At 39.3% G+C, this 57,671-nt stretch carries 59 protein-coding genes (1 of these 59 cut by a window edge); 48 read left to right on the forward strand and 11 right to left on the reverse strand.

What is annotated here, in order from left to right; translation table 11 throughout:
• A protein-coding gene (guaA, locus tag SFU91_14725; protein MDX2130286.1) for a glutamine-hydrolyzing GMP synthase crosses the window boundary here: on the forward strand, window positions 1–689 show its end. 829 nt of this gene lie to the left of the window's left edge; only the last 689 of its 1,518 coding nucleotides appear in the window; the start codon falls outside the window, past its left edge; its stop codon occupies window positions 687–689.
• 41 nt (window positions 690–730) lie between these two features.
• On the opposite strand, the gene SFU91_14730 is transcribed toward guaA, so the two are convergent.
• Entirely contained in the window at window positions 731–925 is a 195-nt protein-coding gene (locus tag SFU91_14730) for a hypothetical protein (GenBank protein ID MDX2130287.1), read from the reverse strand.
• 242 nt (window positions 926–1,167) lie between these two features.
• Between SFU91_14730 and SFU91_14735 the strand changes: the two genes are divergently transcribed.
• The 9 genes from SFU91_14735 (at window position 1,168) to SFU91_14775 (ending at window position 9,441) form a co-directional block, all read left to right on the forward strand.
• Complete coding sequence (locus SFU91_14735; protein MDX2130288.1) at window positions 1,168–2,094, forward strand: tyrosine-type recombinase/integrase; 927 nt, start codon at window positions 1,168–1,170, stop codon at window positions 2,092–2,094.
• Window positions 2,051–3,850 (forward strand): glycosyltransferase family 39 protein, encoded by a 1,800-nt coding sequence (locus SFU91_14740; protein MDX2130289.1) that lies wholly within the window; start codon window positions 2,051–2,053, stop codon window positions 3,848–3,850. Before SFU91_14735 ends, SFU91_14740 begins: the two co-directional genes overlap by 44 nt.
• A gap of 58 nt (window positions 3,851–3,908) precedes the next feature.
• Window positions 3,909–4,502 carry a redoxin family protein gene (locus SFU91_14745; protein ID MDX2130290.1) on the forward strand — a complete coding sequence of 198 codons (594 nt, stop codon included), beginning with the start codon at window positions 3,909–3,911 and terminating at the stop codon, window positions 4,500–4,502.
• 97 nt (window positions 4,503–4,599) lie between these two features.
• Window positions 4,600–5,109 (forward strand): Rieske 2Fe-2S domain-containing protein, encoded by a 510-nt coding sequence (locus SFU91_14750; protein MDX2130291.1) that lies wholly within the window; start codon window positions 4,600–4,602, stop codon window positions 5,107–5,109.
• Between the two features lie 143 nt (window positions 5,110–5,252).
• Window positions 5,253–6,035, forward strand: coding sequence for a hypothetical protein (locus SFU91_14755; GenBank protein ID MDX2130292.1), 783 nt, complete (start codon window positions 5,253–5,255; stop codon window positions 6,033–6,035).
• A gap of 1 nt (window position 6,036) precedes the next feature.
• Window positions 6,037–6,633 (forward strand): YceI family protein, encoded by a 597-nt coding sequence (locus SFU91_14760; protein MDX2130293.1) that lies wholly within the window; start codon window positions 6,037–6,039, stop codon window positions 6,631–6,633.
• A gap of 62 nt (window positions 6,634–6,695) precedes the next feature.
• A complete protein-coding gene (locus tag SFU91_14765; protein MDX2130294.1) occupies window positions 6,696–7,673 on the forward strand; it encodes a DUF4835 family protein in 978 nt (325 codons plus the stop codon).
• 138 nt (window positions 7,674–7,811) lie between these two features.
• Window positions 7,812–8,795 (forward strand): PorV/PorQ family protein, encoded by a 984-nt coding sequence (locus SFU91_14770; protein ID MDX2130295.1) that lies wholly within the window; start codon window positions 7,812–7,814, stop codon window positions 8,793–8,795.
• A gap of 142 nt (window positions 8,796–8,937) precedes the next feature.
• Window positions 8,938–9,441, forward strand: coding sequence for a hypothetical protein (locus SFU91_14775; protein ID MDX2130296.1), 504 nt, complete (start codon window positions 8,938–8,940; stop codon window positions 9,439–9,441).
• A gap of 65 nt (window positions 9,442–9,506) precedes the next feature.
• Here the strand turns inward: SFU91_14775 and SFU91_14780 are convergent, their stop codons facing one another.
• The 6 genes from SFU91_14780 to SFU91_14805 all read right to left on the reverse strand — a co-directional run bounded on the left by SFU91_14780 (window position 9,507) and on the right by SFU91_14805 (window position 14,447).
• Complete coding sequence (locus tag SFU91_14780; GenBank protein ID MDX2130297.1) at window positions 9,507–9,929, reverse strand: thioesterase family protein; 423 nt, start codon at window positions 9,927–9,929, stop codon at window positions 9,507–9,509.
• Window positions 9,930–9,956: 27 nt separating this feature from the next.
• Complete coding sequence (locus SFU91_14785) at window positions 9,957–10,367, reverse strand: hypothetical protein (protein ID MDX2130298.1); 411 nt, start codon at window positions 10,365–10,367, stop codon at window positions 9,957–9,959.
• The gene (locus tag SFU91_14790; GenBank protein ID MDX2130299.1) at window positions 10,354–10,602 is read right to left on the reverse strand and encodes a hypothetical protein; all 249 of its coding nucleotides are present in this window, start codon (window positions 10,600–10,602) and stop codon (window positions 10,354–10,356) included. Before SFU91_14790 ends, SFU91_14785 begins: the two co-directional genes overlap by 14 nt.
• Window positions 10,599–11,162, reverse strand: a complete 564-nt coding sequence (gene cobC, locus SFU91_14795; protein MDX2130300.1) for an alpha-ribazole phosphatase — start codon at window positions 11,160–11,162, stop codon at window positions 10,599–10,601. Before cobC ends, SFU91_14790 begins: the two co-directional genes overlap by 4 nt.
• A 68-nt stretch (window positions 11,163–11,230) precedes the next feature.
• The gene (gene hemN, locus SFU91_14800) at window positions 11,231–12,628 is read right to left on the reverse strand and encodes an oxygen-independent coproporphyrinogen III oxidase (GenBank protein MDX2130301.1); all 1,398 of its coding nucleotides are present in this window, start codon (window positions 12,626–12,628) and stop codon (window positions 11,231–11,233) included.
• Between the two features lie 88 nt (window positions 12,629–12,716).
• The gene (locus SFU91_14805; GenBank protein ID MDX2130302.1) at window positions 12,717–14,447 is read right to left on the reverse strand and encodes a tetratricopeptide repeat-containing diguanylate cyclase; all 1,731 of its coding nucleotides are present in this window, start codon (window positions 14,445–14,447) and stop codon (window positions 12,717–12,719) included.
• Between the two features lie 176 nt (window positions 14,448–14,623).
• On the opposite strand from SFU91_14805, the gene pdeM reads away from it, so the two are divergent.
• Window positions 14,624–15,301 carry a ligase-associated DNA damage response endonuclease PdeM gene (gene pdeM, locus SFU91_14810; GenBank protein MDX2130303.1) on the forward strand — a complete coding sequence of 226 codons (678 nt, stop codon included), beginning with the start codon at window positions 14,624–14,626 and terminating at the stop codon, window positions 15,299–15,301.
• 67 nt (window positions 15,302–15,368) lie between these two features.
• Here the strand turns inward: pdeM and SFU91_14815 are convergent, their stop codons facing one another.
• On the reverse strand, window positions 15,369–16,250 hold the full coding sequence (locus tag SFU91_14815) for a pirin family protein (protein MDX2130304.1): 882 nt from the start codon (window positions 16,248–16,250) through the stop codon (window positions 15,369–15,371).
• A 21-nt stretch (window positions 16,251–16,271) separates the two neighbouring features.
• The gene (locus tag SFU91_14820) at window positions 16,272–16,526 is read right to left on the reverse strand and encodes a hypothetical protein (protein MDX2130305.1); all 255 of its coding nucleotides are present in this window, start codon (window positions 16,524–16,526) and stop codon (window positions 16,272–16,274) included.
• Between the two features lie 98 nt (window positions 16,527–16,624).
• Between SFU91_14820 and SFU91_14825 the strand changes: the two genes are divergently transcribed.
• The 4 genes from SFU91_14825 (at window position 16,625) to SFU91_14840 (ending at window position 21,683) form a co-directional block, all read left to right on the forward strand.
• Window positions 16,625–17,857: a hypothetical protein gene (locus SFU91_14825; GenBank protein ID MDX2130306.1), complete on the forward strand. Its 1,233-nt coding sequence runs from the start codon at window positions 16,625–16,627 to the stop codon at window positions 17,855–17,857.
• 186 nt (window positions 17,858–18,043) lie between these two features.
• Window positions 18,044–19,249: a heparan-alpha-glucosaminide N-acetyltransferase domain-containing protein gene (locus SFU91_14830; protein MDX2130307.1), complete on the forward strand. Its 1,206-nt coding sequence runs from the start codon at window positions 18,044–18,046 to the stop codon at window positions 19,247–19,249.
• A 228-nt stretch (window positions 19,250–19,477) separates the two neighbouring features.
• Window positions 19,478–20,797, forward strand: a complete 1,320-nt coding sequence (locus tag SFU91_14835; GenBank protein ID MDX2130308.1) for a DUF389 domain-containing protein — start codon at window positions 19,478–19,480, stop codon at window positions 20,795–20,797.
• A 124-nt stretch (window positions 20,798–20,921) separates the two neighbouring features.
• Window positions 20,922–21,683, forward strand: coding sequence for an EAL domain-containing protein (locus SFU91_14840; protein MDX2130309.1), 762 nt, complete (start codon window positions 20,922–20,924; stop codon window positions 21,681–21,683).
• A 45-nt stretch (window positions 21,684–21,728) separates the two neighbouring features.
• On the opposite strand, the gene SFU91_14845 is transcribed toward SFU91_14840, so the two are convergent.
• Window positions 21,729–23,642: a hypothetical protein gene (locus SFU91_14845; protein MDX2130310.1), complete on the reverse strand. Its 1,914-nt coding sequence runs from the start codon at window positions 23,640–23,642 to the stop codon at window positions 21,729–21,731.
• A 401-nt stretch (window positions 23,643–24,043) separates the two neighbouring features.
• On the opposite strand from SFU91_14845, the gene SFU91_14850 reads away from it, so the two are divergent.
• The 33 genes from SFU91_14850 to SFU91_15010 all read left to right on the forward strand — a co-directional run bounded on the left by SFU91_14850 (window position 24,044) and on the right by SFU91_15010 (window position 57,416).
• On the forward strand, window positions 24,044–27,076 hold the full coding sequence (locus SFU91_14850; GenBank protein MDX2130311.1) for a metallophosphoesterase: 3,033 nt from the start codon (window positions 24,044–24,046) through the stop codon (window positions 27,074–27,076).
• A gap of 167 nt (window positions 27,077–27,243) precedes the next feature.
• Window positions 27,244–28,461, forward strand: coding sequence for a pentapeptide repeat-containing protein (locus SFU91_14855; protein ID MDX2130312.1), 1,218 nt, complete (start codon window positions 27,244–27,246; stop codon window positions 28,459–28,461).
• A gap of 255 nt (window positions 28,462–28,716) precedes the next feature.
• Window positions 28,717–29,256 carry a lysozyme gene (locus SFU91_14860; GenBank protein MDX2130313.1) on the forward strand — a complete coding sequence of 180 codons (540 nt, stop codon included), beginning with the start codon at window positions 28,717–28,719 and terminating at the stop codon, window positions 29,254–29,256.
• 13 nt (window positions 29,257–29,269) lie between these two features.
• Entirely contained in the window at window positions 29,270–30,094 is an 825-nt protein-coding gene (locus SFU91_14865) for a hypothetical protein (protein MDX2130314.1), read from the forward strand.
• Between the two features lie 400 nt (window positions 30,095–30,494).
• Window positions 30,495–31,475 (forward strand): WG repeat-containing protein, encoded by a 981-nt coding sequence (locus SFU91_14870; GenBank protein ID MDX2130315.1) that lies wholly within the window; start codon window positions 30,495–30,497, stop codon window positions 31,473–31,475.
• A 361-nt stretch (window positions 31,476–31,836) separates the two neighbouring features.
• On the forward strand, window positions 31,837–32,919 hold the full coding sequence (locus tag SFU91_14875; GenBank protein MDX2130316.1) for a hypothetical protein: 1,083 nt from the start codon (window positions 31,837–31,839) through the stop codon (window positions 32,917–32,919).
• A gap of 235 nt (window positions 32,920–33,154) precedes the next feature.
• Window positions 33,155–34,126 carry a serine hydrolase gene (locus SFU91_14880; GenBank protein ID MDX2130317.1) on the forward strand — a complete coding sequence of 324 codons (972 nt, stop codon included), beginning with the start codon at window positions 33,155–33,157 and terminating at the stop codon, window positions 34,124–34,126.
• Between the two features lie 197 nt (window positions 34,127–34,323).
• Window positions 34,324–34,746 (forward strand): SRPBCC family protein, encoded by a 423-nt coding sequence (locus tag SFU91_14885; protein ID MDX2130318.1) that lies wholly within the window; start codon window positions 34,324–34,326, stop codon window positions 34,744–34,746.
• Window positions 34,736–35,221 carry a hypothetical protein gene (locus SFU91_14890; GenBank protein MDX2130319.1) on the forward strand — a complete coding sequence of 162 codons (486 nt, stop codon included), beginning with the start codon at window positions 34,736–34,738 and terminating at the stop codon, window positions 35,219–35,221. Before SFU91_14885 ends, SFU91_14890 begins: the two co-directional genes overlap by 11 nt.
• Window positions 35,222–35,371: 150 nt before the next feature.
• Window positions 35,372–35,800 (forward strand): YiiD C-terminal domain-containing protein, encoded by a 429-nt coding sequence (locus SFU91_14895; protein ID MDX2130320.1) that lies wholly within the window; start codon window positions 35,372–35,374, stop codon window positions 35,798–35,800.
• A 302-nt stretch (window positions 35,801–36,102) separates the two neighbouring features.
• Entirely contained in the window at window positions 36,103–36,852 is a 750-nt protein-coding gene (locus tag SFU91_14900; protein MDX2130321.1) for a hypothetical protein, read from the forward strand.
• Between the two features lie 148 nt (window positions 36,853–37,000).
• Window positions 37,001–38,170, forward strand: a complete 1,170-nt coding sequence (locus SFU91_14905) for a serine hydrolase domain-containing protein (GenBank protein MDX2130322.1) — start codon at window positions 37,001–37,003, stop codon at window positions 38,168–38,170.
• 78 nt (window positions 38,171–38,248) lie between these two features.
• On the forward strand, window positions 38,249–38,398 hold the full coding sequence (locus tag SFU91_14910) for a hypothetical protein (GenBank protein ID MDX2130323.1): 150 nt from the start codon (window positions 38,249–38,251) through the stop codon (window positions 38,396–38,398).
• 186 nt (window positions 38,399–38,584) lie between these two features.
• Window positions 38,585–39,457 (forward strand): NAD(P)-dependent alcohol dehydrogenase, encoded by an 873-nt coding sequence (locus tag SFU91_14915; GenBank protein ID MDX2130324.1) that lies wholly within the window; start codon window positions 38,585–38,587, stop codon window positions 39,455–39,457.
• 1,563 nt (window positions 39,458–41,020) lie between these two features.
• Complete coding sequence (locus SFU91_14920; protein ID MDX2130325.1) at window positions 41,021–41,464, forward strand: hypothetical protein; 444 nt, start codon at window positions 41,021–41,023, stop codon at window positions 41,462–41,464.
• A gap of 84 nt (window positions 41,465–41,548) precedes the next feature.
• Complete coding sequence (locus tag SFU91_14925) at window positions 41,549–42,223, forward strand: hypothetical protein (GenBank protein ID MDX2130326.1); 675 nt, start codon at window positions 41,549–41,551, stop codon at window positions 42,221–42,223.
• Window positions 42,224–42,307: 84 nt separating this feature from the next.
• Window positions 42,308–42,487 carry a hypothetical protein gene (locus SFU91_14930; protein MDX2130327.1) on the forward strand — a complete coding sequence of 60 codons (180 nt, stop codon included), beginning with the start codon at window positions 42,308–42,310 and terminating at the stop codon, window positions 42,485–42,487.
• Window positions 42,484–43,167, forward strand: a complete 684-nt coding sequence (locus SFU91_14935; protein ID MDX2130328.1) for a type 1 glutamine amidotransferase domain-containing protein — start codon at window positions 42,484–42,486, stop codon at window positions 43,165–43,167. The genes SFU91_14930 and SFU91_14935 overlap by 4 nt, the downstream gene beginning before the upstream one ends.
• Window positions 43,164–44,921 carry an arylsulfatase gene (locus tag SFU91_14940; protein ID MDX2130329.1) on the forward strand — a complete coding sequence of 586 codons (1,758 nt, stop codon included), beginning with the start codon at window positions 43,164–43,166 and terminating at the stop codon, window positions 44,919–44,921. The genes SFU91_14935 and SFU91_14940 overlap by 4 nt, the downstream gene beginning before the upstream one ends.
• A gap of 94 nt (window positions 44,922–45,015) precedes the next feature.
• Window positions 45,016–45,360, forward strand: coding sequence for a hypothetical protein (locus tag SFU91_14945; GenBank protein ID MDX2130330.1), 345 nt, complete (start codon window positions 45,016–45,018; stop codon window positions 45,358–45,360).
• A 58-nt stretch (window positions 45,361–45,418) separates the two neighbouring features.
• Window positions 45,419–45,877 carry an SRPBCC domain-containing protein gene (locus SFU91_14950; GenBank protein ID MDX2130331.1) on the forward strand — a complete coding sequence of 153 codons (459 nt, stop codon included), beginning with the start codon at window positions 45,419–45,421 and terminating at the stop codon, window positions 45,875–45,877.
• Between the two features lie 255 nt (window positions 45,878–46,132).
• Window positions 46,133–46,603 (forward strand): DUF2490 domain-containing protein, encoded by a 471-nt coding sequence (locus tag SFU91_14955; protein ID MDX2130332.1) that lies wholly within the window; start codon window positions 46,133–46,135, stop codon window positions 46,601–46,603.
• Between the two features lie 286 nt (window positions 46,604–46,889).
• Window positions 46,890–48,308: a tetratricopeptide repeat-containing sensor histidine kinase gene (locus tag SFU91_14960; protein MDX2130333.1), complete on the forward strand. Its 1,419-nt coding sequence runs from the start codon at window positions 46,890–46,892 to the stop codon at window positions 48,306–48,308.
• Entirely contained in the window at window positions 48,236–48,574 is a 339-nt protein-coding gene (locus SFU91_14965) for an ATP-binding protein (protein MDX2130334.1), read from the forward strand. Before SFU91_14960 ends, SFU91_14965 begins: the two co-directional genes overlap by 73 nt.
• A gap of 227 nt (window positions 48,575–48,801) precedes the next feature.
• Window positions 48,802–49,728 carry a hypothetical protein gene (locus SFU91_14970; GenBank protein ID MDX2130335.1) on the forward strand — a complete coding sequence of 309 codons (927 nt, stop codon included), beginning with the start codon at window positions 48,802–48,804 and terminating at the stop codon, window positions 49,726–49,728.
• A 35-nt stretch (window positions 49,729–49,763) separates the two neighbouring features.
• On the forward strand, window positions 49,764–50,114 hold the full coding sequence (locus SFU91_14975) for an SUMF1/EgtB/PvdO family nonheme iron enzyme (GenBank protein MDX2130336.1): 351 nt from the start codon (window positions 49,764–49,766) through the stop codon (window positions 50,112–50,114).
• 524 nt (window positions 50,115–50,638) lie between these two features.
• Window positions 50,639–51,022, forward strand: a complete 384-nt coding sequence (locus tag SFU91_14980; GenBank protein MDX2130337.1) for a VOC family protein — start codon at window positions 50,639–50,641, stop codon at window positions 51,020–51,022.
• A 170-nt stretch (window positions 51,023–51,192) separates the two neighbouring features.
• Window positions 51,193–52,716, forward strand: coding sequence for a glycosyltransferase family 39 protein (locus SFU91_14985; GenBank protein ID MDX2130338.1), 1,524 nt, complete (start codon window positions 51,193–51,195; stop codon window positions 52,714–52,716).
• Window positions 52,717–52,735: 19 nt separating this feature from the next.
• Window positions 52,736–53,596 carry a nucleotidyltransferase domain-containing protein gene (locus tag SFU91_14990; GenBank protein ID MDX2130339.1) on the forward strand — a complete coding sequence of 287 codons (861 nt, stop codon included), beginning with the start codon at window positions 52,736–52,738 and terminating at the stop codon, window positions 53,594–53,596.
• Window positions 53,597–53,748: 152 nt separating this feature from the next.
• The gene (locus SFU91_14995) at window positions 53,749–54,381 is read left to right on the forward strand and encodes an HXXEE domain-containing protein (GenBank protein MDX2130340.1); all 633 of its coding nucleotides are present in this window, start codon (window positions 53,749–53,751) and stop codon (window positions 54,379–54,381) included.
• 32 nt (window positions 54,382–54,413) lie between these two features.
• Window positions 54,414–55,856, forward strand: a complete 1,443-nt coding sequence (locus SFU91_15000) for a YdiU family protein (GenBank protein MDX2130341.1) — start codon at window positions 54,414–54,416, stop codon at window positions 55,854–55,856.
• A 46-nt stretch (window positions 55,857–55,902) separates the two neighbouring features.
• Complete coding sequence (locus SFU91_15005; protein MDX2130342.1) at window positions 55,903–56,730, forward strand: hypothetical protein; 828 nt, start codon at window positions 55,903–55,905, stop codon at window positions 56,728–56,730.
• A 26-nt stretch (window positions 56,731–56,756) separates the two neighbouring features.
• The gene (locus tag SFU91_15010; GenBank protein ID MDX2130343.1) at window positions 56,757–57,416 is read left to right on the forward strand and encodes an NAD(P)H-binding protein; all 660 of its coding nucleotides are present in this window, start codon (window positions 56,757–56,759) and stop codon (window positions 57,414–57,416) included.
• A 68-nt stretch (window positions 57,417–57,484) separates the two neighbouring features.
• Here SFU91_15010 and SFU91_15015 read toward each other — a convergent pair whose 3' ends face one another.
• Window positions 57,485–57,661, reverse strand: a complete 177-nt coding sequence (locus SFU91_15015; protein ID MDX2130344.1) for a hypothetical protein — start codon at window positions 57,659–57,661, stop codon at window positions 57,485–57,487.
• Window positions 57,662–57,671 lie beyond the last annotated feature (10 nt).

A 57,671-nucleotide genomic window follows, 5' to 3' on the forward strand; every position in this document is an offset into this window, starting at 1 on the left:
TCTTTTTGAAACGCCTTAAAGGTGTGACTTCGCCGGAGGAGAAACGCAAGCGGATTGGGAAAGCTTTTATCGATGTTTTTGAATCAGAAATAAAATCCGAGAGGTTTTTGGTACAAGGCACTTTATACCCTGATGTTATTGAAAGCGTGAGTGTTAAAGGGCCATCCCAAACCATCAAATCGCATCACAATGTAGGCGGTTTGCCAAAGCGAATGAAACTTAAACTGATAGAGCCGCTTCGTGAGCTATTTAAGGATGAAGTTCGTGCGGTGGGAAAAGCATTAGACATCCCTTCTGAAATTCTAGGAAGGCATCCGTTTCCGGGTCCCGGGCTCGCGGTTCGAGTGCTTGGGAGTGTAACGAAGGAGCGATGCGATGTGCTCAGAGAGGCCGATCATATTTTTATCAGCGAATTGAAATCAGCCGGTCTTTATCATCAAGTTTGGCAAGCCTTTGTTGTCCTTCTTCCGGTAAACTCGGTAGGCGTAATGGGCGATAACCGAACTTATGAAAATGCCGTTGCTTTAAGGGCAGTTTCTTCAACCGATGGAATGACGGCTGATTGGTCGCCCCTTCCAAATGATTTTTTAGCGAAGGTTTCAAATCGAATTATTAATGAGGTTCGCGGAATAAATCGCGTAACTTACGACATCAGCTCTAAGCCACCGGCAACAATTGAGTGGGAGTAGTTGCGATTTTTAAACCGTTTTTTTTCAAAAATTAAATTTATTCATCGACCAATTTCATTTATTCGGCGACGAAATTTGAGTGTTTGGCGATGATTTTCGAGTGTTCGGCGATTTTGATTGTTATAGATTGATAGATTTTGATAGATTGGTGAATTGACTTTGTTTTTTTGGCTGTTACCTGCACCGTTATCCTCTTTGCCTGCATTCGTGCAGGCTTTTTTTTTCCCACATTTCATTTAATTCGAAAGACATTTCTAATCAATTTCTAAACAATTTTTAATCCTCTCTTAATCATCAATTGATTTTGAATTATTCAATACCTTCAGATATTATCAAATAGCCATTTTGATTTCTGTTTATTTATTTTTGGCTATTTTTTTCTGTTTAATCGCATAAATAAAACAATTTCTTAACGATTTATTGATTGGCTGAAGTTCTCTTGTAGAGTAGTTTAGGGCACACGATTTTATAATTTTATATGAGCCTTAAGCTTCCCGTAACTTCAGAAATGCTTCAGGAATTCATTGATGACTTTCTGAATCACTTTCTAAAAAGTAAAAGCCTTGAAACAAAAGGAACATACCGCCGTGCTTTGCGGGAATTTCAACGCTTTTGCGCTGGTCTTACGGAACCGCTTCAATTTCAGGAATCTGAGATAGAAGCGTACAAACAATATTTAATTCAAACACGTGGGCTTTCAGAGGTTTCCATTTCAACTTACCTTACAGCGCTTCGACGGTTGATGGAATATTTAATTTCGATTGGCGTTATTACCGAAAATCCCGCACGGCAAATAAAAGCCTCTCGACCCTCATCAAAACCTGTCATTTCATATTTAACGGAGCCCGAAGTTCAAAAACTTTTGCTTATTGTTCCGACTCTTAAAGTTCAAGACCGACGAGATCGATTAATGATTCGATTGATGATCGAAGCGGGTCTCACAGAAAATGAATTAGCCAAATCATTGATTGGTGACTTGAAGAAGTTTTCGACGCATTATGTTTTGTTCTTGAAATCGAATAACCGCCGGAGCAAAGAAGAAACCGCTGATATTTCGATAGACTTAGGTCTTGAGTTGGAAGAATATCTTGAACTTCGAAAATCGTCTGAACCGGAATCTCCGCTTTTTGCAAGCCATAGCCACCGTGTGAGCGAAGCAACTCTGACCACTCGAGCGATTCGTTACCGCATCGATCATTGGCTAAAAGTGGCAGGATTAAATCGGGAAGGGATTACGCCGCACAGTTTAAGACATACGGCTGCTTATTTGTGGATTCACCGTGATAAATTGTCGCTTCCGGAAGTTCAACGGCGGCTTCGACACGGGATGCTCAGCACGACAAAAAACTACTATAAATTCGATGATCTCTCGGCAACGTCACCCTCTGATAACCCTTCTTCTTAACCTTTCTTTTCCCAATAAACTCTCGATTTTTCTTTTCATTTCATTTCTTTTTTACGCCACTTTTTCACTTTCACTTCAAGAGATTCAACCTTTTGATGAAGGCTATTATGCGCTTCGTGCTGCAGCCATTGCCGCCAATCCAACCAATCTCTCGCTCTGGATTTCTCAAGAAGCGTTTAGCATTAAAGGGTTTTACTCGGCCTCGCACCCGCCGCTGATGATTTGGATGATGACAATTTCTGTTTTGATTTTGGGTGAATCTGAATTTGCGCTTCGGCTTCCGATGTGGATCTGTTTTTTAGGATCTGGGATTTTTCTTGTGCGAATTCTATTCATTTCGGTTTTAACCGAAGAGCGAGACCAATTGCCCGAATTCGTCGGATGGAGTTTGCTTCTGTTTTTTTTAACCCCGTTTGCTTTTTGGTTTGGTAAATCGGCGATGCTAGAAAGCGGGGCGATGCTATTTTCGATTTCGCAAGTTTATTTTTATCTCTGCTATGAACAAAAAGAGCAAATGAAATCGCTTATCCTAAGCGGTATTTGCTTAGGGTTAGGGCTTCTCTCGAAAAGTTTAGTTTGTTTTTTCCCTGCCTTTGCCATTTTAATTCACGGAATTTTTTTTACTGAGCGCTCTCACACTTTGCAACGCCGATTCATCGACCTCGTTTTATTTTTTTCGATTGGCATTTTTATCGGAGGCTCTTGGCTATTGGCCAATCAAGCTTATGACCCCGACTTCTTCGTTCAATTTTTCAAGCATTATTTCAGCGAGCGAATGCTTATCAATCAAACCGGAGCGATTCAGCACAGCGGGTATTTTTATTATGTGAACCTCTTTGCCGTTCGATTTCCTTTAGCTTTTCTTTCACTCTTTTGGTTTTTTCGTTTTTTCAAAGACCCACCGCTTCAAACCCCATTTCGGAAGTTCCTTTTGGCTTGGGTAATGATTCCGTTTGTCATTCTTACTTTGAGTTCAACCAAATTGCTGTGGTATGGGTTGATAATTTTTCCACCGATGGTTCTCATTACGGCGGAATCGGTATTGTGGTTAATTGAACACAAACGAATTTTCCCCGCACTTCTCTTTCTTTTGCCAGTGTTGATGTGGTCGTTCTTTCAGCCTTTGGCGGCATTTCGCTCAATTGATGCCTTTCAGTATTTCATTCAATCAAATCAGTTCTTGGGCGTTGCAGGTTTGATTGCGTTTTGTTTAGCACTTTACTTTTCGAAACGAATCGCTGATGGGAGTCAACACCGTTCAATGCTTCGGATGGTTTTGCTTGTCGTGCTTATGCTTTGGAGTTACACGACTTCACTCAATGGGCTATCTCTGATTCGATTATTTGGAGGGATGAAAGAAATCACTCGGGTGATTAATACAGAAAAAATTGAAATGCTGCTGTATGTCACGGAAGAAAGAAAGATTTCGGTTCAAGGCGGGATTAATCCACAACGAACCTATTATTGGCGAGGCAACGACCCTCAGCAAACAAACATGCCTTTACCGAATGCGGCGAGATTTCATTGCACGACTATTGGTATTGCGTCGTTTGCTTTTATGGATTATGATATCAATCTGAAAATGGACACTATGATTTCAAAACCGTTTGCAGTTATCGTGGAAAAACCATCTGATGAAGAAGTGCGTTATCAATTAAGTTTGGTTTTACCTCACTTTGAAAAGCTTAATAATCAATTTGAGCGTAAGGCAAACAAAAGACACTTGAAGCTCAAAAGCTATGACTTATATTACTAAACCAAATGTCAGGGCGCGTGTCAAACCCAAAACGATATTTTGAATTTGAAATTTTCATATGATTCAACGATTACTTCTAACCTTCATTTTCCTTTCTGCGATTCTCTTTGCGGGAAGAAGTTCAGCGCAAGGATTAAAGCGGGGCGATCGTTTACCGGATGCCGGATTTACGGTCTTGAATGGTGCGTCATTTAATACGCAATCTTTGAAAGGAAAATCCGGTGTATTGGTCATATTTGTTTCAACCCAATGTCCGGTTTCAAATGCTTATAATGCGCGATACAACGGGCTTTATCAGCTCACACGTGATGCCAACATCGGATTTTTTGTTATTTACCCGAATGTGACAGAAAGTGCGACGGAAATTGATTTGCATGCAAAAGAAAAAGGATTTCGCTTTTCTGTCGTTCGTGATAATAATGCTGGGATTGCCAAGCAATTTGGCGCGACAGTCACGCCTGAAGCATTTTTATTCGATGCTTCTTTGAAACTCATCTATCGAGGGCGAATTGATGATAATCAACGTGAAGACCGTGTCACTCAAAAAAATCTTGAAGAAGCAATTGCTGCACTTTTATCCGGAAGCGCACCGCTCATTCCTGTTACACCTGCACGAGGCTGCGTGATTAAAACCACTCCAGACGATTTTTAAAGAACCTCTACGGACCTGCGAAGCACCTTTTATTTTAACGGCGTTTTGTATTATTCTACATAAATTTTTTACCCAATATCAGATACGCATAAACGATATGCTACAAAATCAATCAAAGAATACAGAAAATTCTCTTTCAAAAGTTGGGCTTGACAGCGGCCGAAGGGATTTCTTAAAAACCGCCGCGACATCCGCCGTTGCCTTATGCTCGTTACAATTTGCTGCAATGCTCTCTTCATGCGGCGATTCAACGAGCGCTAATGATGTTTCAACCGGTGTTACTGAAACTTTAGACCTTACTGCAAACACTGCGTTAAACACTGTCGGCGGTTTTATACGCCGAACTTTTGGTAACAATAACAGCGGACGCGAGGTCATTGTGATGCGGCTTTCCGAAACGTCATTCGGCGCAATGGATGTGCTTTGCCCGCATCAAGGATGCAATGTGGGAAATCCTTCTGAGGGAAAAGCCGTTTGCCCTTGTCATGATTCAAACTTTGGAACAAGTGCTTCAAATTTCGGAACAAGACTCTCAGGTCCAGCACCGCGAGGATTAAGAACATTCGCCACCTCGGTACAAGGAAACACACTGACGATTACATTTTAATCATAGACGCATTCAACGACTTTTTTTCAAAATTACGCTGAAACATGAACCTATTGATTTCTGTCTTTCGTTTAGATTCCGCTGCAAGTTCGCTTGTGTCACCTTTGTGTTCTCGGTTCTCAAAACAGAAGACTTCATTCTTTTTGATTCTGATCTTTTCAAGTTTTATCATCTTGCAAGCCCAAGAGAGAAAGTTGCTTGTTCCGCTTTGGGTTGAACCGCATTCCACTTCTCAATTCACCATTGAATCTTTACCGTCTAACGAAGAACACGCGATTGAAACAACTGAAGCCTTCAAAGAGGCTCTTTGGGCCTTGCCAATTTCATCATCACCCACAGATTCAAGTGAAGTTCCTAAAAGGCTAAAGCTTTTGCCTGCCAATATGAGCCTTGGTGAACGCGCGCTTTGGGGAGAATCGGGGCTTTTTCGTTCTTTGGGATTTGCAGAGCTAACGCCCACAGCTCGGAAAAGTGAATTGGAATTTCGCCGAACAACGCTTTCGCTTCATCAAATCAGCGGCTTTTTAACTCTTGCGCTTTTTATTCCGACACTTTACTTCGGGCAATCACGCATCAATGATTTAAATCGTGCCCAAACTGATTTTTCATTTTTCCCCAATAACAACACCGCCTCGATTCACCGTGCATTCGCAATGGCGACTTTTGCTTCATACATGACCACCGCTTTACTCTCAGTGCTTTCGCCGCCGCCACTCATTCGCCGTGATGAATGGAGCACGATTTCCACGCACAAGCTTTTAAGTTGGATTCATTTTATCGGAATGCTCGCGACACCAGTGCTTATTAAACTTTCGCTTGATGCAACTTCGCTTGAAGCGCAAAAAAATTTGCGAACAGCTCATCAAATTACGGCTTACACCACATTTGCCGCGCTTTCACTTTCAATGATTGTAATCACTTTTTAAGATGCACGGAACCCGACTTACTTTTCACACGGCAGTTTTCTTTGCCTTCTCCCTTATCCTCTTTTGCACAGCGTCATCAACGGTTGAAGGAAGAAATGAAACCGTGAAACTCAAAGCCAAACAAGCGACATCATCGATAACTTATTCACTTTCGCACCCACTGCATAAGATTGAAGCAACTTCTCGGGAGTTTTACTGCGAAGCCGAAGAGAATTTAGAAAGGAAGCAGTTAGAGCGCGTTTCGTTTGTTGCCGATGTTTCAACTTTTGATAGTGGCAACAGTAACCGCGATTCCCACGCAATGGAAGTCATTGATGCCCTGACCTACCCGGAGGTACGATTTTCAAGCACTGCCCTCACCCCACTTGGGACGAATTCCGCTGAAGTGATTTACAATGCCGAAGGCATCTTGCAATTTCACGGGGTAGAAAATCCCGTTCGTTTCCGCGCTTCTGCGTCAGCCACGGATATGGGTTGGAAGGTTAAAGGAACAGCCGCCATTCGCCTCACGGACTTTAAGGTTGAGCGACCTACGCTTTTCGCTATTCCTGTCAGCGATTCTCTATATTTCTCCTTTCAAATTGATTTCGCTCGCTAAATTCTCTTTTTTCGTTTGATTTTTTTCTCCTTCTTGAAAAATGCATTTTTACACTTTAGCCAATGAATCAATTCTTTCCGCAATTTTCTCAATTTCTCAAATGCTTCACGAAGCGCCTTATTGCGATATTGGCTTTTCTTGTTTTTGGCTCAACGGGAGTGGTTTTTGGTCAAGAAATTCAGTGCGATGTCAAAATCAATGTCGATCAATTGCCATCAGACGCAAGGAAAAGGATCGAAAACTTCCGGCAAGTTGTGATGGATTACATCAATACTTTTCGTTGGACGAACCTCACTGAATTTCAAACCCCTGAAGATCGAATTCAAGTTCGAATTGAATTTCAATTCACCGCTGCGGATATCAATGCCTCACCACCGCGATATTCGGCTCAGGTTGCATTTAGCAGCAGTCGCCCGATATACCGTTCACTCCGTTTTGCTTCGATTATTCGTTTGTTTGATACCGATCTTGATTTTCTTTATGACGACCGGCAAGGAAACCTGATTCATAACGATCTGATTTTCAATCCGCTTCCAAGTTTTCTTGATTATTATGCCTACATCATTATCGGGTACGATCAAGATACATTTGAAAAATTTGGAGGCACGGTTCATTATGAACGCGCAAGACGAATTTTACAATTGGCACAAGCCAATAATACTTCGCCGAGGGGCTGGCGACTAAGCGACGGCGGCGGAATCAACCGGCAAAATCTTGTAGATGAGCTTTTAGACCCTCGATTTAACGCCGCACGCGAAGCTTTTTACGATTATCATTACAATGCGCTTGATGAATTTCACGGCGATCCTATAGCGGCACGCCGCAAAGTTGCCGATGCAGTCAATGCGGTTGTTGATACTGAACTCCGCTTCCCACGCTCAATGTTTGTTCGCCGTTTTTTTGATTCAAAATTTCTTGAGATTGGTGAAATTTTCCGAACCAGCGATCAACAGCTTCGACGTGAAGTATATGAATCGGTCATTAAAGCCGATCCATCAAGGCGACAGAAGTATGAAGAAATGTTGATTCAAGGCAAGTAGATTTTTGACTTTTTTTGGAAAAATTCTTCTCTACAAATGTTTTCCCTCGGCTCAATCATCCTACAATCATCCCATTATTTGCCGCTTGCATGCCTATGGAACTTGATTATCTTTCGATTCAACTTACTCGACTTAATCGTGACGCGTCAAAACGAACTTCAATTGTCAGCATTTCGAATTCACTCGCTTCGGTGTTTTCTTCTACTTTTCACTTCATTTTTTCCGAATCTTCTCTTAGCGCAAAGTGGCGGACTTTCATTTCTTGGGCTTGGTAACGGCGCTCAAGAAGAAGCAAGAGGCAATACCGGAACCGCCTCATCGATTGGGGCAGCTGCAAATTATTACAATCCTGCTCGGCTCAATTCAGGTGAAAATTCAGAGGTTCTTTTCACTCATAACTTATGGATTTTTGATACACAGTCGAGCTTTGTAGCGATTTCCGCAAAAGGTGAAGAATCGGCTTTTGGCGCATCGTTTCAGTGGTTTACCGTTGGTGATATTCCTGTTCGCACAATTGCCAGTGAAAATCCTGTTGGTTTTTTTACCGCGCAAAGTGCTGCACTTTCGGTTTCTTATGCTCGGGATATGGCGGAGGGATTTTCAATTGCCTTAACCGGAAAGGTGCTTTATGAAAAGTTATTTGTTGATGATGCAATGGGTGCAGCATTTGATATCTCTGCTTCCTACGCCGTTACTCCTCTGTTTCAACTTGGGGCTTCACTACAAAATATCGGGTGGATGTCGCCGCTTGCCGGAGAATCATCTCAAATGCCAACACAGATTCGGCTTGGGGCCTCCTATCGAATTCCACTGGCTTCGCTAAAAAGTTCAATTCTTTTTGAAGCGAATTCCATTACCAATCTTTCCCTTTTACTGACTGACAATGTTACTCCAAATTCCGGTAGTTTGAATCGCACACCGAATCAAGTTATGTTGGGTTCGGAATTTAACTATGATAACATCTTTTCTGTTCGTGCAGGATATCAATTCATTCAAACGGCACGGACGCTTTCATTTGGTGTAGGCATTGGCTTAAAACCTTTTCAAATCGATTATGCCGTTATCCCGTTTAGTGAAAGCTTAGGGACTGCCAATATGCTTTCTGTCCGTTTCCTTTATTAACCAAATTGAATTGAAAACAAGTAATGATTAATTAAAGCAATGAATTTGAGGCAATATTATGGTAATTGTCTATTTTTGCGCCACAAATTTGAGCGTCACCGCTAAAATTTCATTTTTTATTTAATCAATACCAATCATTCAGATGAAGAACTTTCGTTTTGTTTTCGCTTTTGCACTTTTAGTGCTTTTTTCAAGCTGCGGACCTTCCGCTGAGCAACTCAAACAAATTGCTGATTTTACCACCACCGTTTCTTCGCTTGGAGACAGCGAAAGTGCAATGGGTGCCGCCGTTGATGGCATGAAGTCAAAACTGGCTGAATTCAGAGCTGATTCAACCCTTAAGGGAACCAAAGCCGATTCGCTTCTTGCTATTGCTGATTCTAAAATTGCCGAGTATGATGGTTTATATGCCAAGTACAAGACCTTCGTTACCGAGCAAAAAGGAAAACTGGATGGGTTTAAGAAAGAACTCCCAACTCTTGAAGCTTTAAAGACTTTAGGTACGGAATTAATGGCTAAGAAAGATGAATTCACCGGCGATGTCACCAAAATTCAGGGTGATTTTGATTCCGCTGTTGCAGAACTTACAAAGCTAAAAGAAGAAATGGCCGTTAAAGCGGCTGAGATGCTTCCAAAAAAGAAGTAACGAACGACTTCAGATATTTTGAAAAGGAGTGCCAGATTGGTGCTCCTTTTTTGTTTTAGCTTTTTTTACATAAAGCGATCACCAAAGGCTGCGGGCATCGGGGCAATTTTTCGCTCGCTGTAGTTGAAAAATACAATTGCCGTTTTGGCATGCGCGGCTTCGCGACCGGAGTCAACATGAATGAGGCGGTAGAAAATATCGCAACCGACAGGCGAAAACCCGCCTAACATTAGTTCAACGAGAAGCGAATCGCCATAGAAAAGTTCGCGCTTGAAAACGATTGCCGTATCTGCAAGCGCAATTCCCACACCCTCGACATTCAATTCGCTCCACCCGTGTGCCTTAAAGAATTGTGCGCGAGCTTCATGCACAAGCGACATAAACTTATCATTCCCGACATGCCCGGCGAAGTTTAGGTCGGTGATTCGAATATCCAATTGGGTTTGAAACACCACCTTTTCCGGAAACTCAATTTTTATTCTCGCCATTTCATTTATACAAGGTTTGAAGCCTCTTTAATCTTTTGGTTCAGGTACTAAGTGAAGTCCCTTGATTGGTAGCGATAATATAACGTCAGAAAGACTTTTCATAAATCGACATAGTTCCTCTAGTTCAGACTCTTGATGCCATTTTTGCATATCGCTTAGGTCGCCGGCAGGGAGATTTTTTTCATGAAATTCTTCAGACCAAATATGAACCAAATAAACAGTTTCAAATCGGCTTAGCCCAACTTCACACTCCAAAGAAGCCAGAAAAGGTGATCCGGATTGATCAAGCAATTCTCTGCCAAGCGATTCGAGTTCATCGTCAAAGCCCTCATTCGGCAGAAAGTCGGGATCGAAATATACTTGAAGAAGCACGCCGCGAATTCGATCTGATTTGTAACGCGAAAGCGTTTGGAGCAATTCTTCTTTAGGTTTGGGCATCGCTTTCAAGGGAAGTGTGCAAACGAGGAAAGTCATTTTGAATTCGGCCGCATTGAAGGCAAAAGCGAAGTTCGAGATATTCTCCGCCGCCAATGCCAATTTCTTTTGGAAGATTGCCTAAAAATCGTTTTGATTTAAATTGAATGACGCACAAGTCGCCGGTCTTTGCACTAACAGAAATAATACGCTCACTTCCGCAAAGAGAGCAGCAGGCTTGATTTGAGGAGACCATCATTTGATTTGGCGAATAGAAAGCCTTTGGCTATCGGGTGAATGCTTAAAGAGAAAAGCATCTCCAAAGGAAAGTTTAAAGCGGAAAATATTTCGGACGGGCATTTCAAGAACTCGAGCAAGCACCGAGCGAAGCACGCCGCCGTGGGTGACGATAAGCACCCGATCATATTTCATTTTCGTGATTTCATCAATAAATTCATTGACTCTAAGAAATAAATCCGAAAGCGACTCTCCACCGGGCGGGGCACGGTGTTCAAGATTTTCAGCCCAATGTTCAATTTCATCTTTGCCGATATCATCCCACGGTTTAAGTTCCCACTCACCAAAACTGATTTCCATAATGCGGGCGTCGTAATGAACCGGGCCTTGCGTTAAAAAGCCTGCGAGTTTTGCACAGCGTTGTAGCGGGCTTGAATAAACGGCGTCAAATACCAAAGGGAGTTTTTCTTTAATTGCTGCAGCTTCACTTTCGAAAGAATCGGCTAAGTCAAGATCGGTTTGCCCATAACACAAAGCCAAATCGACTGAAGGCGTGGTATGCCTTACAAGATATATTTCCATTCAACTGTTTTTTTCAAAATACAAAACAATTCATTCACTTATTGATTGAGTCGAAAGTAATGGTGTGTTCACTTTGCTAAACGGCAGTAGTTGTTTTTTTCATTTATCGAATAATAATATCGCTCGTCGAATTCGCGGCAAATGTAACGGATAAAGGGCATCCCAAGTTTTGTAACGCGTACAGACTTGTTCAGGAGTTCAACCAAACCATCAACTTGAAGGGCTTGAAGCCGAGTCAAAATTTCATCCAAAGCCGGTGTTTGCAGTGCCTCTTCCACCCAATCTGTTTCGAAGTGACACATCAAATTTTGAATATGCCGCCGAAGAATCAAGTCCTCTTCATTTAACAAGTGCCCGCGAATGATGGGAAGTTTGCCTTCGGCAATTTGCGCCATATAACGGTTGGGTTCTTTTTCATTTTGAATAAACGCGCCCCACGCATCGCTAATCGCCGAAGCGCCGAGTGCGATGACGCCCGCCGTACTGCTCGTGGTGTAGCCCATAAAGTTTCGGTGAAGCTTCTTCGCTTTTGCTGCATGCCAAAGCGAATCGGTTTCGAGGGCGAAGTGATCCATTCCAATTTCGTTGTAACGAGTGCCGGTGAATTCTTCTTCTAAGAGCATTTTCCCCAATTCATAAAGCGCTTCCTTTTCTTCGCCTTCGGGGAGGTGTTCGTTCTTAAATCGATTCTGCTCGGGGTAAAGCTGTGGGTTGTGCCCATAGGCATAAAAGGCAATTCGATCGGGGCGAAGGTCGCGAACGGCCAATATGGTCTTACGCACACTTTCTTGGGTTTGACGCGGTAAGCCATAAACGAGGTCAAGATTGATGGATGCGTAACCCACTTCTCTTGCAAGCCGCATCGATTCCGCCACCATTTCGACGGGTTGAATTCGATTAATGATGGTTTGAACCTCATGATCAAAATCTTGAATCCCAAAGCTGAGGCGGCGAAACCCTAATTCAAAAAATCCTTCCAACTGTTCGCGTGTTGTATTCTTCGGATTTGATTCATAACTCATTTCAATTTCATCCGAAAAAACCGCTTCTCGGCGAAGCGCTTCAAAAAGCCGTTGATGGCTTGCAATGGCGAAGTAAGTGGGTGTGCCGCCGCCCACATGCACCTCACGAATGAGCGGTTTAAAACCCAGTGCTTTGCGAATAATTTTCCATTCTGCAATGACCGCATCGATATACGGTTTCTCGACATCATGATGGCGGGTGATGACCGTGTTGCATCCGCAAAAAAAACATTTGGAATCGCAGTACGGGATGTGAATGTAGAGCGAAAGACCACAGCCATTTTGAGCGGCTTCAGTGGTTTTTTTGAGCGTTTGAAGCCAAGCAGTTTCGTTCAGATTGCTTTTCCAATACGGCACGGTGGGGTAGCTGGTGTAGCGCGGAACTGGCGTGTTGTATTTGTGCAGCAAGGCAAGATGCCGGTTTTCGGATATGAGATTTGTCATACTTCAACTCTTTCCAATTTATAAGCCTAACGTACAGATTTCTCGGGTGAGCGCCAATTAATCTTTAATTGGTGTGAAAGGAAGCAGGCTACATCCTCACTTGATTTCGCCCGTTATGCTTGGCTTCGTAGAGTTTTTCATCGGCGGCGGCAATCATATCGAGCGCATTTTCTTTTGTGACATCACTGCAAATTCCTATTGATACAGTCACTTTTAACTCGGGGTGAAGTGTGCTCCACGGATAGGAAGCAACGGCTTGGCGAATTTTTTCGCACACCATTCTTGCTTGGTCTGAACCGGTATTGGGAAAAAGAAAAACAAACTCTTCTCCTCCGTAACGAGCAACCGTATCTGTTTTCCGACAGTTTTGTTTAAACACTTGAGCAATTGCTTTCAGGGCTTGATCTCCCATTTCGTGGGAGAAATTGTCGTTGATTTTTTTGAAGAAGTCGATATCGGAAATCGCCACCGAAAGCACATGTTTATAGCGCTTCGCAATTCCGAATTCCAATTCTAAAAGTTCATCGAAAGCGCGGCGATTGGCGATGCCGGTGAGAACATCGGTTCGCGCGAGCCGGTCAAGCTCTTCAGCTTGCTTGTGAAGCAAGTTGTTTTTTTCTCGCAATTCTTTTTCCGAGCGTTGCTTGATATAGTAACGGTTTACCCCGAGTGCGGCAACCACTATCAAGAGTGCAAGAAAAATAATCCCGACTTTGCGCGTAAAGTTAAACTGCTCCAATTCTAATTTTTGAATCGTGCTTTCTTGCTGCAGTCGTGCAATTTCCTGTGCATTTTTTACTTCTATCGCATCATTTTGCAGCTTCTCAATTTGGCTTGCCGAGCCCCGATTAAATAGCAATTCTTTCAAACTTTGGTATTCCAAAAGTTTTTCATAAGCCAAGTTAAATTTTCCTTCCGCGGCGTGCATTTTTGAAATGGCTAAAATGGCATCTCGCTCTTGCTCACGAAAGCCACCCTTAACGGCGATTTCCATACTTTCTTTGAGATAAGCCGCCGCTTTTGGGAATACTTTTTTCTGTGTGTAAATGATTCCGGCATTTTGCAACGCAATGGCAAGAAACTTTTCATTGCCAAGACCCTTTCTTAACTGTTCAATGGCTTTGAGGTTTGCCGATAATGAATTATCGATGTCCCCTCGCTCCTGATAGGTAATGGCAATAAAGGTCAGCATCACAGCCATCGACCCCAATTGATTCATATTTTCATGAAGCTTATAGGCTTTGGTAAGGTAGCCCAAGGCTTCACTATAGTTTTTTAAACGAAGAAGCATAATGCCAATATTGCCGTACTCGCGTGGGCGGTTAAGAGAATCGCCGATTTCTTGATAAATGGTCAGCGATTCGCGGAAGTAAAGCAAGGCATCGTCGAATCGCTCCATAATCGAATACAGATTGCCAATGTAATTTTTAATTTCAGCGATTCCGGCGCGATCCTTTTTGCTTTCGTAAATGGATTGGGCTTGGTAGAATTTTTCAAGCGCACGCGGATAATTAGAGAGGGTCAAATGCCCAAAACCAACTCGCGCCAAAGAGAACGCAATCAGCAACGAGTCTTTCAAACTTTCAGAGAGGGTAAGCGATTCAATAGCATATTGCAATCCGGTTTCGGGCGTAGAATTTTCGCAAGCAATCGAGAGCTCATGAAGCAATTGAACTTTTTTTATGCCATAAGGCGTCGCTTCCAAAACAGCTTTCAAGCTATCGATTTTTCGGTTCTGACTGAATCCACTCACGGTAACCAATAGCGTTACTCCAATGAGAAGAATTTTTATAAGGATTTTATCGAAAAGAAAGCGCATACCGAAAATGACGACCGGAACTTAATTATCGCTAAGTATTAAATGACGATTAGGCTAATTTATGAATTTTGTGTGATGTTGGGCGCTTTTCTCTTGGCAAAGTAGAGAATATAAGGGCGTTTTCAAAAAGCTCGGCGCACTTGGCTTGCCTACGGTCACTTTAATTTAATTTCGAAATGACATCCGTTTTAACCCAATTTGGAAGCCTTTTACTCCTTCCTTCCAAAACACTTTTTCTTCCGGATAAGCAGATTTTGCTTGCCGCCGATGTTCACTTAGGCAAAGCCGAAACCTTCCAAGCCTACGGCGTTCCCGTTCCTTCGGGGCACAGCGCGCGCGATTTGTCTCGGCTTCGCGAGGCCGCGATTGGGTGTAACGCAAAAACCATTTTTCTTTTAGGCGACTTCTTTCACGCACCGGAAGGGCTTACGCCGTCGCTTGTTTCAGAAGTCAATGAATGGATAGAATCACTTCTTCACGAAGGCATTTCAGTAACGCTGATTGTAGGCAATCATGAAAAGCGTGTTTCATTTTCCTCGCTCTCACTCACGATTCATCGCGGGCCGATGGCCGCCGGCGATTTCATCTTTGATCATCATCCTTCCGAAACGGCGGGCAGGCTCACGTTTGCGGGGCATTTGCATCCACGGGTTTCGATTGGCGGGAAGCAGTCTCGCCTGCGGTTGCCGTGCTTTCTTGTTTCGGAGCGGCAGGTTATTTTACCGGCTTTCGGCGATTTCACCGGCGGCGCAGCGACCGATACGCGCGGGTTTGATGTTTATGTGGTTACAGAAAACTCTGTTGAGAAGTGGGAGGAGCCGGTGATGAAGAAGCGGCGTGGCAGATATTTTTAGTGCCCACTTTGCGCAAGGAATTGCTTGATTAAGTGAGCCGATTCGCTTTGAAATCCTTTTGGGGAGTTCACTTTTCGGGCAGCGGAATGAATTCGGTTTCACCCTCAATTTTCGGGAATGCTTGGGCTTTCCAACGCGCTTTTCCGGCCTCGATTTTCGCCTCATCGCTCGAAACAAAATTCCACCATATAAATCTTTTTTCGGGAAATGTTTCACCGCCAAGCCACATCCCACGCGTTCCATTTTGCAAGGTGAGTGAGATGGGTTCATTGGGCTTAAAGCTGACCATTGTACCCTTTGATATAATTTGCCCTTCGGTTTCAATGCTGCCTTCAACGACATAAAAGGCACGCTCAAGCGTTGGGCTGTCGCCAAATTCGGCTGTGAGATGTAACGTGGTGGTTTCGAGTGCAACACAGTGGCAATAAAAGAGCGGTGAATACACATGAACCGGCGCTACTTTCCCGAAGGCATTTCCTAAAATCAGATTCCACGAGATTGACCCCGATTCCCAAGTGGGCAAAATGGATTTTGGTACATGCTCAAAAGTCGGCGCAGTGTCTTCTTTGTCTTTTGGGAGTGCGACCCACGTTTGAAGTCCGTGCAGAAGCGTTCCGTTTTTCTTGACGGATTCGGGAAAGCGCTCAGAGTGAACAATGCCGCTGCCGGCAGTCATCCAATTGACATCGCCGGGGTGAATTTCTTGCACGCTTCCGCTGCTATCGCGATGAAGCATCGCCCCGCTGAAGAGGTAAGTCACGGTTGAAAGCCCGATATGGGGATGTGGCAATACGTCGCCTTCGGTGTGGGGAGAAATCGCGTGCGGCCCCATTTCATCAACAAAGATAAAAGGGCCAACCATTCGCTTTAGCCCAAAGGGCAACAAGCGCTTAACCGTAAAATTTCCGACTTGCCGCTCGCGGGCGTGAATGATGAGTTCGATTGACATATCATTGAAGTTTTTTGAACCTCAATATACTTGAATTCCCGTTCCCTTTAATTCCTTCTGATTTCGATTCAATTTCTTGCAGGAATGGCCTTGAGGTTGTTTAATGGGCGTTGTAGATGTAAGGGTGATTGCGCAGCCGAGCGAAGTAATAAAGAAAAGAATTAACAAATCGATATTTTCAGGGTTATTGATTCCAAATCTGTAAATCTGTATGCCCAAGAGAACAGCAAATCCTGAAAAAATACCAATAAGTAATGCAAGTGATGAACAGTTCATGTTTCCTCCTTTTTTTGTGAACTTCTACTATGAACGCTATATTCAGAGGAAGGTTAATACAATATCTCTCTAAAATTGCTTAAATATTTTTTTTTACAATGAACACTCCGCGACAAAAAACCTTATTTATCCCTTTTCAAAATTTACTTTTTTCCCTTTTTGTAATTTTTTTCAATAAGTTTTCACTTTTTGCAAACGACGGATCTTATATCTCAGGGCCTGAAGGTGGGGCATTATTTCCGCTCAAAAGTTCTTCAATTCAAATGGTTGAAGAAGAAGTAATTTACGATGTTACGAGCGGTGAATTTGTTACTACCTTTATTTTTCTAAACCTCTCAGATTCTGTTCAGAGGGTTACATTTGGATTTCCAATTTCTGCAAAGTTTGATGAGCAAGAGTATGATTACGATCCTTCTTCAAGAGATACATTATATGAAATTGCAAGAATCAATAGTCAAATGAATTTTCTTACTTGGGTCAATGGAAAAGAACGCAAGAGAAATTTGATTCCTATAATTCCTGATACAGATTATAATTATGCTTTTTCTTTCACATATACATTTAAGCCAAAAGAAAAGATTCGAGTTGTTAATACATTCAATCAAGGTAAAGGTTATGGCTTTTCAAATGATGGAACAGAATATGATGCTTATACCTATATTCTTAAAACAGGTTCACTTTGGGCAGGAAATATAAAAAAAGCAAGAATTTTATTTAAATTCTCACCCGGTTTTAAAATGACTTTTTCAAATCGATCTGATATTAAAATTGATTTTAAAGATAATAAGAGAGTTATTTCATTGGTCAATTACGAAGAGGGCTTAAAACCATTTCCTAACAATAATTTTAAGGTTGATACAACGAATAATACTGTAGAATGGCTCTTTTCAGACTTCAAACCAAAATTTGATGTTTCTGCTATTTTCTATAACTCAGCTATTTCAAATTCCATTTTATTTTTTCCTGTTTGCGATAGTTTATCATTTTTTATTCAGCAAAGTAACCCCAAAAATTTTGATAGCTATTTCAACCAAGTTAAAAATGAATTAAAATATGAATCAGAATATGGTAAAGAATATTTTGTTTATGTTTATGAATCAGTTGCAAAATTTATTTTGAATGGATTATATGTTCCTTTAGAGCGATACCAAATCCGACACATTATTAATGGATTTGCTGCATTATTTGGGTATCGGTTTAAGAATCCTTTATGGGAGAAAATGTTTTCTCAATTTAAGTGGTATAAACCAACCACTGAAAACCCCAACTATCCCCCTGAAATTGCTTTACAGATTAAACAGCTTTCTGAATTATACTCTACATTAAAGTGAACAATCGAAACCGAGCGGGGTCGGGGTTTTTTCCTTCATTTCCTTTATTAATATCCGACCCCGCTGGGGCCGAAAACCCATTATCCAGAAATATTCATCTGCGAGAGTGAATAATTTTTTTGCGTTGGTTCTTTTTGTTACTATTGCACATCGCCCAATGGCTCTTAATTAAAAATTTGTTCTTGTATGACTCAAGTCGAAAAGCAGCGCATTGTGGTGATTGATATTTTGCGCGGTATTGCAATGGTGGTGATGGCCTTAGACCACACCCGCGATTTCTTTCATGCCGATGTTCTCTTTCACGACCCGCTCGATCCCGCAACCACGCACCCGGCCTTGTATCTCACACGGTGGATCACTCATTTTTGTGCGCCAACTTTTGTCTTTCTTTCCGGAACATCGATTTATCTGCAATCGCTACGAAAAACGTCTTCATCACTATCCGTCTTTCTTTTCACTCGAGGCCTTTGGTTGATTTTCGCCGAAATCACTCTCGTAACCTTTGCACTCACTTTCAACCCGCTTTTTAATTTTCTTGGCTTACAAGTAATCTGGGCCATTGGATTTTCAATGATTGTGCTTGGTTTTTTTATTCTTTTGCGTGCCCCCTATTGGGTATATCTCGCCATTGGAAGTATCATTGTTTTTGGGCATAATGCATTTGATTCACTTGAACTACAACCTGATTTCTCCCCATCTCTATTCTGGAAAATCATGCATCTTGGCTTTGTTATACATCCGATTTCGGAGTCATTTTCAATTTTTTTTATATATCCCGCCCCGGTATGGGCAGGAGTTATGCTTTTGGGGTATGCCGCAGGAAAGCTTTTTGATTCACCTAACAATGCGACTTCGCGAACACGGTTTTTTAGCATTGCCGGCACAGTGCTTCTGTTGTTTTTTTTGGTGCTCCGCGCAACCAATTTTTATGGGAATCCACAGCCTTGGGTCATTGGCGATTCCGTTGCTCAAACACTATATTCCTTTTTTAATGTCAATAAATACCCGCCCTCGCTTCTTTACCTGTCAGCGACATTGGGCGGACTTTTCCTTGCATTAAGTGCGATTGAGCGATTTCAACAGTCGCTCTTACCCTATCTCACGCCATTTGAGACTTTTGGCCGAACCGCCTTTTTCTATTACCTCATTCATTTTTATGTGATTCATTTGCTTTCTGCCGCCGCATTTTTTTTGCAAGGTCATACACTGCAAGAATCGATTGAGTTAGCGCCCAAAACTTTCTTTTTGCTTACCACTACACCTTACGGGTTTAGTTTGGGGGTGGTGTATTTGGTTTGGATGGCGGTTGTCGCGGGCTTGTATCCGTTGTGCAAGCGATATGATGCCTATAAAACATCGCATCGCGAAAAGGTGTGGCTCTCGTATTTATAACCCTTGCAATTGTATTCCAAGAAGAACATACGGCCCGGAACCGGGTCGAAGAATTACCAATTATTTCCTTCAATAAACATGCGACACCGCTGGGGTCGAAAAAGGTTTTTTCATCATCTTTCGTTTTCCTCTTCAAGAATCTTGGTTCAGATTCGATAAATTTGCTTGTTGATCTATTTCGATCATCCGTTTCTTTCTTCGGCTTTGTTCATCTACCTCAATAACTTTATGATTAGAAACATCTTCCGCTTTATCAGCCTTCAGGTTGGTGAAGAGAAAAAGGAATTGGTTTTAGAAGAAGTTAAAAACTCAATATCCTTTCGCAATTCCACCTTATGGATTTTAGCTTGCGCCATTTTTATTGCGTCAATTGGGCTGAATGTGAATTCTACAGCCGTGATTATCGGCGCGATGCTGATTTCGCCGCTGATGGGGCCGATAGTCGGGGCGGGCTTTGCACTCGCCACCTTCGACTTTGCGCTGTTTCGCCGTGCATTAAAAAACTTGGCGATTGCTACAGTTGTGAGCCTTACCGTTTCCGCGCTTTATTTTTTTCTGAGCCCGTTTAAGGAAACACAATCGGAACTTTTGGCACGGACATCGCCGAATATTTATGATGTGATGATTGCTTTTATCGGTGGTTTGGTGGGCGCTATTTCCATCACCCGTGTCAGCAAAGGAAATCCCATTCCGGGTGTGGCCATTGCCACGGCACTCATGCCGCCGCTCTGCACCGCCGGTTATGGCTTGGCGATTGGTAACGCGGCGTATTTTTTTGGCGCGCTTTATCTCTATCTCATCAATTGCTTTTTCATTGGGGTTGCCACGCTACTCATTGCCAAGCTTTTGCGATATCCGCCCGTGGAAGCGGTGGATGAGCGGCGGGCATCGCTTGTACGGCGGGTGATTTCGATTCTTCTCATTGTGCTGATTGCTCCAAGCGTGTACTTGGCTTACGATCTTTATCAAGAAAAAAAGATTCTCAGCCAAATGCAGCGGTTTATTGATGAAGAATTTCTGCAACGCGGATACGCGATTCTCTATCAAAAACTTACCCCAAAAGGCTCACCTAAAACCATTGAATTGGCTCTTTACGATAAAAAGTTTTCCGAAACCGAATTCGCCAATTTGCAACGCTCGCTTGAACGCTTTGGGCTTAGCGATGCCTCGCTCATTCTTAAACAAAACACGCGCGATTTGAAGGGAGAAATTCTGAAAGAAATTAGCGCGAAGGATCAAGTTTTGAGCAAAAAACAAATCGAATTGGATTCGCTTCGGCAAAGGCTTTCGGAATACACCTTTGATACGGTTTTTATTCAAAGCGAACTCCGCATTCTTTTCCCTGAAATCGCATCCGTTTCGATGGGGAAGCACGCCCTGACGTATGGCAGTTACGGCCAAGGCCCGAAAATCACTTTCTTGTATTCGTTGAACGAAAGCCGCGAGAAAGGCAAAAAGGCGCCGCCATTTGATGAAGCCAAACTTCGCGCGTGGCTTTCGCTGAAGGTGGGCGGCAAGCCGGTTTCTTTGGTTCGACTTTCAAATTAATCTCTCAATAGTTTCATTCTCGACCTTTCATCCTCTATTATAATTCGTATCTTTAAATTCAATCCTCTTGATAAACACTACTTCAAAAGACATCACATTTTTTGCGAATTGGACTTAATTTTTCATGAAACAACCAAACAATTGGACTGACTTAGGCTGCGACGCCTGTTTGCGAGGAGAAGGACTCGACTTTCACTTCTCAATGGCCTTTCAACCCATTTTTCGCCTTTCAACCCGAAGCGTTTTTGCTTATGAAGCCCTTGTTCGCGGCACGCACAACGAACCCGCCGAGAATATCTTTCATTCTGTGAATGATGATAACCGCTACCGCTTCGATCAATCTTGCCGGACCAAGGCCATTAAATTGGCCGCTGAATTAAAGATGCCAACCTTTTTAAGCATCAACTTTCTGCCCAACGCCGTTTATCGCCCTGAACTCTGCATTCGCACCACCCTTACCGCTGCGGAAACTTATGGCTTCCCAATCGACCAAATCATTTTTGAGATCACCGAAAGCGAACGCGTCGATGACCTCGCACACCTGCGCAATATCGTTGAATATTATCACGCTCGCGGATTTAAGACCGCCATTGATGATTTCGGCGCGGGATTTTCGGGCCTCAATTTGCTTGCAGAACTGCAAACCGATATCATTAAACTCGATATGGCCCTCATTCGGGGAATCGATCGAAAAAAACCCAGTCAATCCATTGTTCGCGGCATTATGCAAACCGCCCGCGACCTTGGTTCAGAAGTAATCGCCGAAGGCATTGAAACCAAAGAAGAATTGGAAATGATTCGCTCGCTCGGCATCGATTTGGTTCAAGGGTTTCTCCTTGCGAAACCTGCGTTTGAATCGCTCCCTGAAATCAATTATAATTTTTAATTATTTTAATTTCAGTCCTTTTATTTTTAATAGAAATTATTTTTTCTAAAAATACGCTCGCCAATTAAATACCAACCGAACGCCCACAAACCAATAGGATTTTAATTCCGGTGGGGCAAGATTGCTATCGACCAAATCCTCAACTTGATGCGGAAAATCCCACCCAAAATAAAATTGCATCATCAATCCGGCACTTTGATCGGTTGAAAAATTCCGAAAAGGTCGGTATTCTAAAAATGGAAATTCCACCAAGGTTGATCGGTAGCCCAAGATGGTGGTTTCTTCGTTTCCATTTTCATCGAATTTGGGGCTAATGAGGGCGTCGCGCTGAGCAGAGCGCCCAAAAAAATACACACTTGCTTCACGGCCAAGCATAAATTGAAATCGCCCAATGGGTGTCATAAAGCCATTTTGAAGCGGAATTAATCCGCCGTTGATGGCCGTCGTTCCCATTTCTTGCAGCGTTTTTGGTGAAAAAAGAAAGAGAAATGGTGCGCTGATGAGCAAATCTGCGGGGAAGAGAAAGTACGGGAGCCGAAGCCGAAAGGAATACGACGTTCGACCCGGAATGGCGGAGAGAATCGAGCCGAATCGCTGAATATTTTCCGCATCGACGACGCCCGTGCTCGACGAGGCATCTTGACGCCACCCGGCTTGCAAAAAAGCCAATCCGTCACTCGATTCATTCAGCACGCCATCGAGCCCAACGCCCACCCGCACTGAAAATTCAAGCGAACTCACCGCCCCCAATTTGACTTGGTTTTGCCCAAAAGCCCCATTGATGACGGAGATTCCCGCCGATGGCGAAATTCCGATAAACGGCCCTATTTCCGCCCGAAATCGCGGCAATTCGCCAATGCCCTTCGAAAGCCCCGGCACCGGCGTTTCTTCTAGAATTGAAATCACCTTTTTCAAAACAGCGGCATCCAAAGTATGCAGCGGCATTGAGCGGGCTTCACCCACATTAAATTCAATGGCGTTGAGATCATTGCTTTCGGTATTTCCAAGCGGTTCACTTTCAGGTTCTGCGGCTTCAAGAAATTGAATTAAGCTTTTGGTGACGACCGAGGCGGCGAGATTTCGATCGTCTTCGCGCATCCACGCATCGCCGGTGAGGATGATTTTTTCACCTTTCCACGTATTGGTTTGCAATCCGTTTTCGTTGTAGAAATCGTGCGTGCCTTTACGGAGCGAGGGATTTCCGCGCGAACCGACCGTGTGGCCGGCAGCGTAAATATCTTGAATAAAGTGAATTGCAAAGGCTTCATCGGCGAAGGCAGAAAGGATGGCTTGCCTGCGATGTTCTTCGGTGTGGTGCGGCTGAATTGCCGTGCGAAGTTTCAGCAATGCGCGGTGATGATACCACAAGTAAATGCCGAGTGCGTTGGGTTCGGCGAGTGAATCAACACATTCAAAGAGATAATCCAAGAGCGGCTCCGAGGGGGTGAGGAGCGGGAGCAAAAAGTGCGCGTTGTTTTTGCCGGCGCGCGTGGCATAGTCGGGGTCGGCGCGTTGCAGAAGGATATCGGAAACGCGCGTGGCATTGAGTCGCCATTCCCGTTTTTTGAGTGTTTTCAAGTCGGTATTGAGCCGTGCGGCGATGCGAGCGACATCCAAAATCCACGCTTCGTTCAGCACTGTTTTCAGGAGTTCTTCGGAGCTTGAGGCGTGGTCGCCGGCGATTGCGGCCCACGCGGCATAGTCTAAGCGGTCAGGCCGTTCGGTTGCGGCGGAATCGATGGTGAATTGCGAAAGCCGATTTGGTGCGGCCAATCGCCCTTGTGCCCAAAGCCGCTCGAGCGACGCGCGGTGCGTTTGGGGTAACATCTGTATGGCACGAGCGAGGATTTCGCGATGCTCGGGATAGACCCACGCGTTGAGCTTTTCGCTATTTCCGGCGAAGAGTGCCAAGGCAAAGAGCCAAAGCTTTAGGTGCTGAAGTACCTTCGGGATTTTCATTGGTTACTACTTTTCCAAAAATACATCTTCGCACCGCCTTGTGAAATAGCTTATCGTTATTTCTTTGACTTCTATGTAAAACCACTTAACTACCGTTACATTAAAAAAAGTTTTTTTTATTGAATCTTGTTGTTATATTCTAAAATTGCGCGGCTTTTGAAGTGGGCTTGCAAGTAACCCTTTTTAGATTTTCGGCGACTTCCGCCCGTTTTTTCCTTCAATCCGCCATTCCTTTTGTCCTTTCGTTATCCTGAGTTTTTTTAGCAACAATTTTTAAGTAAAACACCACTTTGGTGGATATTGGTTTTGCGTGAGTCTTCGGGATGCTTCGCGCCCTCAGACCCCCGCAAAGCCGCTCCCCGTTACCTGCAAGGCTAAAATACCAACAGAAATAATAAACTATGAAAATTGGAATATTACATTTAAGCGACCTACATATACAAGAAGACGACTTAACAAATAGAATTGAAAACCTTGTTAGATCTGTAGAATATGATATTAAACAGATTTCACACTTATATTTAGTTTTCTCCGGAGACATTGTAAATTTTGGTAGAAAATCTGAATTTGAAAAAGCCAAAATTTTTGTTTCGGGGCTAACAGGTAGATTAAAGGAAAAGTGGAAATTGTTAAATATTAAAATCATTGCAGTTCCGGGAAATCACGATTGTTGTTTTGACAATGAAAAGAAAACTCGACAATCAATTTTAAATGATTGCAAAACAGATATAATTAATGAAGAAGATTATTTCATAGACGCTATGGCTGTTCAGTCTGATTTTTGGGATTTCACAAATGATGTAACAGAATTATCGGATAGAAATTTAGTATCTTATAAATATGAATTCAGACCACATTTAGATTTCAAGGTGACTTTTCATTGTTACAATACAAGTTGGCTTACTGAAATAAACGAAAAACAAGGGTCACTTATAATTCCTGAAAATAAATTTATTGAAAATGAAAATGGCGAATATGTAATCTCTGTTTTTCATCATCCCGTAGATTGGCTTTCTGCAAATACAAGAAGAAATAATAAACAACGATTTGAAGAGCATTTAATAAATAGCTCAAATCTTGTAATTTATGGCCACGAACACGACAAAGGGAATCCTAAGGCTGTACTTCAAAAAAACAATAATGTAGTTTTTTGCGGTGGCAAAGCTTTCAATAAAAATGTTATTACTGAAACAGGGTTTTGTCTTTATGAAATAGACCTAACTGACAAGTCAATAAATATTAAAACTTTCAATTTTAATGGTGAAACGTATTTAGTTGAGACAGAGGACAAACATCAAATAATTGAAAAAGTTAAACGAGAATTTATTTTAAATAAAGAATTTGAAACAAAAATCACAGAATTAAGCATCCCATTAAAACACTCAAAAAAACCAAAATTAATTTTATCCGATATATTCGTATATCCAGACCTAGAGCCATTGCTCGAAGAAGACAATTACGTAGCTCAATATCCAAACTCCTCTGAATTAATTGAACAAGTTAAAAATGAAAACAATGTAAATATATTAATTGAGGGGGCTGACCAATCAGGTAAAACATCATTGCTCTATGTCCTTTACAAAAGGTATTATGAAATGGGGCTTACTCCAATTTATTTGAGAGGTAAATATTGTAATGAAACAGATGTTAAGAAATTAGTAAAAAAGGTTTTAAAGGAGCAATACGATAGTGAAAATGTAGATTTATTTTTCCAACTTGACAAGAAAGTACTTTTACTTGACAACTTCCATAAATCAAGTCTTAATTCAAAATATAAAAAACGATTAGTTGAATCATTCAACAATAATTTTGAAGTAATAATTGTTACATCTGACAACACCTACAGTTCAAAAAATGTAACTGAGGAAGCTACGAGCTTTAAGGACTATTTTAAATATAAGCTTTTACCGCTTGGTCACGAAAAGAGAAGTGAATTAATTGAACAATGGCTCTTGATTGGCGAAAATAAGTTGACGATTCAAGAAGAAGTAATATTAAATACTGTAAAATCAAGATTTAATGAAATCAATTCATTAATTGGCAATAGGTTGATGCCTTCATACCCAATTTTTATATTGTCTCTTTTACAAAATCTTGATGATAATCTTCAAAATTTTTCGCAAACATCATATGCTAATATCTACCTAGTTTTAATTAAAGCAGGTCTCATTAAAGAAGGAATCAAAGATTCAGTTTTGACGAGTTTATTGAATATTCTCAAAGAACTTGCTTTTTATATGTACGACAAGAAGAAAAGCCCTTTTAATAGAGAAGATTATGACAGTTTTATTTTAGAATATTCAGCTAAATATTTTCGTCACAAATCATTAACAAGTGATAAAATTCTTAGTGTACTTTGCAACTCTAATATTTTGAAATATGATGATGAATACTACACTTTTTCTTACAAATACATATACTACTTCCTAATTGCCCAAAAAATTTCAACAGACATAGAAAGCTATCAAGATCTTATATACGACTTATGTAACAATATTCATTTAGAGATAAATGCCAATATTTTGATTTTTCTTTCTCACCATTCAAAGGCACAAATTCTTATAGATAGTATCGTTTTCACTAGTCAAATACCTTTTGAGAAAGCTAATCCACTAACATTAAGTAAGGATGACGCGTTTGTGCAATTTATAACTGAGTTCACCAATGAAATCAAAGATGAAATAATTGAAGATAGAAACCCAAAAGAAGAAGTAAAAAAGGAACTCAAGAAAAAAGATGCCATTGAGAGAAGGAATAGAGTTGATACAGATAGCGATAATGAAGAAGGTATATTACCTTCTGAGGCAATCGAAATGAATCAAGCCTTTAGAACAGTTAAAATCATCGGTCAGATTGTAATGAATCAAAGTGGTGACTTTGAAAAGGAAAAACTTATCAACCTTGTTGAAGCAGCCTACAACACCGTTTTTAGATTTCTTGGTTTCTATTCAGGTATGCTAGAAAAAGACAAAGAATTACTTATTGAAGCAATAGTCGAGGATATAAAGAAAAAGGAAGAAGAAAAGAAAAGTAAACGTGGCGAAATAGATATTAAGTTAATAGAAAAGACAGTAAGAAATTTACTTCAATTTATTTCGTGGCGTATTTGTGTAGATAGTATGACTAATCTAATGTTCGCAGTTGGAACAAAAGGCCAAAATGAATTATTTGACAGAGTTAATGCAAACATAGACACTACAGCTTCCAAAATAGTAACATTCGCTATTAAAACTTTTTATGATCAAATTGATACTAAAGAATTAGAAAATTTATTTGAAAATGTTAAGGACAATTATTTGGCTCAGTGCATCTTGAGAGAATACATTAAGAGGTATTTATATACAAACTTTGTAGAAAGAAGCAAGCGAGACAGAATTATTCAAATAGCAGGGTTTAACAAACAAAGACTGATTGGAAAAATGAAAACAAAATAAAGCCCAGCAGGTAACAGGCGTTTGGCTCAATGGCGGGTGATTTGGTTAATTAAACATTCTATCTCGCATCAACTTTTGTGTTGTATTGACAGTTTTGTGCTCCGAAACCCACCCGAACGCAAAGCCCGAAAACGTTGGCAACCATATTAAAATAAACACTGCAAACTATGAGACTGTTAACAACCGCAAATTATATACATTATTTTATGTTGTCTGTTAAGATCATATTATTACCACTCGTCCTTTTGAGCATGCCACTATCTTCATTTGCACAAAATAGAGCGAACCCATTTGATGGAGTGAAATTGGTGATTGATGGCAAACCTACACATGTTTTAAGAAAGGTTTTGGAAAATCATCAGAAGTGGCTAAAAGAAAGAGATTTTAAAAAAAGTATTTCGATTCATATAGAACGTTCAGACTACATTTCACAAGAAGACTCATTAAGGGCAAATTTAACAGGTGCAATTCTATCAGGTTACAAAGGCTTTGATGTTTCCGAGCACTTTTTCCCTTCATTTGCTGGTGTAATATTTACTGAAGCGGATTTAACAAATGCAGATTTTTCATTCCGAGACCTTAGTCATGTACAGATGAGCAAGGCAAAGTTAGAAGGAGCGAATTTTTCTGGAGCAAATCTTGATTCAGCGACCCTTAATGATGCCGATCTTAGGAAAGCAAATTTTCTTGGTGCATCATTGAAGAATTCACACCTTGGTGGAGCAGACATGTCAGAAGTTAACTTTGAAATAAACTCTGAGTTTCTCCCAAATTTAATGTCGTTTAGACGAGCAAAAAATATTGAGTTTATGCAGTATAACAACTATCCAGATGCTCTTTACCAATTAAGAAATAATTTTGCAGAAATTGGGAGAGAAGATATTTCAAGCAAAATTGGACGAGCTATAGAATATTCTAAAACAAGAAAACTTCTAGAAGATAAAAATTACATGAAGGCTCTCTTTCGTTTAGTGTTTTGGGAATGGACTACCGACTATGGTCTTGCTCAGCTTAGAGCATTACTAATACTAATAGGTTTGATACCTTTCTTTGCAGTCATTTATTTCGTTGCCATTTTAAGTTCCAACCAACGATTAATATATAAAATCCTGCCAGCTGACAGAATAGATGGAGACGGGAATAGAATTGTTTCACCAATAAAAGAGCGTGGATGGATTGCTTTTGGAACGGCAACAAAGCTTAGTGTATTTTCTGCTTTTGCTGTTGGATTCAGGGAATTTGACATAGGTAGCTGGCTTTATCGCCTCCAAGGTTCAGAAAGTTTCCTTATTCCAAAAGGCTGGGTTAGAAGCATTACGGGACTACAATCTTTAATAAGTTTAATACTATTATCTTCATTCATAATTTCTATTCTTGGTAAGTAGCAAATGCTTTAAAGAATGAATATTTAAGGTTATGCGAATAGGTATATTAAAGGGATAGAGAATAAAGGAAAATGAATACGGTTGGCAACAGCACCTATAAGAAATTGGCGGTTCAGTGGTTAAATGAAGCTTTATCTTGGAACTGTAATATGTAATTCCGTAAACAAGCCAAACTTTCTAATCTTGACTAATTTTGAAAATCAAGAACGTCTTTCATTTGAATTTTTTAAAAAATAGCTTTCCCTAATTTTTTTTATGCCAATCTCAGAGAACGCAATCAAACTCATCAAGCATTACGAAAGCTTGCACGACGGTAACTTAAAGGAACTCGGCATTCAGCCAAAGATGGACCCGGTCGGCATTTGGACAATTGGCTGGGGTCATGCCATCGTGGATCCAATTACTCGTCAATTTGTGCGCGGAAAAGAAAATTACAAGCGCGCACTGGAATTATTTCCAAATTTTGACGATCGCCAAGCGGATGATTTATTTTTGCGTGACATTTCTGCGTTTGAAAAAGCCGTACGCAATGCTGTGAAACCAAAATTAGATGACAATCAAATCGGTGCATTGACTTCCTTTGCCTACAATGTCGGCACGGGCAGTTTTCTGCGGAGCAGCGCATTAAAATTCATTAACCAAAAAAATATCGCTGAGGCGGGAGCGCGGCTTTTAGTATGGAATAAAGCCAAAGTCAACGGCCAACTTGTTGAATTGAAGGGCTTAACTTATCGCCGAATGAGCGAGCGCGATTTACTTGTAACAGGCGTATTGAAATTCTATAATGTAAATTAAATTTTTACGCTCGATGCAGAAGAAGCATAAGTTAATCTTCATTCACGGAATGGGCGAAGGCAGTTCGCAAGATGCGTACGACGACATGCTGTTCAACCTAACTCTTTTGCTCTCCGCCGAAAGTAAAACAAAATTTATCGAGCTTTTTGAACCGGTTTTTGTTCATTGGCATGATAAAACGGCGCAAGGCGAGGAATTGGTTTTCAAAAGAGCATTTCCTCAATTTGAAATTCCACGGCACTTTACTTCGTTGGAAATTTTCAGTGATTTAAATCGAGCCGCTCGGTATTTCATTACATATTTTATCGGCGATGTGGTTGCATATACCGACGAAAACGACAACGGCATTCGTAAAGCGGTACAGCAAGAATTGCTTGCGCATTGCGCTGACGCTCCCTATAGCATTATTGCACATTCTTTAGGGTCGGTAATTGCATTTGATTTTCTCTACTACTTGTTTGCGAAGAATCAGTTTTTCTATCCTACTAATTCGACGAGTACCCCATCGGTAGTAAAACCTTATCAAGAAAATTTCAGAAATTTTTTTACAATGGGTTCGCCAATCGGTTTGTTCTTTATGCGTAAGAGCGATTTATGGAAAGATAATTTTAACAATCTTATCAATCCTGTTTCTAAACATTGGCTTAATTTTTATCACCCTTACGACCCAATAGCCTATCCGCTTCAAGGGTTTTTTGCATCAAATACCAATAATCCCAAAACACTCCGGGATATTGAAGTTGACACGGGGTCTTTATTAAATAGTCATACCGGATATTGGGAGAATATGGACGTGGCAAAAAAAATCGCTAAAATTTTATCCGTGTCTGAGGTATGAGTGTTTTTGCTTAAACCAAATTTAATTTAGTTATTTGTTCATTGATAATTTTTATACTTTAATAATAAACCTACTTATTCATTTATTTCTTTACTTCTGTTTTTGTTTACCATTTCTTCCGTTTTTTAAAAAGGCGACTTTCCGTTTCTATTAAAGCATATTATGCAAAAGATTAAGATAACGGACTTCTCTCCAGTTCTGTTAGTTTTACATCATATTAAGCTATTGGTTTATCATCGATTCAATTTATATTTAATCCGTTAACTTTTTTTGCATTAAAATTTTCAAATAGGGAGGGGCTGTACCGTTTCGCTTCGCTGAACATCGGTTTTGCGTGAGTCTTCGGGCTGCTTCGCGCCCTCCGACCCCCGCAAAGCCGCTCCCCATTACCAGTAATTTTATGAACGACACACCAAAACTATTTCCAGCAAAAAAAGACGGGAAATCGGGTTACATAAACTCGACTGGACAAATAATTATTGACTTTTCATTTGACTTTTTTGGTTGCCGTGAATTTTCCGAAGGACTTGCTAGTGTATTAGTTAACGGAAAAGCTGGGTATATTGACACCAAAGGTAATTTTGTAATTCAACCTAAATTCAATTTAGCAATGCCATTTTCAGAAGGACTTGCTTATGTTGAATTAAATAAAAAATTCGGTTACATTGACAAGAATGGTGAGTTTGCTGTAGAACCACAATTTTATAGTTGTGAAAGTTTTTCAGATGGATTTGCATTAGTAAAAGACAGTGTTATATCAAAAGGTTTTTTTATCGACAAAAATGGAAAGACAAAACTTAAAGGTAGAAATTTTTTAATATCTGAACTTAGAGAAGGTTTAATTAATTGCCCTAATGACAAAGGTAATTGGGGTTTTATTGATATAGACGACCAAATCATAATAGACTTTAATTATAAATCGACAAGACCATTTTATGAAGGCAAAGGAGCAGTTGCACCAAAAAAAGACAACGATGGAAAACCAAACCGCAACGACAAATATGGTTTTATAAATCACCAAAATGAGTTTTTAATTGAACCAATTTATCAAGGTGCTGATATAAGATTTTCCGAAGGACTTTGTGCAGTTTGGGACGAAGGCTATGGCTGCATTGACGAAAAGGGAAGACTAATTATTCCTTATGAATTTGATTTAATAAAACATTTCAAAGAAGAATTAGCCGTCTTTAAACCTAAAGGACGAAATAAAAAATATGGGTTCATTGACAAAACAGGAATTGTAAAAATAGAACCGAAATTCACTCACGTAGACGACTTTTATAATGGCCTTTCCGAAGTAATTATCGGGACAGAATACGAAAATTTCAAATACGGTTATATTAACCAAAATGGCGAAGAAATATGGGAACCGAGAAGATAAAAACTACTGGTAACACGGGTTTTGCGTCAGGCGGGCTGACGTGCAAACTTGGAGCTTTGTGCTTCTAATAAACTTTAGTAATAAATTGAAACTTTGTGCTCAGAAACCCGCCCGAACGCAAAGCCCGAAAACGTTCAGCTAAACTCCGCTTCGCTCCGTTTAGCTGAATGGGGAGCGGCTCCACCGCTGTTCGCTCGCTTCGCTTCGCTGAACATCGGTTTTGCGTGAGTCTTCGGGCTGCTTCGCGCCCAATGGCCCTCGCAAAGCCGCTCCCCATTAGCGGTTATTGTAAAAATAAAAATCAACACTCAATTTAACCTTTGCCAACAAAATATGTCAAACTCAAAAAACGAAAATAAAAATGGATAAATTACAATATTTTATTTTGACAACTCTTATGCTTTTGACAAGTTGCAAAGAGAAAGACGAATTTGTAAAAGATAATAGCAACTATCAATGCCAAATAATTCCAAACCAAAATAATTTGACAAGAAACCAACTCTTACAATCCTTTGATAGTAACATACTTCAAGGTTTGGCTTCTGTTGATGTACCAAATAGTGAGGGGGCAATGAGTAGAAATAAAAATGGCTATTTTCACGTAAGGTTTCAAGTAGGAATATTAGCACAATCTGATTATGCAGTTGCAAAACAAAATAGTCAAGCCTTAGAATATGCTATAAAGTCTATTGAATATTCTTTTGCAAAACAACAACCAGATGGAAATTTTGAATTAGTTGTACCGCCAAACTTAGCAAGCCAAACCCCAAACCAAGCAGATTTGGCAAGTGGTGTTTCCTTTTTTCTTGCCTCTGTTGGTTTAGCACTCAACAATTTTGAGCAAAGTAGTTGGTACAATTCAACAACTATGGCAAGTTACAAAAATAGAATAGAAGCCTTGAGACCCAAGATAACACTTGCTGCAAATTGGTTACTCGCACAAAAAAACATTTTGGAAACAGCAGACCAAAATGCACCAAACAGATTATTTTTCAACGCTTTGGCTCTCTATGGTTTGGGAATTTGGCTAAATGATAACAACCTAAAAAATGCAGGAATTTCATTTACCAATCTTGGCATTTCCAAAAAACACCCTGAAGGATATTTTTTAGAAGGTAATGGTTGGGACAGTAGTTATCAAGGAGTTTCCTTAAATGTAGGCTTTAATTTATATTCAATTTTGCCCAATAGTTTGAATTTAAAAGCAAACTTGTGGAATTGTTTGAGTTGTGCGTCAGATTGGCAAAAAAGTAGAATATTAGCAAGTGGTGAAATATCAACACAAGGAAATATAAGAGTTTATCCAGGTGGAGAGAGTTTTTTAGGAGAGCCAAAACAAGTTGATTGGATAAAAAGTATGGTGGGACTATTTGCAATGGGCTATTATTCAAACTCAAATACCTATATTTCTGTGGCAAGTAAAATCAAAGAGTTTTACAATTAGACGAGCAGACAAAACAACAAACCGCTAACATAGGCTTGGCGATCATTGTGAAATTATGTACCCCAAAAAAAATACAAAAACTCTTTAAACCTTTTGACAAATAAAGACTCTAATTGATATCAAACTTAAAAGCACAATATTTATGAGGTCTCTCCCTATTTTATTGTTATTGCTACTATCAATTACGAGTTGTAGTAAAAATGATGATGTTGTTCAACCTACGCCATCCGAATCTATGTATTTCCCATCTAATTCAAATTGGGAAACAAAATCACTTTCAAGCTTAAACTGGAATCAAAACGCTGTTCAACCATTGAAAGACTTTCTAATTCAGAAAAATACAAAGTCTTTTATGATACTTGTGAATGGAAGAATTGTAATGGAAGAGTATTTTAGTGGTCACACTGCAACCACAACTTGGGAATGGAATAGTGCGGGCAAAACCTTAGTTGCTACATCAATTGGAATTGCACAACAAGAAGGTTTATTGAACATTAACAACAAAGCATCGGATTATTTAGGTGTGCAATGGACGAGTATGCCTTTGGCAAAAGAAAACCTAATTTCTGTAAGGCACTTACTCACGATGACATCGGGTAATGATGACACAAAACAATATGTTATTAAACCTAATTTGACATACGTTGCAGATGCAGGAACAAGGTGGGCTTATAGTAATATATTCCAAAAATTAATAGATATTGTTTCAAATGTAAGCAGTAAGTCTTTTGAAAGTTATTTTAATGAAAAAATAAAGGCAAAAATAGGAATGGATGGTTATTGGAATTTTGGAACCATTTTCACCATTTACCATAGTACAACAAGAAGTATGGCAAGGTTTGGACTTATGGCACTGAACAAAGGAAAATGGAATAACGAACAAATTATAAATGAATCCTTTTTTAATGAAAGTATCTCAACATCTCAAAATGTCAATCCATCTTATGGATATTTATGGTGGTTGAATGGGAAAACAAGTTATATGGCTCCCAGTTCACAAACAGTTTATCAGGGTTTTTTGGTACCAAATGCACCAGCCGATATGTATGCTGCTATGGGAGCAAACGACCAACGAATTTATGTAATTCAAAGTAAAAAGATGGTGATTGTAAGAATGGGAGAAGCGTCTGACCCCGCAAATCCAAGTTTTGCAGTTTCTGGTTTTGACAATGAACTTTGGGCAAAAATTAATGCGGTAATAAACTAAGAATACAACGAACCGCTAACAAGGTATTGCCAAAAGCGGGGGTGACGTGCTTCAATGACACTTTTGTGCTTAACCGAACTTTAGTTTTTCAAATCAACAGTAGTGCTGAAACGCCCCGCCTTCGGCAATACCCAAACCGTTAGCGGTAATTGCAAACAAATACCCTCAAAAAGTGTTATAACAAAAAAGCAATAAAAATGATACAGAGCAGATATAGCGTAACAGTAAATGCCCCTATTGAATTAGTTTGGGCAAAATTGATTGATATTCAAAATTGGTCGTCTTGGCATCCAACTTTGAGTAATATTTATTTAGTAGATACAACCATAAAAAATGGATTAATTTTTACTTACCAGTATGACAAGACTAAACTTAAAGCGGAGATATTAGAGGTTATTCCTTTTAAAACTTTCAAATTTAAGGCGACAGCAAAAGGAGTTACAGGTATTAACACTTGGACACTTGAAGAAAATGATGGACAAGTAACAGTTTATGACTATGAGGAAATGAATGGCTTAATCGTTTGGCTCTTTAAAAAACAATTCCAAAAAGGATTGGATACTGGAATGAAAAACTGGCTTGATAACTTTAAATCGTCCTTTTCAACTAATGCAAAATAAGTTGTTTCCACTATTATCAGGAAGAACCCTTTCGGGTGTTGAAGTTCAAACTCCTGAAATACTTCTAAACAAAATAACTTTTATTTCAATTGGCTTTCAGGTAGACGAACAACGTATTATTGACTATTGGAGCAAAAATATTGTTAACCAATTTAGTAAACATCCAAATTTTAACTATTTGGAGTTTCCCATCGTTTCACCCAAACAAGCACCGAATAAATACATTCAACAATTTATTGACAATCAAATGAGGGCAAGTATACCTGTTAGTATTCATTCAAATGTAATCACCATTTATGAAGATTATTCGATTGTTTTGTCAAAATTTGGAAAAACAATGTATGATGGTCCGTACTTTTTTATTACAAATTTAGGTGGAGAAATACTCGCATTTGCAAAGGACAGTGATAAAAGAAGCTTGGACATAGAACAATTTGCTTTAATTATCAACAAAGAACTTAGCAACTACCGCTAACACGGGTTTTGCGTCAGGCGGGAGACGTGCAAACTTGGAGTTTTGTGCTTCTATTCAAGTGCAGTGCAGGTTGACAGTTTTGTCCTCCGAAACCCGCCCGAACGCAAAGCCGCTCCCCGGTAGGTGCAAATGTAAAGACAAGTAATAAATATGAAAATAACAGACTTACCATTTAATAAATTAATCGGAATGAAAGTTTCGACAGATCCAGAATATCTGTTAAGTTTGGACGACAAGAGTGACTACACTAATCATTTAGGGACAGTACACGCAAGTGCATTATTTTCATTGGCTGAAGCTACAAGCGGACATTTCCTACTAGTTAATTTTCCAAAATTCGACTCGGGACTTATTCCTGTTGTGAGACACGTTGAAATTAAATATAAAAAACCTGCAAATGGACAAATAAATTCAACTGCACACTTAATTGATAATACATTAGACGAAATACTTGAACAACTCTTGACAAGAAAACGAGCATTGGTAAAACTAAAGGTAGAATTGTTTGACACGGATAAAACAATTATAATGACTGGTGACTTTGAATGGTTTGTGACTATATCAAACATCAGCACCTAACAGCACCTAGCCAAAATGCCCGCTTTTTTGTATAATACCTCCACCCCGATAGCTATCAGGGCTTCGGCGGAGATGAAAAAGGTGCGGGCACTTCGGCTATCTGCAAAACGTTCAGCTAAACTCCGCTTCGCTCCGTTTAGCTGAATGGGGAGCGGCTCCACCGCTGTTCGCTCGCTTCGCTTCGGCGAACAGCGGTTTTGCGTGAGTCTTCGGGCTGCTTCGCGCCCTCTGACCCCCGCAAAGCCGCTCCCCATTAGCCGTCATTGTATTGCGACACTTCAAACATTTAAAAAACAGGAAAAATGATAGAAAATTTACCGACATACATCTCACTAATTTTCGGACTGACGACAGTTGCGACATTACTACTTTTCGTTTGGACAATTAGAAACTCAAACTTTGAAAAAACACAAAAACTTGCGACACCAATCTTTATCAGTTTGACAATTTGGTTAATAATTCAAGCAGCTTTGACACTTAAAAACATTTACAACACCGACCCCAATTCATTTCCACCAAAAATTATATTGACAGGAATTTTACCGACAATATTGACATTAATTTTACTTTTTACAACTTCAAAAGGCAGACAGTTCATAGACAGTTTACCACTTAAAAACTTGACCTATCTAAACATTGTGAGAATACCAGTTGAAATAGTTTTGTTTTGGCTTTTTCTCAACAAAGCAATACCTGAATTAATGACTTTTGAAGGACGGAACTTTGACATTCTTGCAGGAATAACAGCTCCACTTATTGCATATTTTTGGCTGACAAAAAACAAATTCAACAAACAGGCAGTTTTAATTTGGAACTTTGTTTGCCTCGGACTTTTGATAAACATTGTTGTCAACGCTTTATTTTCAGCACCTTCACCAATTCAAAAATTTGCATTTGACCAACCGAATATTGCGATTTTAAATTTTCCATTTAGTTGGTTGCCGACATTTATCGTTCCAATCGTATTATTTGGACACTTGGTTTCAATTAGACAACTACTAAAACATAAAACAGACAATAAAACAAACGAAAAAGAAACAACGAACGGCTAACAAGGGTTTGGCAAAAGCAGGGCTGACAGAAGTAATTGAACATTTGTACTTCTATCAACATTTGTGCTAAACTTCGGCTGATGGTTTTCAAATGCCCTGCCTTCGCCAAGCCCCAAACCGTTATAGGCAATTTTAAAACAACATAAATATGACAAAAATACTTCTATTTCTTGTATTCGCTTTTTTGATGGGTTCTGTTACTTATGGACAGAAAATAAACAAAAGCAAAATAGATATCCTTCTAAAAGGGGCTGAGCAGACGCATTCAGAAGCTGTTATTATATATAAAGACAATAATTTGGTTATAGAAAAGTACTTTGGCATCGGACAAGCCAATAATAAAATTGAAAGTATGTCCTGCACGAAAAGTATTGTTGGGCTTGCAGTTGCTTGCCTTCTTAATGACAAGTTGATTGATAGTCTTGATATTCCTGTTTCAACTTATTTCCCCGAATGGAAACAGGGCCAAAAGCAATTTATCACCTTAAGACACTTGTTGAATATGACCTCAGGACTGCAAAACAATCCTAATGCATCAATTGAAATATATCCCAGTCACGACTTTGTGCAATTAGCCCTTACTGCCGAACTTTCATATAAACCAGGTGAGGTTTGGGCATATAACAACAAGGCGTTAAATCTTATGGCAGGAGTAATAAAAAAAATTACAGGCAAACGAATGGACAATTATATTGGTGAACGTCTTTTCAGACCATTGGGAATTACTGATTTCAGTTGGTCCCTAGATAGTGTTGGCAATCCACATGTAATGTCTGGATGTCAAATTAAACCAATGGATTTTGCTAAGATTGGACTTTTATTATTAAATAAAGGAAGGTTTAATAATGAGGTAGTAATTGCAGAAAAATACATAACTGAAGTAATCACGCCATGTAAACAATATCAAGGATATGGCATGTTGTGGTGGATAGACTATGAAAAGACAGTTTCAGTAATTGATGATGAAATAATAAATGAACTTACAAAGGCAGAAGTACCTCAAGACTTCGTTCAAAAGGTTATTTCAATGAAAGGAACTTATGCTACAAATGATGAATATTATGCTAAAGTTCAAAATGTTTTTGGAAAAAATCCTTGGGGATACATTAATGAAACACTTGGTTCTAATCTTCGTTTACGAAAAAAAGAATTTAGCGGCAACATAACATATCGGGCTGACGGATACTTGGGAAATTACATTATTGTAGATCCGAAGAATAAAATTGTTGCCATCAGAATGATTAGCCATCAAAGTTTCGAAAATGAAAATGACAACTTTTTTGACTTTGGTAAACAGGTGCTGAATTTAACTGAGTAAAAAACTGCCTATAACACGGGTTTTGCGTTAGTGGCCGGAAAGTGCGAATAGAAACATTTGAGCAATAAATAAACATTGGTGCTGGCAGACAGTTTTCCGTTTCAAAAGCCCACCAACGCAAAGCCCAAAACCGTTCAGCTAAACTCCGCTTCGCTCCGTTTAGCTGAATGGGGAGCGGCACCACCGCTGTTCGCTCGCTTCGCTTCGCTGAACATCCGTTTTGCGTGAGACTTTTGGCTGTTTCGCGCCCTTCAAACACTGAAAAGTCGCTCCCCATTTATGCAAGTGAAGGACGCCAATAATCAATACACTATTAAGAAAATGAGAGCGATTGTATATTCAAAATATGGCCCACCGGAAGTTGCCAGATTAATGGAAGTTCCCAAACCGATACCGAAAGACAATGAAATATTGGTGAAGGTTTATTCCTCAACAGTAAACCGGACTGACTCAGGTTTCCGTAGTGCCGAATATTTTATTTCACGATTTTGGACTGGACTTTTTCGACCAAAATATCAAATATTGGGTTGTGAGTTTTCGGGTATCGTTGAAGAAATTGGCCAACAGGTAACAACCTTCAAGAAGGGTAATAAAGTATTTGGATTTAATGATAAAACCTGCGGCGGACACGGAGAGTATTTAACTATTGCTGAAATTGATGCGGTTATAAATTTTCCTGACACTTTAAGTTTTGATGAAGCAGCAGCTCTTTCGGAAGGCGCTCATTATGCCTTAGAAGATATACGGGCAGCAAAAGTTGAACGCGGACAAAATGTTTTAGTTTATGGCGCAACAGGTGCAATTGGTTCTGCGGCTGTTCAATTATTAAAGCATTTTGGCGCAAGAGTAACAGCAGTATCCAATACAAAAAATGTAGGTCTTGTAAAGTCTCTTGGTGCAGATACTGTTATTGATTATCAAACGCAGGATTTTACAAAGACTGAAGATAAGTTTGAATTCATCTTTGATGCGGTTGGAAAAAGTTCATTTGGTCAGTGTAAACCTTTATTAACTGAAAAAGGGATTTACATTTCAACCGAATTTGGAAAAAACGGAGAAAATTTATTTTTTGCTTTAACGACTCCGCTATGGGGAGGCAAAAGGCTTTTATTTCCAATTCCATCCATCACCAAACAAGATCTCATATTTTTGAAAGAACTATTTGAAAAAGGTGAGTACAAGCCTGTCATTGACAGATTCTATAAATTAGACCAAATTGTTGAAGCCTATCAATACGTTGATTCGGGGCAAAAAACAGGAAATGTTATTATTAAAATAGTAGAATGAAACGAACGCCAGCCACTTACACCATATTTACATTAAGCGTGATTTCGTGCTACTTAGACACTTTTGTGTTGAAAAGTGCCACTTTCGAAAATCCGCGAAAATGAATGTTCCAAATCCCAAAACGATTTTATAGGTTTTAATCATACGCTTCGATCGGAGTTCATAAAAAAATGGGAAAACGATGAATCCTTACAATTCGGGTTCAGAACAAAACCATTGGACTTCAGACATCGGCAGTTGAACCTTAACCATTCAAAGTTGCAGGTTTAAACCCCAATTTTCGACCTAAAACATCGAAATTTGGTTCTTAAACATTCAAAGTTCGACCTCGAACCTCGACAATTGGAGCTTTTACCCCGAACTTTCGACCTTTGACCTTGAACTTTCGGGTTTTGAGGTGGGAGGGGGTACCTCGGAGGTGGGGTGCTTGATGTTTTCGGCGGGAAGGAAAGAAAAAATATATAATTTTAATAGATTATTTGGGGCTTTAGTTTTAAACTGGTTTTGCGTGAGGCTTTCCGGCTTGCTTCGCGCCTTTCACTTGCGGTGAAGTCGCTTCCCCTTACAGTGCATTTTAATGCTAAAGAAAAAAGGAAAATGAATAATAAATAGACATCATTTTATAACCAAAAATATTAACTTGAAAGATATGTAGATAATGCTTGTGGTTACCGTAAAGGCAATCTTCAAGCACGACTATTAAAAAAAATTTAGGTTTGGACATCTTCTATTGTAAACATTCAACCGCTGTGTTTCACACTATATTATTTGCTAATAACTTTTCTTTTTAATTCAACCGATTTTCAAATGAAAAATCAATTCGAAGAATTTCTTTTTGAAAGGGTAAAAAATCCGAAAATTGAAGAAGTAAAGGAAATTTTATCCATTTTCAATGAGCAATTATATAAAAAGGGGACATTCTTTAAAGAGCACGATACAGTAATTCAAAATTTTGGGATTTCTCGCAGAAGGAAGTGCCAGAACTTATTTCTTAAATGAAAGGGGAGATGAAATTACAGACGAGATACTCCAAAGCAAAAATTTCTTATCCGACATCATTAGTGTTAGAACCAATCAGAAATCTCCTATTATTATTGAAATTTTAGAAAAATCCACTTTATTTGTTGCGTCGATGCACAATGTGAAAGATTTGCTCAATCGAAATGTTACCTTTAATATCCTCATTGCGAATATATGGGTGACCGGGCGATGCAACTCGTTAAACGTCATCTTTTGTTCTTAAATGGGTCCGCCAAACAGCGATACGACTATTTGATAGCAACCAACCCTTCCTTGGTTAAGAAATTTCCGCTTCGATTTATTGCCTCGATGATTGGGGTTACGCCTACACAATTAAGCAGAATTAGAAGCAAAAAGTCTTAATTAATTTTAATTTATCAACATATGTAAAGAAGTTTAACCTATCGAAGCCTGTATTTTTGGATGTTTTTTTTCAATTAAAAATAATGTCCAAACATGATACAGAGTAAAGAAAATGGATTTCGGTCGCTTTGTAAACGAATTTGATTTAGTCACGCGAAGGAGCTCCTAACCGCACTCCTTATGCTCATTGCGAGCACCTCATTTGCCCAATCAAACCCAACCGAGATTGAAATTTTTCAGGACGCCTTAGGGCTTGAAAAGAAGATCGCGGTCGCCAAATTTATGAGTTTGGGTGACTCGGCCGTTGTTTTTTGGAAAATCTACGACGAATATGAAGTAGAACGCAAAAAGCTTGGGAAAGAAAGACTCCTTGTAATTTCAGACTACGCTAAAAACTACCCTAACATTTCTGATAAAATGATACAGGATCTCTTTAACAGAACGCCATCCCAAAAAAAGGCATTTGATAAACTTCAAGAAACTTATTTCAATCGAATGAAAAAGGAAGTTGGTATAAGTAAAGCCGCACAATTTTGGCAAATTGAGGGTTATTTTAATACCATTATTTTAGCGAATATCTATAAACAAATCCCATTCATTGGTGAGCATCTATCGGGAAAATAATTTTAGAATCAATTATGTTTTTTTAAGTGTTTAATAACATTCTTGATTACCTTCTATATTAATTCTTAAAAATAAAAATGAATAATGAAAAATAATATCAAATTATTTCTGGTAATATCCATTTGTATTTATACCGGTTTTATTCAAACTGATAAGGAGCAATTGGCTTTAGAAGTGAGTAAAGTGGATGCCGAAAATATTGAAAAACTGAAAAAATATATTTGGAAAATGCATTCTGTTGTTTCAGGTGAGGGTGGCAATAAAACGACACTTGTAAGTGAATTCAAATTTGACCAAAAGGGAGAACTCAGCATTACAGTTGTGGATGGCAAAACAAATATTGACAGAAAGGCTGGAATTCGAGGTAAAGTTCAACAGAATGCAATGCAAAGCAAACTCGAGTATGTTAGCAATGCAATGAAATATAGCTTGGCCTATACCTATATGACGAAAGGTCAATTATTGGATTTTTTTGAGAAGGCCGATGTCTATGAAAGTAACGGAATTATTAAGGTATTTGGTAAAAATGTAATTGTTAATGGAGATGAGTTAACAATTTTTATTGATGCTAAAACAAAATTCTTCATAAGAAAGTCCTTTTCAACCAAAATGGGTTCAGACCCAATCAAATGGGAAGTTCTTTACGAAATTTTTCAATCTTCTGGGATAAACCATATTTCAAAATCAAAACTGGAATTGCCTACAGAAAGAATAACAATTGAAGGTGAGAATAAAGATTATACCGTCAGGGTTGATTGATAGATATCAACTGTTTGAAGATAAAAGTTATAATTACTGTCATATTCTACTTATTTATTCACTTAAACAAAATTGTTCGATATCATGAAGCTAAGTAAAACACTCATTTATATTTTAGCTGCAATTGTAGCTTTGTTAGTAATCATTGCCCTTACCCTACCGGCCATCCTGAAATCGCGCGGATTCCATCCTGATTATAAAGGAGAAGCCTTCGATTTAGGGGCAAAAAGGCGCATATTGTTTCTACCAGACACCGCGTTTTGAATAAACCCGGCGAAACGACAGGACTACCCACCGGAGTCTTCGCGTCTGAAATGACAATCCCCTATTATGAATTCTTGGATGCAAATATGGAGGTTGACATTGCAAGCATCCAAGGCGGTGAGATTCCAATTGACCCGCAATCTTTTTACTATTTCCTCAAATCCAATGAAGACAAACGGTTTGAAGAGGACGAGACCTTCCAAGCCAAGATCAAAAATTCTATCCCGATTGCTACGATCGATATAAAAAACTACGATATCGTTTTTTTTGCCGGCGGTTGGGGCGCTGCCTATGATATGAATTCTGAAGTTGTTGCCACGAAAGTTTCTGATGCTTATTACAATTCCGATGCGATAATGGGAAGTGTTTGCCACGGAGCATTGGCATTTACCGAAGCTAGAGATAAAAATGGGGATTATTTGATAAAAGGAAGACCGATGACCGGGGTTACTCAAAAGCAGATTTTATCATTTGGTCTTGAGTTTACTCCTTTTCATCCTGAAGAAGAGCTGAAGAAAGCAGGCGCGATTTACAAAGCGGATCAATCGAAGCGTATAGATCAATTCAATACAATTACTGTCATTGACAACGAAAAACGATTCATCACGGGTCAAAATCAGAACTCAAGTCATGAGACTGCCCAATTGATGATGAAAACACTAAAAGAAAAAAGACTATGAAAAATAAGTATATAATGCAAGTAAAACTCGGTTGTTTCCTTTTCTTAGGATTAACCAATTTGGTTTTTAGCCAAGACACCCTGACCACAAATTCAAAACCGAATATCGTGTTGATTTTGGTGGATGACTCCGGTTTAATGGATTTTGGCGCCTTTGGAGGTGAAGCACGAACACCTAACATTGATCGGCTTGCCGGTGGCGGCATAATGTTTACTTATATGCACACCTCTCCGGTTTGCTCACCTTCTCGGGCAATGCTTTTGACTGGAACTGACAGTCATTTGGCGGGGGTCGCAAATTTGCCAGAGTTCCTTCCCGAAGAATATCAAAGTATCGAAGGATATGAAGGGGTTTTGAATAATCGGGTACAAACAATCGCTACTCGATTAAAAGAAGCCAACTACAATACCTATGCCTTAGGAAAATGGCATTTGGGGCACGATGAAAATACCCTTCCGAATAAGCGCGGCTTCGATCGTTCATTCATCCTTGGCGGCTCGGGTGCAAGTAATTATGACAACAGTGGTTACCTTCCAATGAAACCTGTGGCGCATTGGTATGCTGATGGGCAAGAGGTTGAACTTCCGGAAGATTTCTATTCCTCAAAATCATACATTGATAAGGTGATTTCCTTTCATCAAGAAGAGCAAAAAAAGGGGAATCCTTTCTTTTCATATCTCGCTTTTCAAGCCATCCACGCGCCCATTCAGGCACCAAAATCGTTCGTGGAGAAATACAAAGAAATTTATAAAAAAGGCTGGAATAAGCTCCGTAATGACCGTTTTGAAAAAGCAAAAGAGTTGGGGCTAATTCCCGCAAATACCCCTACAACAGACGCCTTATCAGGACTAAAAAAGTGGGAAGAATTAAGCTCAAAAGAGCAGGAAAAATTTATTATGTCGATGGCCGTAACAGCTGGAATGCTGGAAGCTATGGATTATCACATCGGGCGATACATTGAGTATCTGACAAGCAATGGTTTGTTAGAAAACACCATCTTTATTGTTACTTCCGATAACGGTCCTGATGGCGGTGATTATAAAATGGCAATTCCTTGGGCGCTAACTCACGGCTATCATCGCGACTATGATGAAAAGGGTGAGAAAGGTTATTATGGCTACATCGGGGCAGAATTTGCCAATGGTTTATCATCTCCTTTCTCTTTTTTCAAATACTATACTGGCGAGGGCGGTTTACGCGTTCCTTTGATTATCACCGGGAAAAACATCCCCAAAAGTCAGCGCACCGATGCTTTTTGTTTTTTCACGGATATTGCGCCTACAATTTATGAATTAGTCGGGATTACAACTTCTGCTAAGGAAGGTGAAGTACCAATAACCGGAAAAAGCTTGCTTAGTCATATCAAAGATTTTAGCCAACCGGTTTATGGAGAAGAAGACGGTGTGGGTTTGGAAGCAGCAGGGAGTTCGGCCTATTTTCTAAATGGCTTTAAAATCGTGAAAAACAACATTCCTCTCGGCGATAATCAATGGTATTTGTACAACATTCAAACTGATCCTACCGAGAGTCATGATTTAGCTGCCGAAAAGCCTGAATTGTTTCAGAAAATGCTTGCAGATTATGAAGCCTATGAGCGAAGGGTAGGCGTTGTAAAAATGCCGAAGGGTTATTCTACTTCCGGAGAAGTTGCTAAAAAATCAACCAAACAGATGTTATGGAATTGGATTCCATACCTCTTGATTTTAGTTGTTGGTGTTTTAGGTTTGGTTTTTTGGTTCAGAAGAAGGAAATAATATAATTGCTCAAAAATAATTCAATATGCCCGATTTATTTCTTGGTAAACTAACATTAAGAAGGATTTATAATTCATAAAATAATTAACCTAAGATGAAATCAATTTTAATTTCATTTCTTTTACTCACTGCTTTTAATCGCAATGACCAAATTTCTATCCTTGGTGTTTGGGATACTGGAAAAGACAATACAAAAATTGAAATTACTGAAGAAAATGGTGTCTTTAAGGGTATAGTGATTTCTTCAGATCATGCAAATCAACAAGTGAGAACTTTGCTCAAGGAAGTGAAACTTGAAGGAAGTGAATGGAAAGGGCTGCTTTTTGTACCAAAACAGGGAGAATGGTTTGATGTTGTGATTACAAAAAAGGACAACAAATTATTGATAAAGGTTAAAAAAGGGTTCATGTCTAAAACACTGGAGTGGAACAAAGTATAGTTATCCGAACAAGCGAATCCTTTATTTCCTTAATATTCAATGCTTAAACTTCAATATCGTGGAAGACAAACAAAATCATGTTTATACTGAAATTGAAATCAACGCCTCCCCTGATAAAGTTTGGAGTGTGCTGACTGATTGGGACAAATTAAAAGAATGGAGCTCATCGTTTATTGGCATTTCAGTTAAAAAAATGATCAAAGGCGAAAAATTTGTTTCATATTTCAAAAATCCGCTCACAGGCGGCATTATGGAGCTCGAGCATATTTGTACAGATTATGAAGAAGGCAGAAAATTTGGTTGGTCTGGCGATATTCTTTCGAATACACAAGATCATCATATTTATTCTTTAGTGCCTACAAATTATGGGACTACAATTTTCGAACAAGAAGATGGCTTGCACGGACCTCATAGTCGGTTACTGAATTTTTTTGCTGAGCATCATATGATGTCAATGTACGAAAGGTTTAACCAAGAGCTAAAGGAGAGAGTCGAATCTCTTTTTCCCAACAGTTAGACACAATTTTTCATAATCGATGAATCATCATGATTAATAGAAATAATGCGATACTTTGTTAAGGTTTTCGTGCTTTTGTGCCTCTTTAAAAGTTATCCGGCATTTAGTCAACATGAGCTTTTTCATGAAATTGTTATTGAGAAACCTCTTTTTGAAAATGAAGAATGGGAGTTTTTTGGTGAGGCGAATTGGAAACATCTGCATAATGAACCCAGTTAGAGAAGAATAGGCGTTTCTTTTGGGGGCGTTCGAAAAATTAAGAGTTTTTCATTTTCAGGAGGAACCAACGGATATTATACCTTCAACAAAGATATCACAAACTTTTTTGAGGTCCGCCCTTGGTTGGCTCTTCAATTAAAAATTCCGGTTATCGCGGAAATTTCTTTTCGGCAGAGACTGAGATATGAATACAGATTTTTCTATACAGAAGATCCTCTCTCAGCAAGAGAAGACTACGCACGATTACGGTATCAATTGAGTTTTGATTTCCCAATTTCTGCTTCAGAGGACTTTTCGTTAACGATTCGCTCTTTCTTTGAATGGTTCTTTATTAGAAACCCCGCGACATTTGAGCGATTTTCTAATGAAAGAGATTATGGCGTAACTGTAATCATTGGTTTGAATCATGAGCACGAACTTTCTTTAAGGCTTATACTGGAAGAGTTTTATAGAGCAAATTCAGAACGTCAATTAGGATATACTTTTTTGGTTGCTTATTCACTTTAATTAATAGGACATTCGGAAAAAGATCGTAAAACTCAATTGACTTGCAGAATTAACAAAAACAACCGATGAAAACACCGGGTCAGCAACCCCCAAAAATACTGCCAGCGATTGAATAACTTCAATTGGTTGTTCCAGAATCGCAAAGCGACGAAGGGAAAATTCGCGCCCTAATTGCCCTTGCAAATGAATTGAATGACTTGGAATCCAACGTGCGCTTGACCTTGCAACCGAGGCTCTCACTTTAATAGGAAACCGTAAAGATTTACAAAGCGAAAAAGCCCGCGGATTGTTTCTTAAAGGCTTTGCATTTTGGCGATTGAGCGAATACCCCAACGCGTTTACCTCATTTCAATCTGCGTTGGCTTTATACCAAGGGCTAAATGACAAACAGGGTGTTGCAAGTGCACTGAATTCTATTGGTAATGTTTTTGCGATCCTCTCTGACTATCCGAACGCGCTCCAATACTATGAGCAAATCCTTGCTCTCTCCCAAGATATTGGCGATAGAACTGGCATCGCCCGTTCGTTGAATAACATAGGCAATGTTTATACCAACCTTTCCGACTATTCCGAAGCGCTTAAATTCTATCAGCGGTGCCTTGGAATTATGCAAGAAATTGACGATAAAAAAGGCATCGCCGTTTCATTGGGTAACATTGGCAATATCTATACAGCCGGTCTTAAGGATTATTCAGAAGCCCTCAAATACTATCTGCAAAGCCTCACTATACATCAAAATTTTGGAAACAAATATAGCATCGCTCTTACTCTGAATAACATCGGAAATGCTAAAAATAAACTTTCTTACTATTCGGAAGCACTCAAGTACTATTGGCAAGGTCTAGGAATTCGACATGAAATCGGTGATAAGTTGGGCATAGCCATCTCGCTTTGCGCCATTGGCTCTACTCTCTTAAAACTCGGCTCTTTTACCGAAGCCGAAAACCATCTCAACCAAGCTCTTTCCATTTCTGAAAAACTTGGTTTAAAACAATGGCGCTTTGAAATCCTCCAACCCCTTGCCGAACTTTACGAGCAAACAAGGCGATTTGAATTAGCTTACCAAACCCATCTTCGCTTTCACGAGGCAGAAAAGACGGTCTTCAACGCCAATTCCCAAAAACAAATCGCCCAACTCCAAGCCCGCTTGGAAACCGAGCAAGCCAAACGCGAGGCCGAAATCAATTCCAAAGAAGCCGAACTGCAACCTCTGAAAAATGTTGAACTTGCGGGCGCACTCGCCGAAGCAGAAACTCAAAAACAACGCGCTGAAGAAGCCAATAAACTTAAATCCGAATTGCCGGCGATTGCTGCGCATGACCTTAAAAATCCGCTTCAATCAATAATGGGTTTCGCGCAACTCCTGCCTGCGAAAGCGGACGATCCTAATGCTATTGTTAAATATTCCGAAACGATAGAGCGCAGCTCGAGTCGAATGCTTGCAATTATCAATGATTTGCTAAAAAGCATGCGTTACGAGCTCGCTACTCTTGAGCTCCAAAAACATCCCATTGATATCGGTGAATTATTAAATATGGTTGTTCAAAGTAACCTCGCTCAATTGGAGCAAAAGGAGCAACCCTGTGAATTACATATTGAGCCTGCCTGTATCGTGAAATTGATATTTCAAGAATGCAAGAGGTTTTTGATAATCTTGTTTCCAATGCAATTAAATATAGCCCCAAAGGCAGGAAAATTGGCGTAAGCTGCCAAAAGCACTCTACTGACTCGATGAAAGAATGTATCCGAATTGAAATAAAAGATGACGGACAAGGCTTGACCGAGGAGGACAAAGAAAAACTTTTCGGCAAATTTCAACGACTTTCTGCACAACCAACAGGGGGTGAAAGTTCGACGGGCTTAGGGTTATCCATTGTTAAACAGATTGTTGAAATGCACGGTGCTAAAGTTTGGGCTGAATCGGAGGGAAAGGACAAAGGGGCTACCTTCATTGTTGAATTACCAATTTAAGTGCTTTCGCAGAGTCGAATTCACGGGGATTTGGAACATCACTAGGTCATTCCTAAATGCAACTTCATTTAAAGCGCTTGTAAGTAATTAATTTCTAAGTGGCGACTGCTTTACTGAATATCAATTTTAATCTGCATTTTATAAATGCAAAATAATTCTATCTATTAAAAGGTTTTTTCTGATTTTTCTAAAGTGAACGACCGGCAATTCCAAATTAATAAAAAAAAATGAGAATATTTATTTCACAAGTCCAATTAATTATTTATGGATTATTATTCATTTCTTCGTTTTTAAGTGGCTGCTCGCCTACATCTGTAACAAAACTTGCCCTTAGCCTTCGTGACCGAAGCCCTTTAAAAATTTATTTATCAGATACTATTCCGCAAATTGAAAAAACAAGAGAACCCAAAATATTAACCGCTTTTTTTGGATTGGATAACGGCTTAACAGAACGCGCTCGGTTAATTTATAGCAACGCCCCGGGAAAAGATGGGATGCCCCTTGTATTTTCTCATGAACTTGAACCAAGTACCGTTCAAGCTTCTGATTTTGCTGTTACCACCAAAAATGGTACGGTCTTCGAAGTCGAGGCAACCAGTTTTCTTCCTGCCAATGAAGAGTTTGAACTTAGAACATTGCTATTAATCGGTGAATATGGGAGTCAATCAGATAACCCGCCGGTATCCGTAAAAATAATTGGCGACTTAATCGCAAGAACAGGGCAAAACTTTAAAGGCCAGACCATCCGTGTTATCCCCTTGGATGAAGGTCCGGTATTAAGTTATGCTGAATATTTTACTATTGATAATACTTACCCCTATATCGACAGCGGCGTAGGCTGTGATTGCCCAAAAGCAGAAACAAAACTAGTTGTAAAAGCCGTTTGGTCCGGGGGAGTTCGCGCGGTAAATGGCAAGGAACTTGGTGAACCAGAAAAGAATAATTTTATTGTCACTTTAGTTAATGGCTCCGACACGCTAATGGTATCGCCTTTTCAATTGGCAGACTTAGGGGATAATGACAATAATATTGATCTTTGCTTAAAACAAATGGGGATTCCAATCCTCATTCAAGTAAAAGAAAATACAGCGATCGGTCCTAATGATGATAAAAACCCAAAAACTCAAATTGAAATCAAAAGCCGTTGGAAATAAATCGAAAATTAACATCTACCTTATCCGGATTCCCAATGAAAATTGAAAATGATTATATAAGAGTTGGTTTGGTATTTTTATTGCTCTTAATTATTTCTTGCCAAATTGAATCACCAAGCTCAAAGGGAAAACTTGAAGTTGTTACCCATCATCAATTTCAAGAATTCGTGAAAGAAACAGGTTATGTCACAGACGCCGACAAATTTGGATGGTCAATTGTTCAAAAAGATTTATTCGATTTTTCAAAAGTCGTTGGAGCGAATTGGAGAAAACCCGATGGAAGAAATGAGCCCTTGTCTGAAGATTTACCGGTAACACAATTTAGCTATAATGATGCTATGGCTTATTGTAAGTGGTCAGGTTCTCGGCTTCCTTCATACGAATAATATTGGCAGTTAATTCAGACGGATAATAGGAGGGTTATTGAGGATAATAATGGCCCTATCTCTGCTGTAAACGAAGTAAACGTGTTAGGGAATGTTTGGGAAATTACTTTAACCGAAAAGAGCGGTAATATACGTTTAGCTGGTGGTTCGCTATTTTGTTTACCGAATACCTGTCACGGCACAGCCAAAGAACGCGAATTCTACGTGGATAAACAAACCGCAAATATCCATATCGGGTTCGCTGTTTTCCATTGAATACATTCGTTGAATGTCATCGAAATCAATCAGGAAAGGGTTTTATCAATTTAAATAACATAAATCGTTTCTTTTTTATTTATTTTCTTACGACTTAATCTTTGCCAATAACGATATCACCTTAACAATACGCCACAGAATATCGATTTTCATCTAGCCTTGCAGTTAATGTAATCAGAAAGACTTTAATTTTGGAAGAACTATATTGAACCCATTTTATCGCCTCGTCTTGAATTATCTTATCGAAATATTCTAATTTATCTATTTAAATGGACTTTTTTAAGCCAAAAAATTACAATTCGGTATCACCCTATTTTATGGTTGTCGATGCCGAGAGGTTGATTGAATTACTATCCAATATATTTGATGCTAAAATTCACCGGCGCTATGAAAAACCCGACGGTAAAATCATGCATATTGAAATTCAAATTGATGATTCTATCATTATGATGAGCCACTCTACCGTAGATTATCCATCAAATCGATATTGGATGCATGTTTATGTTCCCGATGTTGATGCCACTTTTGCAAAGGCCATTTCTTTAGGGTGCGAAATCGTTGATGAACCGCGCACGAAAGCCAACGATTCTGATCGACGAGGAACATTTAAGGATTTTGCAGGGAATATGTGGTCTGTGGCTACGCAAAATTAATTTTTGTGGTAGTAAATACCATTTGGCATTCAATTTATTCACTTTTTTCTTTATTACAAACTATTTTACTGGTTAAGCGCACAGGATTTCTTCTTTCTTTGTTTTCATTTATGATAAAATCATTCATTCATATTCATTTATAAATTTTTTGAATTATTCAAGTAAGCTTAATGAACAATCGATACTGGATATTAGCTGCCTTTATTCTTGCTAAATTTCTTTTGCAGTATTTGTTTTTCAACCCTGAATATGATTTACAGCGAGACGAATTTCTTCATCTTGATCAAGCAAACCATTTGGCTTGGGGATTTTTATCCGTACCTCCACTAACTTCTTGGATTTCCTTTATTATCAAGGCTTTAGGAAACTCAGTATTTTGGGTTCGATTTTTTCCTGCTTTGTTTGGTGCTTTGACCATTATTATTGTTTGGAAGGCAATTGAAGAATTAAAAGGAAATTTATTTGCTTTGATTTTAGGAGCTACTTGTATTTTATTCTCCAGCCTTTTACGACTCAATACACTGTATCAACCCAATTCATTTGATGTGTTAAGTTGGACAGCCTTATATTTTATTCTAATTAAATATTTTAATAGCGATAAACTGCGATGGCTTTATATCGGTAGTTTTGTTTTTGCAATCGGTTTTTTGAATAAGTATAATATCGTTTTTTTACTGATTGGTCTTGTTCCTGCAGTTTTACTCACCAATCATCGTAAAGTCTATATTCTTAAGGATTTTTATTTTGCACTATTTTTAGGATTTTTGTTCATTTTTCCAAATCTTTGGTGGCAGTACTCCAATAATTTCCCTGTTTTTATCCATTTAAGTCATCTTGCAGAAACTCAATTGGCGCATGTCAGTCGGTTAAACTTTTTAAAGGAGCAAGTTTTCTTTATTCTTGGGTCATTTCCCGTGATTGTTGCCGCTATCTACGCACTATTTTTCTACAAACCTTTTGAGAAATTCAAGCATTTTGGATACTCATTTTTCTTTACACTTATTGTTTTTGTTTATTTTAAGGCTAAAGGTTACTACGCCATAGGGCTTTATCCCATTTACATTTCATTTGGTTCTGTATTTCTTTCAGAATGGATAAAACCTGAATTGAAGAAATATTTTCAAACTGCCTTAGTTTCTATCCCAATTATTTGTTATAGTCTTTTGTTCGACATTGCCTTTTCAATAAAATCGCCGAAACATTATATCGCGAATTCTGATAAATATAAGGCTTTGGGTTTATTGCGTTGGGAAGATGGGAAAGATCATTCTCTTCCTCAAGATTTTGCCGATATGCTTGGCTGGAAAGAGTTGGCTTACAAAGTTGATAGCATTTATTCATCTTTGCCCAATAGAGAAAACACCCTTATTCTTTGCGATAATTATGGACAAGCCGGCGCAATTAATTACTATTCAAGATACAATGTTAAAGCAGTTTCTTTTAATGCAGATTATATCAATTGGTTTGATTTATCTCCAAATTATGTTAATTTTATCAGAATAAAAGAAAGTGAAGAGGTTAATTATGAGTTAACTGTTACATCTCCATACTTTAAATCTGCACGAATTTCGGGTTTTATAACAAACGAATATTCGCGTGAATTTGGCACTACGATTTTATTGTTTACTGAACCGACGATTAACATTAATGAGAGAATACAAGCAGAAATTTTGAGGAAGAAAATCAAACATTAATTTTATAATTTCATCTGAAATGAGATTACCAAATGAAAAGCAATATTTAATAGATCGCATTGTTGAGGCATTGAGAAATGTTGATGGGGTAAAAGCCATTGTTCTTGGTGGCTCTTATGCAGTGGGTATGCAATCTCAAAACTCCGATCTTGATATCGGCATTTATTATCAAGAATCTAATCCGTTTGATATTGATAAGATTAGGGTTATTGCAAACCATTTTGCTCATCAAGACCCGCCGACTGTAACTGATTTTTATGGATGGGGTCCTTGGGTGAATGGCGGTGCTTGGATTAATACGAATCTCTGTAAAGTGGATTTTATATATAAGAATATTGATCAAATTTCTCTTACCATTCAAAATGCAATAAATGGAATTTGGGAGAACAATTTTGAACAGCAGCCTCCTTATGGTTTTTCTTCAATTATTTTTTTAGCTGAGACCCATTATTGCATTCCACTTTTTGATACTGATGGTATTATTACCAAACTGAAGGATTCAGTCAAGGAATATCCTCAAAAATTAAAACGGTCTGTTATTCAACAATCGTTGTGGTCAGCTGAATTTACGATTATTCATGCTCAAAAATTTGCAGATAAGAATGATATTTACAATACCGTAGGCTGTTTAACTCGAACAACAAAATGCATAGTGACGTCTCTTTTTGCACTCAATGAACTCTATCCCTTAGGCGATAAACGAGCACTTAACATTTTAGAAAATGCGAAAACCAAGCCCGAGAATTTAACTCTTAAAATTGATAGTATTTTAAGTTGCACGAAAAACTCCTTGAGTGATAATGTTAAGAATTTGAAACTTCTATTTCAGGAAACGGTTTCATTATCTGATGGATTTTATCATCCTTCATTTAAGTTATAACTCCTTTTATTGTTTTACCGTTTTACCGTTTTTACATTAATTTGATTTTTTTTAATTCTTTAATAATCAATTGCAAATATTTAGCAATACATTGTTATTGCTCTTGTTTTGGAATTCTGTTTATAGATTCAATTTTTGTTTCAATTGTGAACATGAAATTCTTAAGTAAACATTGGTACGATTTAGCTGGTTTATTTGCTGTTTTAGCCTTAATTTTTTTATTCCAAGCCAAAGATTTTTCCACTTATGACTATATCGTTTGGCTTAGTTTGATTTCTTTATTTTTACATCAGCTTGAAGAATATCGAGTTGTAGGGACTTTCCCGGGGATGGTTAATCGTGTTATGTATAACAGTGAAATCCCCGACCGTTATCCTTTAAACGCGAAAACGGCTGTGTATGTTAATGTATTCGTTGGTTGGTTATTTTATTTTCTTGCTGCCATTTTTGGAAATTCAGCAATTTGGTTAGGTATTGCAACGATTTTAGTTTCTATTGGTAATACAATTGCCCATACATTTATTTTTAATGTTAAGGGGAAATCATATTATAACGCCGGAATGGCGACAAGTTTGACGCTGTTTCTCCCTTGTGCTATTTTCTTTTTTTTAACCATTCATAACGATCATTTGGTCACTTTAACCGATTATTTCATTGGAATTCCATTAGGAGTTATTTTGAATGTGATTGGCATCCTTAAGTTTATTGATTGGTTTGCGGATAAAAATACCCCTTATATTTTTGAACAAAGGCATCTGCTTCCCATTGATAGAATTAATAATTAGTGGATTTAAACTTTTAAGTTACTTTTCCTTAAATGCCCAATTCCAATTCTTTTCGTTTCGATAACTCCTATCTCACCCTTCCCGAGATTTTTTACAGCTTGGCGAAGCCCTCCGCATTCACGAAACCCGTACTTGTTTTGTTCAACGCCCCGCTTTCAAGCGATTTAGATCTTCATCATTTTCAACCCGAATCATTGGTTTCTTTTTTATATGAAAACCACGATTTGAATTCGTTCGCACAAGCGTATGCGGGTCATCAGTACGGGCATTTTACGATGCTTGGCGATGGCCGTGCCATCATCTTAGGCGAACATCTTACGAGCGATAACCTCCGGTTCGACATACAACTCAAAGGAAGCGGCCGCACCGCGTATTCGCGCCGTGGTGATGGCAAGGCCACATTACGCGCAATGCTACGCGAATATCTCATCAGCGAAGCAATGCATCACTTGGGCATTCCAAGTTCTCGGACGATTGCGGTGGTCAAAACCGGAGAAATGGTTTTTCGCGAATCCATTCAGCCCGGTGCGGCGGCGGTTCGTGTGATGAAAAGCCATATCCGCGTCGGCACCTTCGAATTTGCCGCACGATTCGGCACCTTGCCCGACCTCACCGCGCTCACGCTGTACACCATCCGTCGCCTTTATCCGGAACTTCTTGACGACGAAAACCCGCCGCTCAGTTTTCTCAAAAAAGTGATTCGCGTTCAACTTGCGTTGGTGGCGCAGTGGATGCGAGTTGGGTTTATTCACGGGGTGATGAATACCGATAACACGGCCATCAGTGGCGAAACTTTTGATTACGGTCCTTGCGCCTTTATGAATGTGTTTGACCCTAAAACGGTGTATAGCTCCATCGATCATCACGGCCGCTATGCGTTTGGCAATCAACCGAATATCATTCAATGGAATCTCGCGCGATTCGCTGAAGCGCTCATTCCCACCCTTCACCCCGAAAAAGATGCGGCACGGCAACTTGCTCAAGATGCCATCAATGAAGCAAACACCCTTTGGCAAGAAACCTTCACCGACACGATGCTGAAAAAAATTGGGATTGAACAAAACCAATCGAAATACGCCTCATTGATTCACGACCTTTTCAACTTGATGCACACCCATCACTTGGATTACACCAATACATTTTTGGCACTTCGCGAGCCATCGCTCTATGAAACCGCCATACAAAACAACCCGATTTTTCAGCCTTGGCTTGAATCTTGGCAAAATGCAGTAGAGGCCACTTCAACACCGGCGCGAGCCAATGAAGTGATGAGCTCGCGAAACCCCGCATTTATCCCGCGCAATCATCTGGTGGAAACGGCCTTAGATGCCGCTGAAATGGGAGATATGCATACCTTTGAACAGCTTCTTCAGGTTCTTGCCCATCCGTACGACTTTAAGCCGGAATTCGCTGAGTATTCATTGCCCTCACATCGCCAATTTGAGGAAGGTTATCGCACTTTTTGCGGGACTTAACATAGTTACTTTTGAAAAGTTGTTTATTCACAAGTAAAAATTTCTAATGAATAAAAAAATTTCTGTTGAGGATGCACTAAAGCGAGGAATAAATATGATTATTTATCCTTCGCTTATTTTAATGCTTGTTCTGTTTTGTTTATTCTTTCTTTTTTGTCTTCCATATAAGAATACAGATATAATTTGGTTACTTTTAACTTTTGTTCCAATTCTTATTCCAGCTATTTACTATTTAGTCGTGACTCCCAAATGGTTAGTTTGGGCTTTTGAAAATGTTAGAAATGTACATGAGTTGAAGAAATTAGCTATTTATCATCAATTGATTTATAAAGATGAATCATTTTGGAACAAACTTTTAATTTGGAGTGGTGAGGATAAGGAAAAATGGAATAAACTACAATCTAAGTTTTTAATTGAGGATGAACCCTATTTTGAATATGATTTTTCAATACCCTTTGAAGTAAATATAAAGTTAGAAAAATCTTCTGTATACTTAAATTTATTCTTCAGCGCTTTAATGCTAATTATTGGTTTTTATAAATTATATAATGAAAATTATTGGTCTGGTGGTTTCTTTATTATCCTTTGTATTTTTACTATTTCACAAAATTATAAATCTGTATTAGATAATAAAGTTTATATTAAGATAAATAATTTTGGTATTCAATCCATTAATACACCTTTTTATTCTTGGTCTGAGGTTTCAAACGAAAATATCTACTTTAATAAACAATCTCCATATCTTTATTTTGAGCATCCAAATGGAGTTGAACGTTTGTATATTAAGGATTTATCGAACTCTTATAGTGAGATTATGAAGTTTTTAAGGGTTTACCGTACTCGCTATCAACAAAATCATAACTTAAAAAACTAAAATTTTGGTTTGTCTTATAAATTTTTATGAAACAAGTCACACTCATCGGCGCGACAGGTCTTATCGGCGGACATTTGCTCACCGAATTGCTTCAACATCCCAGTATTGAGGCCGTTCGCGTCATTGCACGGCGTCCGCTCGAGCGTACGCATCCCAAACTTGAGGTGCGTGTGATTGATTTTTCCGATCTTGTGCAGTTTAAATCGGCGATCGAGGGCAGCAGTGCCGTATTTGTTGCGGTTGGCACCACATCGAATAAAGTGAAGGGCGATGAGGCCGAATATCGCAAGGTTGATTATGACATACCGGTGAATGCGGCGCGCTTTTGCAACGAGCTTGGATGCCCGCATTTTTCCTTGGTGTCCTCCACCGGTTCCGACTCAAAAAGTTTTAATTTTTATGCGCGGTTGAAAGGGGAGGTTGAAGATGCGGTGAAAGCGTTCCCGATTTCTTCCATTTCGATTTTCCGTCCGTCGCTGCTATTGGGAGAGCGGAAGGAATTTCGATTGGGCGAGCGAATCAGCGAAGCGGTGATGTCGCCGTTTTCATTTTTGATTCCGAATCAATACAAAGCGATTCAAGCCTCAGCGGTCGCAAAAGCGATGCTCGCGGCTGCACTGCAATTAAAGCCGGGGGTTAATGTTTATCATTATGAGGAGATTATGGCTTTGGCAAAGTCCGTCTGAAGGTGTTTTTTGATGTCATTCCGACAAGCGAAGCGCGTTCGGAATCCGGCATGCACCAAAACAGACTGTCACTTCGACTGGCTAGTACAAGCATACCGACTTGTTCGGTATCTGATATAAAACCAGCGAGTCATTCCGACTTGTCCGGAATCTGAGAAACCCAACATTGTGACGGTTGAGCCTGCGCCGCACTGAGCTTGTCGAAGTGCCGAATCCAATACAATGCCATTGAACACAGATGACACAGATTCAGAT

It is taken from the genome of Chloroherpetonaceae bacterium (assembly GCA_033763895.1).
In the GTDB taxonomy this organism is placed as follows: Bacteria; Bacteroidota; Chlorobiia; order Chlorobiales; family Thermochlorobacteraceae; genus JANRJQ01.

Excerpts from the sequence above, each read along its gene's own strand:
- SFU91_14730 (MDX2130287.1), bottom strand. The coding sequence starts at position 925 with ATGAAATGTGGGAAAAAAAAAGCCTGCACGAATGCAGGCAAAGAGGAT.
- SFU91_14735 (MDX2130288.1), top strand. The coding sequence starts at position 1,168 with ATGAGCCTTAAGCTTCCCGTAACTTCAGAAATGCTTCAGGAATTCATT.
- SFU91_14740 (MDX2130289.1), top strand. The coding sequence starts at position 2,051 with ATGATCTCTCGGCAACGTCACCCTCTGATAACCCTTCTTCTTAACCTT.
- SFU91_14745 (MDX2130290.1), top strand. The coding sequence starts at position 3,909 with ATGATTCAACGATTACTTCTAACCTTCATTTTCCTTTCTGCGATTCTC.
- SFU91_14750 (MDX2130291.1), top strand. The coding sequence starts at position 4,600 with ATGCTACAAAATCAATCAAAGAATACAGAAAATTCTCTTTCAAAAGTT.
- SFU91_14760 (MDX2130293.1), top strand. The coding sequence starts at position 6,037 with ATGCACGGAACCCGACTTACTTTTCACACGGCAGTTTTCTTTGCCTTC.
- SFU91_14765 (MDX2130294.1), top strand. The coding sequence starts at position 6,696 with ATGAATCAATTCTTTCCGCAATTTTCTCAATTTCTCAAATGCTTCACG.
- SFU91_14775 (MDX2130296.1), top strand. The coding sequence starts at position 8,938 with ATGAAGAACTTTCGTTTTGTTTTCGCTTTTGCACTTTTAGTGCTTTTT.
- SFU91_14780 (MDX2130297.1), bottom strand. The coding sequence starts at position 9,929 with ATGGCGAGAATAAAAATTGAGTTTCCGGAAAAGGTGGTGTTTCAAACC.
- SFU91_14785 (MDX2130298.1), bottom strand. The coding sequence starts at position 10,367 with ATGCCCAAACCTAAAGAAGAATTGCTCCAAACGCTTTCGCGTTACAAA.
- SFU91_14790 (MDX2130299.1), bottom strand. The coding sequence starts at position 10,602 with ATGATGGTCTCCTCAAATCAAGCCTGCTGCTCTCTTTGCGGAAGTGAG.
- cobC (MDX2130300.1), bottom strand. The coding sequence starts at position 11,162 with ATGGAAATATATCTTGTAAGGCATACCACGCCTTCAGTCGATTTGGCT.
- hemN (MDX2130301.1), bottom strand. The coding sequence starts at position 12,628 with ATGACAAATCTCATATCCGAAAACCGGCATCTTGCCTTGCTGCACAAA.
- SFU91_14805 (MDX2130302.1), bottom strand. The coding sequence starts at position 14,447 with ATGCGCTTTCTTTTCGATAAAATCCTTATAAAAATTCTTCTCATTGGA.
- pdeM (MDX2130303.1), top strand. The coding sequence starts at position 14,624 with ATGACATCCGTTTTAACCCAATTTGGAAGCCTTTTACTCCTTCCTTCC.
- SFU91_14815 (MDX2130304.1), bottom strand. The coding sequence starts at position 16,250 with ATGTCAATCGAACTCATCATTCACGCCCGCGAGCGGCAAGTCGGAAAT.
- SFU91_14820 (MDX2130305.1), bottom strand. The coding sequence starts at position 16,526 with ATGAACTGTTCATCACTTGCATTACTTATTGGTATTTTTTCAGGATTT.
- SFU91_14825 (MDX2130306.1), top strand. The coding sequence starts at position 16,625 with ATGAACACTCCGCGACAAAAAACCTTATTTATCCCTTTTCAAAATTTA.
- SFU91_14830 (MDX2130307.1), top strand. The coding sequence starts at position 18,044 with ATGACTCAAGTCGAAAAGCAGCGCATTGTGGTGATTGATATTTTGCGC.
- SFU91_14835 (MDX2130308.1), top strand. The coding sequence starts at position 19,478 with ATGATTAGAAACATCTTCCGCTTTATCAGCCTTCAGGTTGGTGAAGAG.
- SFU91_14840 (MDX2130309.1), top strand. The coding sequence starts at position 20,922 with ATGAAACAACCAAACAATTGGACTGACTTAGGCTGCGACGCCTGTTTG.
- SFU91_14845 (MDX2130310.1), bottom strand. The coding sequence starts at position 23,642 with ATGAAAATCCCGAAGGTACTTCAGCACCTAAAGCTTTGGCTCTTTGCC.
- SFU91_14850 (MDX2130311.1), top strand. The coding sequence starts at position 24,044 with ATGAAAATTGGAATATTACATTTAAGCGACCTACATATACAAGAAGAC.
- SFU91_14855 (MDX2130312.1), top strand. The coding sequence starts at position 27,244 with ATGAGACTGTTAACAACCGCAAATTATATACATTATTTTATGTTGTCT.
- SFU91_14860 (MDX2130313.1), top strand. The coding sequence starts at position 28,717 with ATGCCAATCTCAGAGAACGCAATCAAACTCATCAAGCATTACGAAAGC.
- SFU91_14865 (MDX2130314.1), top strand. The coding sequence starts at position 29,270 with ATGCAGAAGAAGCATAAGTTAATCTTCATTCACGGAATGGGCGAAGGC.
- SFU91_14870 (MDX2130315.1), top strand. The coding sequence starts at position 30,495 with ATGAACGACACACCAAAACTATTTCCAGCAAAAAAAGACGGGAAATCG.
- SFU91_14875 (MDX2130316.1), top strand. The coding sequence starts at position 31,837 with ATGGATAAATTACAATATTTTATTTTGACAACTCTTATGCTTTTGACA.
- SFU91_14880 (MDX2130317.1), top strand. The coding sequence starts at position 33,155 with ATGTATTTCCCATCTAATTCAAATTGGGAAACAAAATCACTTTCAAGC.
- SFU91_14885 (MDX2130318.1), top strand. The coding sequence starts at position 34,324 with ATGATACAGAGCAGATATAGCGTAACAGTAAATGCCCCTATTGAATTA.
- SFU91_14890 (MDX2130319.1), top strand. The coding sequence starts at position 34,736 with ATGCAAAATAAGTTGTTTCCACTATTATCAGGAAGAACCCTTTCGGGT.
- SFU91_14895 (MDX2130320.1), top strand. The coding sequence starts at position 35,372 with ATGAAAATAACAGACTTACCATTTAATAAATTAATCGGAATGAAAGTT.
- SFU91_14900 (MDX2130321.1), top strand. The coding sequence starts at position 36,103 with ATGATAGAAAATTTACCGACATACATCTCACTAATTTTCGGACTGACG.
- SFU91_14905 (MDX2130322.1), top strand. The coding sequence starts at position 37,001 with ATGACAAAAATACTTCTATTTCTTGTATTCGCTTTTTTGATGGGTTCT.
- SFU91_14920 (MDX2130325.1), top strand. The coding sequence starts at position 41,021 with ATGCTCATTGCGAGCACCTCATTTGCCCAATCAAACCCAACCGAGATT.
- SFU91_14925 (MDX2130326.1), top strand. The coding sequence starts at position 41,549 with ATGAAAAATAATATCAAATTATTTCTGGTAATATCCATTTGTATTTAT.
- SFU91_14930 (MDX2130327.1), top strand. The coding sequence starts at position 42,308 with ATGAAGCTAAGTAAAACACTCATTTATATTTTAGCTGCAATTGTAGCT.
- SFU91_14940 (MDX2130329.1), top strand. The coding sequence starts at position 43,164 with ATGAAAAATAAGTATATAATGCAAGTAAAACTCGGTTGTTTCCTTTTC.
- SFU91_14945 (MDX2130330.1), top strand. The coding sequence starts at position 45,016 with ATGAAATCAATTTTAATTTCATTTCTTTTACTCACTGCTTTTAATCGC.
- SFU91_14965 (MDX2130334.1), top strand. The coding sequence starts at position 48,236 with ATGCAAGAGGTTTTTGATAATCTTGTTTCCAATGCAATTAAATATAGC.
- SFU91_14970 (MDX2130335.1), top strand. The coding sequence starts at position 48,802 with ATGAGAATATTTATTTCACAAGTCCAATTAATTATTTATGGATTATTA.
- SFU91_14975 (MDX2130336.1), top strand. The coding sequence starts at position 49,764 with ATGAAAATTGAAAATGATTATATAAGAGTTGGTTTGGTATTTTTATTG.
- SFU91_14980 (MDX2130337.1), top strand. The coding sequence starts at position 50,639 with ATGGACTTTTTTAAGCCAAAAAATTACAATTCGGTATCACCCTATTTT.
- SFU91_14985 (MDX2130338.1), top strand. The coding sequence starts at position 51,193 with ATGAACAATCGATACTGGATATTAGCTGCCTTTATTCTTGCTAAATTT.
- SFU91_14990 (MDX2130339.1), top strand. The coding sequence starts at position 52,736 with ATGAGATTACCAAATGAAAAGCAATATTTAATAGATCGCATTGTTGAG.
- SFU91_14995 (MDX2130340.1), top strand. The coding sequence starts at position 53,749 with ATGAAATTCTTAAGTAAACATTGGTACGATTTAGCTGGTTTATTTGCT.
- SFU91_15000 (MDX2130341.1), top strand. The coding sequence starts at position 54,414 with ATGCCCAATTCCAATTCTTTTCGTTTCGATAACTCCTATCTCACCCTT.
- SFU91_15005 (MDX2130342.1), top strand. The coding sequence starts at position 55,903 with ATGAATAAAAAAATTTCTGTTGAGGATGCACTAAAGCGAGGAATAAAT.
- SFU91_15010 (MDX2130343.1), top strand. The coding sequence starts at position 56,757 with ATGAAACAAGTCACACTCATCGGCGCGACAGGTCTTATCGGCGGACAT.